The following is a 55,894-nucleotide window of genomic DNA, read 5'->3' as shown; positions in this document are numbered from 1 at the left end:
ACCCAGGAGTACGCCGACGCGGTCGGGGCCGACGGCTACGCCGCCGACGCCTCGGGCTGCGTGCGCAAGGCCAAGGCCCTGCTCAAGGAGAAGCGTGCCCGGGTGAGCGCATGAGCGCCCCGCTGCAGGAGACGCGGATCCGGTCCGCCTCGCGCGAGGTCGTCATCGGCGGCCAGCACCGCTTCTGCCTCATCGGCGAGCGCATCAACCCGACCGGTCGGCGCATCTTCCAGGAGCAGATCCGGGCCGGCGACCTGTCGGCCGTCGAGCGCGACGTCAAGGCGCAGGTCGCGGGCGGCGCCGACGTGCTCGACATCAACATGGGCGTGCCGCTCGTCGACGAGGCCGAGCTGCTGGCCAAGGTCGTCACGATGGTCCAGGAGCTGACCGACCTGCCGCTGTGCATCGACAGCAGCGTCGTGGAGGCGCTCGAGGCCGGCCTCTCGGCGTACCACGGGCGGGCGCTGGTCAACTCGATCACCGCCGAGGACGAGCGCATGGAGCAGATCCTCCCGCTCGTGAAGAAGTACGACGCCGCGGTGATCGCGCTGCCCAACGACGTCGACGAGATCCCGATGGAGCCCGCCAAGCGGCTCGAGCTGGTCGAGAAGATCGTGCGCGTCGCGACCACGGAGTACGGCATCGCGCTGGCCGACATCGTCATCGACCCGCTCGCCATGCCGATCGGCGCCGACCAGACCACCGGGCTGGCCACCCTGGAGACGATGCGCCGGATCCGCGACGAGCACGGCCTCAACATGACCTGCGGGGCCAGCAACGTCTCCTTCGGGATGCCCGGTCGCCACGAGCTCAACGGCACCTGGCTCTCGCTGGCGATGGCGGCCGGCCTGACCAGCGCGATCATGGACACCCGCACGCCGGCGGTGGTGGACGCCGTCAAGGCGACCGACCTGCTGCTGGGCCACGACGAGTGGGGCATGGAGTGGATCTCGCGGCACCGTGCGGCCAAGGCGGCCGCGGAGAAGGCGGCGGCCGGGGCGGCGGCGCAGGAAGCCCCCGCGACGGCGTGAGCACCGGTCCTGACGTCGACCTGGACGCCATCGCCCGCGAGGGGCTGATGGCACCCCCGGGCGCGGTCACCCCGGCCCACGACGGGTCGGGGCGGGTGCAGCTGTCGTTCACCGTGGTGGGCGGCCAGGACCGCAGCGTCCGGGTGCCGCCGGGGGTGACGGTCTTCGACTCCGCGTCGTGGAACGGCATCGCGATCGACTCGACCTGCGGCGGCCACGGCACCTGCCACAAGTGCAAGGTGCGGCTCGACGTCCAGACGCCGGTCTCGCGGCACGACCGGCGCACGTTCTCGCCCACCGAGCTGGAGCAGGGGTGGCGGCTCGCGTGCCTGGCGACCGCGACCCGCGACCTGGCCGTCGAGGTGCCGCCGCTGACGACGCGGCCCAAGGCCGCCACCGTGGGCGTCGGGCGCCAGGTGATCCTGCGACCGGCCGTGCAGAAGCGCTACGTCGAGCTGGTCGCGCCCTCGCTGGCCGACCAGCGCACCGACCTGGTGCGGCTGACCGACGCCATCGACGACCTCGAGGTGACCGTCGACCTGGCGGTGCTCCGGCGCCTGCCGGTGGTGCTGCGCGAGGCCGACTGGAAGGTGACCGCCGTCGTCGTGGACGAGGCGCTGGTCGACGTCGAGCCGGGCGACACCACGGCCGACCGCTACGGCATCGCCTTCGACCTCGGCACCACGACGGTCGTCGCGACCCTGCTCGACCTCTCGACCGGCACCCCGGTCGCGGTGGCCTCGCGGCTCAACAAGCAGCAGCCGTTCGGCGGTGACGTCATCAGCCGCATCAGCGCCACGATGATGGACCCCGACGCCCTCGGTCGGCTCCAGCAGCTGGCGTCCGAGACCCTCGACGAGCTGGCGCTCCAGGTCTGCACCGAGGGTGGCGTCGACCCCGCCCACGTCTACGAGGTCGCCGTCGCCGGCAACGCGACCATGACCTCGCTGCTGCTCGGCATCGACCCGGAGCCGCTCGGGGTGGCGCCCTTCGTGATGCCGACCGCCCACCCGCCGGTCGTGCTCGCGAGCGAGGTCGGCCTGCACCTGCACCCGCGGGCCCGGGTGGCGCTGTTCCCGGCGCTGGGCGCCTACGTCGGCGGCGACATCGTCGCCGGCATGCTCGCCACCGGCATGGACCGCGACAAGCGGACCCGGCTGTTCATCGACGTCGGCACCAACTGCGAGATCGTGCTCAGCGACGGCGACACCCTCGTCTCCACCGCGGCGCCCGCCGGGCCGGCCTTCGAGGGCGGCGCCATCCGGTGCGGCATGCGGGCGGCCGACGGCGCCATCGAGGTGGTCCGCGTGGACCCCGCCGAGGGCACGGTCGTGCTCGGGGTCATCGGCGACACCACGCCCCGGGGCCTGTGCGGCTCCGGCCTGGTCGACGCGGTGGCCGAGCTGGTCCGGGTCGGGCTGCTGGACGCGTCGGGCCGCTTCGTCACCGCCGACGCGGCCAAGGAGTCGCTGCCGCTGCTGGCCGACCGGCTCACCCAGGTCGGCGAGGAGCGCGTCTTCGTGCTGCACCGGCCCACCCCCGACGCGGAGGTCGCCGACTGCGTCTACCTCTCCCAGCGCGACGTCCGCGAGCTCCAGTTCGCCAAGGGCGCGATCGCGACCGGCTGGGCGCTGCTGCTCGAGCAGCTCGGCCTCGAGCAGGACGACGTGCAGCAGGTGCTGCTGGCGGGCTCCTTCGGCTCCTACCTCTCGCCCGCCTCGGCGATCCGGATCGGGCTGGTGCCCAAGATCCCCGTGCTGCGGATCGTCTCGGCCGGCAACGTCGCCGGCGAGGGCGCGAAGATGGCGCTGCTCTCGGTGCGCGAGCGGGTCGGTGCGGCCACCCTGCTCGACACCGTCGAGTACGTCGAGCTCTCCGACCGACCGGAGTTCAACGACCGGTTCGTGGACCTGCTGTCCTTCCCGGGCGGGGCCTGAGGTGGCCACCGCCCTGGTCGCCTGCGGTGCGATCGCGCAGCCGGCGGCCCGGGTCGCGGCGGCCCAGGGGTGGGACCTCGACGTGCACCCGCTGCCCCCGCTGCTGCACAACCGCCCCGATCGCATCGCGGCGGCCGTCGAGGCGCTGGTCGAGGAGCTGCGACCGACGTACGACCGGGTGGCGGTGGGGTACGCCGACTGCGGCACCTACGGCGCGCTCGACGAGGTCTGCACGCGGCTGGGCGTCGCGCGGCTGGCGGGGCTGCACTGCTACGACCTGTACGCCGGCCCGGAGACCGTCGAGGCGCTGACCGACGCCGAGCCCGGCACCTACCTGCTGACCGACTTCCTGGTGCGGTCCTTCGAGCGCACCGTGGTCGCCGAGCTGGGGCTCGACCGCCACCCCGAGCTGCGCGACGACTACTTCCGCCACTACACCCGCGTCGTGTGGCTCGCCCAGAGCGACGACGCCGCCGAGCTGGCCGAGCTGCGCCCGCTCGCCCAGGACGCCGCGGACCGGCTCGGGCTGCCGCTGCACGTCGTACCCACCGGGGCCGGGGGGCTGGCCCTGGCCCTCCGGTCGCTGCTCCCCGAGGAGGCCGCATGTCCGCCCTGAAGTCCGTGCACAAGTCCGTCCAGAGGTCGGTGCACAAGTCGGCGCCGCTGGCCCGGCGCGGGCAGCGCGCCGACCGCGACCGGGCGATGCGCCGGCTGCTGACCCAGACCCGCTACGAGGTGCTGCCGACCGCCACGACCGAGGACAAGGTGGTCGCCTCGGTGCCGACCGACGTCGCGGTCACAGTCACCGCCTCGCCGGGCAAGGGCCTGGAGGCCACGCTGGCGCTGAGCGAGCGGCTGGCCGGCCACGGGTACGCCGTGGTGCCCCACCTCGCGGCGCGGATGGTCCGCGACCGGGTCGAGCTCGTCGAGATCCGGGCCCGGCTCCGCGAGGCCGGGATCTCGTCGATCTTCGTGCCGGGCGGCGACGCCGAGCCGGCCGGCGACTACGCCGACGCCTTCGGGCTGCTCGAGGACCTCGCCACCCTGGAGGACCCCTTCGTCCACGTCGGCATCGCGGGCTACCCCGAGAGCCACCCCACCATCGCCGACGACCTCACGGTGCAGGCGATGTGGGACAAGCGCCGCCACGCCACCCACGTGGTGAGCAACCTGACCTTCGACCCCGCCACCATCCGCGACTGGGTCGCTCGGATGCGGCTGCGCGGCATCACCATGCCGCTGCTGCTCGGCATGCCGGGCCCCATCGACCGCGCCAAGCTGCTCACCATGGCGACCAAGATCGGCGTCGGGGAGTCCACCCGCTTCCTGGCCAAGCACAAGGGCACCTTCGCCCGCCTCGCCGCCCCCGGCGGCTTCACCGGCGAGCGCTTCCTGCGCGACTGCGCCGTCGTGGCCGCCCAGCCCTCTGCCGGCATCGAGGGCCTGCACGTCTTCACCTTCAACCAGGTCGCCGAGACCGAGGCCTGGCGCCAGAAGCTGCTCTCGGAGCTGCCCGCGTAGGTCGCCGAGCGGGCGTTTGGCGTACGCCGGGAGGCGTCGAGCGGGCGATTGCAGCACGGCGCGAGGCGTCGAGCGGGCGTTCGTCGTACGCCGGGCGTGCGCGGACTGCCCGATCGGCGGGCCGGGGCGTGCGACAAGTGCCCGGTCGGCGGGCTGGGGCGGGCGACAAGTGCCCGGTCGGCGGGCTGGGGCGTGCGACAAGTGCCCGGTCGGCGGGCTGGGGCGTACGCCTATCGCCCGGTCGGGGTGATGCCCGGTCGCTACCAGATCCGGACGCGGTCCTCGGGGTCGAGCCAGAGCTGGTCGCCGGGCCGGACCTCGAAGGCCTCGTGGAACTCCGCGAGGTTGCGGGCGATGTTGGCGCGGAACTCCGGCGGGGAGTGGGGGTCGGTGGCCAGGAAGGTCTCGGCGAGCTCCTTGCGGCGCTTGGTGCGCCACACGTAGGCCCAGTTGAGGAACAGGCGCTGGACGCCGGTGAGGCCGTCGCGCTCGGGGACGGGCTGGTCGCCGAGGAAGATCCGGTAGGCGCGCAGGGCGATGGTGAGGCCGCCGAGGTCGCCGATGTTCTCGCCGACGGTCAGGGAGCCGTTGACGTGCTCGCCGGGGAGGTCGCGGGGCTCGAAGGCGTCGTACTGCGCGACCAGGGCCTTGGACTTGACCTCGAAGGCGGCCTTGTCGTCGGCGGTCCACCAGTCGTTGAGGTTGCCGTGGCCGTCGTACTGCGCGCCCTGGTCGTCGAAGCCGTGGCCGATCTCGTGGCCGATGACCGCGCCGATGCCGCCGTAGTTCTCCGCCGGGTCGGCCTCGGCGTCGAAGAACGGCTTCTGCAGGATGCCCGCGGGGAAGCAGATCTCGTTGGTGCCGGGGTTGTAGTAGGCGTTGACGGTCTGCGGGAGCATGAACCACTCGTCGCGGTCGACCGGGGCGCCGATCTTGCGCAGCTCGCGGTCGGTCTCGAAGGCGGTCGAGGCCAGCACGTTGCCGAGCAGGTCGTCGGCCGACACCTCCAGCGCGGAGTAGTCGCGCCACTTCGTCGGGTAGCCGATCTTGGGCAGGAACGTGTCGAGCTTGTCGAAGGCCCGCTGCTTGGTCTCCTCGGTCATCCAGTCGAGCTCGGTGATCGACTGCCGGTAGGCCTCGAGCAGGTTGCCGACCAGCGCGTCCATCAGCTCCTTGGAGCGCGGCGGGAAGTGGCGGGCGACGTACTCCTGGCCCACGGCCTCGCCCAGCGCGCCCTGCACGAGGCCGACGCCTCGCTTCCAGCGGGCCCGCAGCTCGGGCGTGCCGGACAGGGTGCGGCCGTAGAAGTCGAAGTTGGTCTCGACGAAGTCGCTCGAGAGGTACGACGCCGCCGTGCGGATCGCGCGGACCTGCAAGAACGCCTTCCAGTCGGCGATCGAGGTCTCGCCGAGCACGGTCTCGAGGTGCTCGAAGAACGACGGCTGGCGGACCACGGTCTCGAAGACGGTGTCGCGGGTGCCGCCGAGGCCGCTCACCCAGGCGGTGAAGTCGAAGCTCGGCACGGTGGCCTCGAGCTCGGCCAGGGTGCGCAGGTTGTAGGTCTTGATGACGTCGCGGGTCGCGGCGCGCTCCCAGTGGCCCTCGGCGATCCGGGTCTCGAGCGCCAGCACGCGGGCTGCGGTGGCCTCGGCGTCGGGCAGCTCGGCGAGGGTGAGCAGGGTGCGGAGGTAGGCGAGGTACTTGTCGCGGATCTCGGCGTACTTCTCGTCGCGGTAGTAGCTCTCGTCGGGCAGGCCGATGCCGCCCTGGCCGAGCTGCACGAGGTAGCGGTCGGAGTCGCGGTCGTCACTGTCGACGTAGGAGCCGAACAGCCCGCCGCCGCCGCGGCGCTCGAAGGAGCCGAGGAAGGCCGCGAGGCCGGGGAGGTCGGTGATCGCGTCGATCTGCTCGAGCAGCGGCACGATCGGGCTGTGGCCGAGCTCCTCGATGCGCTCCTCGTCCATGAAGCTGGCGTAGAGGTCGCCGATCTTGCGGGCCTCCTCGCCCTCGACGCGGCCCTGGGCGCACGCCTCGACGATCTCGCGCACGTGCTCCTCGGCCTGGTCGGCCAGCACCACGAAGGGGCCCCACGAGGACCGGTCGTCGGGGATCCGGGCCGTCTCGAGCCAGGTGCCGTTGACGTGGCCGAAGAGGTCGTCCTGGACGCGGATGGCGGGGTTCATGCCCTCGCGGGCGTCGTCGAGAATCGTCACCCGGTCGAATCTACCGGCGTACGCCGACAGCCGGGAGCCGCGAGGGCGGGGTTCGCCCTCAGCCGAACCGGCGGCGGTGCTCCGCGCGGGCCCGCGTGTAGGCCTCGACCTGCTCGACGGCGTCCCAGGCCTGCTTGAAGATGCGGGCGCTCTCGGCCTTGACGGGGTCCTCGGGGCCGCGGGGCAGCTCGGCGCGACCGTGCGCCCCGCTCTGCCCCTTGCGGTCCACCGGCACCGGGCCGTCGTACTTCCTGCCCCCGGGGTGGTTCGCGTAGCGCCGCGAGCGCGTGTAGCCCATCTGGAGGAACTTGCGCGCCATGTCGGCCCCGACGACGTCGCCGGCCTCGAGGTAGGCGTGGAACCGCTCGGTGATCGCCACCGCGCTCTCCCGCGCCTTGTCGGGCGTCGCGAAGCGCCACAGCGGCAGCAGCTCGCTCTTGTAGGGCTCGACCGTCAGCACGCCCTGCTCGCCGCGCGCCACCCGGTAGGTCTCGGGGTGGGACCGGGCGTCGGACCGGGCGTCGGGACGGGCGTCGGCGGGGTCGCGGTCGGTCGGCTCGCTCACGCCGACACCGTGCCCAGGCGGCGCGTTCCCAGTCGTCCCACGCCGGTCGGGTCGATCCGGGGTGCGGGCCGCGCCCCGTCGCCCCGTCCGCGAGCCGCTCAGCCGGTCGGCAGGTCGAAGACGAGCAGCGTGCTGGAGCAGGTGGCGACCACGGCCCCCGACGCGTCGGTGACCACGCCCTCGGTGAAGCCCACCCGCGAGCCGGCCTTCACCACCGTGCCGACGGCGGTGAGCTGCCCGCTGGAGGCCCGGACGGCCTTGAGGTAGCTGACCTTGATCTCGACCGAGGTGTAGCCCTTGCCGGCCGGCAGCGTGCTGTGCAGCGCGCACCCGGCGACCGAGTCGAGCAGCGTGCAGACCAGCCCGCCGTGCACCGCCCCGATCGGGTTGTACGCCGACTCGTCCGGCGTGCAGGTGAACTCCACCCGCCCCGGCTCGGCGGCCGTGAAGTCCATCTGGACCAGCTGTGCGATCGGCGGCGGCGGGATCCTGCCCTCGACCATGGCGTGCAGGTAGTCGATCCCGGCCATGGCCAGCCCGGCCTGGGCCGAGCGCAGCGGGTCGTGCCAGGTGACGGTGCGCGAGCGCGGCTCGCCCCAGTCGGGGGAGTCGGGGGACTCGGGGGCGGTCGTCGCGGGGTCGGTCACGTCGGTCACGGGCTCTCCTGGGGGGTGGCGGGGTCGACCCAGCGGCGTCGCCGGTGTCGGGGCAGGTCGGGGTCGTCGGGGTGCACGGCGTGGACCCGGCCCCAGCCGACGAGGGCGTCGAGCACCGGCAGCAGGTCGCGCCCGGCGTCGGTGAGGTGGTAGTCGAAGCGGTCCGGGCCGGACTGGTACTGCCGCCGCTCCAGCACCCCGGCCGCCACCAGGCTGCGCAGCCGGGCGGTCACCCGGTCCCGGGGCGCGCCGGTGCCGGCGACGATCCCGGAGAAGCGGTGCTGGCCGAGCGCCACCTCGCGCACCACCAGCAGCGCCCACCGCTCGCCGACGACCTCCAGCGACGCGGCCATCGGGCACGGTCGGCCGGGCAGGGCGGCGAGCGGGGCCAGCGGGACGGTGGGCATGGGGCTCCGAGCGGGTCGCGGGGTGGCCGGGGGCAGGGACAGCGGGGGGCACGGGGTGGTCGTGCGGGCGTTTCGCTGCTACGTTGCCGCGAGTGAGTTCGGAAGTCAAACCGACCCCCCGTCCGCCCCTCGACGCCGTGCGTCCCGAGCGGCCGGTGCTGCTCGTGGCGCTCGGGACCGCGCTGGTGCTGGTCACCTACGTGACCCCGATGTCGACCGTGCCGGCGACCGCCGCCGACCTCGGGTCGGGGTCGGGTGCCCGTGCCTGGATCCTCAGCTCGATGAGCGTCGGCCTCGCGGCGGGCCTGCTGGCCAGCGGGGCGCTGGGCGACGCCCGCGGCCGCCGGAGGGTGTACGTCGGCGGCCTGGCCGTCATGGGCCTCGGGGCGCTGCTGTGCGCGCTGGCCCCCGTCAGCGCGGTCTTCGTCGGGGCCCGCGTCGTGGAGGGCCTCGGCGGCGCCGCGGTCCTCTCCTGCGGGCTGGCGATCCTGGCCCACACCTTCACCGACCCCGTCGAGCGCGGCCGGGCGACCGGCGTGTGGGGCGCGAGCGTGGGCCTGGGCATCACGGTGGGCGCGCTCCTGGCGGCCGGCCTCGACGTCGGCACCGGGTGGCGCGAGGGCTACGCGCTGACGGCCGTGCTCGTGCTGGCCCTCGTGGTGCCGAGCGCTCGCGGGCTGGGCGAGTCGCGGGCGGCCCACCCGAGGCGGCTGGACGTCGCGGGGACGATCGCCCTCGCCGGTGGCCTCACGCTCCTGGTCGCGGGCCTGACGGGGATCCGGGCGGGGCTCTCGCCGCTCGTCGTCGCGCTGCTGGCGCTGGCGGTGGCCTCGCTGGTCGCCTTCGTGGTGGTCGAGCGCCGGGTCGCCGAGCCGATGGTGGAGCTGCGGCTGCTGGCCGAGCCGGGGTTCCTGGCCGCGACGGTCGGGGCCCTGGGGGTGGGCCTGGGGATCATCGCGATGACCTCCAACGTGCCGCTGGTCGTGCAGCTCGGCCTGGGGGAGGGGGTGTGGACCGCGACCTGGCTGATCCTCGTGTGGTCGGCGACCAGCGTGGGCACCTCGCTGCTGGTGCGCCGGGTCGCGCTGCCGCTGTCGGGCTCGGCCACGCTCGGCGTCGCCCTCGTCGTGGTCGGCGCCGGCCAGCTCCTGGGGCTCGGCCTCACCACGGGCTCCTCGGCCTGGCGGCTGGTGCCGGCGCTGGCGGTCGCGGGCCTGGCCACCGGGGTGCTCAACGCGGGCCTGGGGCGCGAGGCGGTGGCCCACGTGCCGCCCGACCGGGCGGCCATGGGGTCGGGCACCAACAACACCGCGCGCTACCTCGGGGCCGCGTGCGGCATCACGCTGTTCTCGGTCCTGGTCCAGCACGCCGGCCCGGGCGCCGGTGCCGCCGCGGTGGTCGACGGCTGGCAGGTGGCGGTGGTGGTCGCGGCCGCGCTGTCGTGGGCCGCGGCGGTCGTCGTGCTCGTCGCCGCGCGGCGCGGCGCGCGGACCCACTAAAAGTCAGTCTTGACTGTTTGTTGGTGAGCGGGCGAGGATCGCCCGGTGACCACGACGCGGGTGCCCCAGGAGCAGCGCACCCGCGCCATGCGGCAGCGGCTGCTCGAGGCCACCATCGAGTGCCTGGTCGAGCACGGCTGGTCCGGCACCTCCACGACGCTGGTCTCCCAGCGCGCCGGGGTGAGCCGCGGGGCCCAGCTGCACCACTTCCCGACCAAGAGCGACCTCGTCCTCGCGGCGGTGGCCCACCTGAGCGAGGTCCGCGGCGAGGAGCTGCGGGCCGCCGCGGCGGGGCTGCCGACGGGCAGGCGACGCACGCGCGCGGTGCTGGAGATGTTCGCCGACCACTTCACCTCGCCGGTCTTCTCCGCCGCGCTCGAGCTGTGGGTGGCGGCGCGCACCGACCCCGCGCTGCACGCCGCGGTGCTGCCGCTGGAGCAGCGGGTGGGCCGCGACGCCCACCGGATCGCCGTCGCCGCGCTCGGCGTCGACGAGAGCCGTCCCGGCGTCCGCGAGCTGGTCCAGGGCACCCTCGACCTGGTGCGCGGCCTGGGCCTGGCCAACACGATCAGCGACGACACCGCCCGCCGGGGACGCATCCTCGCGGCCTGGGCGCAGACCCTCGACGCCGCCCTGGAGGCCGCATGAACGTGCTGGAGCAGGTCCTCGCCGACCTGGAGGCGGAGGGTGCGCAGCTCGAGCGGCTGGTCGCCGACCTCGACGAGACCGGCTGGCGCACGCCGACCCCGGCGCCCGGCTGGGACGTCGCCACCCAGGTCGCCCACCTGGCCTGGACCGACGACGCCGCGGTCGCCGCCGCCACCAGCAAGGACGTCTGGGACGCACTGGTGCTCCGCGCGCTGGAGGACCCCGACGGGTTCGTCGACGCCGAGGCGCTGGCCGGCGGTCGGGTGCCGCCCGCCGACCTGCTGGCCCGGTGGCGGGCTGGCCGCGCGGCCCTGGCCGCCGCGCTGCGCAGCGCCCCCGAGGGACGGAGGATGCCGTGGTTCGGGCCGCCGATGAGCGCCACCTCGATGGCCACCGCCCGCTTCATGGAGACCTGGGCGCACGCGCTCGACGTCGCCGACGCGCTCGACGCGGTGGTGCTCCCGACCGACCGGATCCGCCACGTCGCCCACCTGGGGGTGCGGACCCGCGGGTTCGCGTTCGCCACCCACGGGCTGCCCGCGCCGACCGAGGAGGTCCGCGTCGAGCTGGTCGCGCCGTCGGGCGAGGCCTGGACCTGGGGCGACGAGGCGGCCGAGCAGCGGGTCACCGGGTCGGCGTACGACTTCTGCCTGCGGGTGACCCAGCGCCGCCACCGCGACGACCTCGACCTGACGGCGGTGGGGCCCGTCGCCGACCGCTGGCTCGACCTCGCGCAGGCCTTCGCCGGCCCGCCCGGACCGGGCCGCGCGCCCGGCGCCACGGGTCTCGACGACCCCGCGGGCCCGGTGGCGTGAGCCTCCCCGACGCCGCGCGGCCCCTGGTCGTCGCCAACTGCAGCGGCTTCTACGGCGACCGGCTCTCGGCCATGCGCGAGGTGCTGGAGGGCGGGGCACCCCTCGACGTGGTCACCGGCGACTACCTGGCCGAGCTGACGATGCTGATCCTGGGCCGTGACCGGCTCAAGGACCCCTCGACGGGCTACGCCCGGACCTTCGTGCGGCAGGTCGAGGACTGCCTCGGCCTGGCGCTGGAGCGGGGCGTGCGGCTGGTCTCCAACGCGGGCGGCCTCAACCCCGCCGGCCTCGCGGCCCGGCTGCGCGAGGTGGCCGACGGGCTCGGCCTCTCGCCGTCGATCGCCTGGGTCGACGGCGACGACCTCGCGCCCCGCGCGGCCGAGCTCGGGCTCGACGGCGCGCTCACCGCCAACGCCTACCTCGGCGGCTTCGGCATCGCCCGGGCGCTGGAGGCCGGCGCCGACGTCGTCGTGACCGGTCGCGTCACCGACGCGTCGGTGGTCGTGGGCCCCGCCGCCTGGCACCACGGCTGGACGCCCGCCGACCTCGACCAGCTCGCCGGGGCCGTCGTCGCCGGCCACGTGGTCGAGTGCGGCACCCAGGCCACCGGGGGCAACTTCTCCGGCTTCCTCGAGCTGGCCCGCGACGCCCGGCCGCTCGGCTTCCCGATCGCCGAGGTCGCCGCCGACGGCAGCAGCGTGATCACCAAGCACGACGGCACCGGCGGGCTGGTCTCGGTCGACACCGTCACCGCGCAGCTGATGTACGAGGTGCAGACGACCGCCTACCTCGGCCCCGACGTCACCGTCGACCTCACCTCGGTCGTGCTGCACCAGGAGGGCCCCGACCGGGTGCGCGTCTCCGGGGTCCGCGGCCTCCCCGCGCCCGCCCGGCTCAAGGTCTGCGTCAACGAGCTCGGCGGCTGGCGCAACCAGCTCGAGCTGGTGCTGACCGGTCTCGACCTCGACGAGAAGGCCGCCTGGGTGCGGGCGCAGCTCGAGCCGCGCCTCGGTGCCGCCGAGGTCACCTGGTCGCGGACCCGGGCACCGCAGGAGGACGCCGACACCGAGGAGGGGGCCTCGTGCCTGCTGCGGGTCAGCGTCAAGGACCCCTCGCCCGACCCCGTCGGCAAGGCCTTCACCGCCGTCGGCGTGGAGCTCGCGCTGGCGTCGTACCCCGGCTTCACGCTCACCTCGCCCCCCGGCCCCGCCGTGCCGTACGGCGTCTACCGGCCGGCGTACGTCGACCGCGACGTCGTCACCCACACCGTGCACCTGCCCGACGGCACGACCGAGGTGGTCCCCGAGACCGGACCCTTCGGGACACCCTTCGAGACAGGACCCTTCGAGACAGGACTTCGTCCTTCCTCAGGGAACGGGGGGAACTCGGGGAGCGAGGCGTCGTCCGAGGTGGGGTCGGTCCCGGAGGAGGGGGCGCGGCAGCCGTCTCGAAGGGTCCCGCTCGGCACCTTCGTCCACGCCCGGTCCGGCGACAAGGGCGGCGACGCCAACGTGGGCCTGTGGGCCCGCTCGGGCGAGCTGCAGGAGGCGCGCGGGCGGTGGCTGGCCGGCTTCGTGACGCCCGCACGCGTCAAGGCGCTGCTGCCCGAGGCCGCCGACCTCGAGGTCGAGGTGGTCGGGCTGCCCAACCTGCACGGCGTCAACGTGCTGGTGCGCGGCCTGCTCGGCGACGGGGTGGCCGCCTCGACCCGGTTCGACCCGCAGGCCAAGGCGCTGGGCGAGTGGTTGCGCTCGCGTCACGTCGACGTCCCCCAGGAGCTGCTGTGACCCTTCGACACGCTCAGGGACCGGGAGCCTGGACCGACGAGCAGCGCGCGCTGCAGGAGTCGACGGCCGAGCTGGTGCGCCGCGAGGTGCTGCCCCACCTGCAGGACTGGGAGGACGCCGGGGAGATCCCGCGCTCGCTCCACCAGGCCGCGGCGAGGGCCGGCCTGCTGGGCCTCTCCTTCCCCGAGGCGGTCGGCGGCGAGGGCGGCACCCTGCTCGACTCCGTCGCGCTGCAGGAGGCGTTCTTCGCCGCGGGCGGGTCCTCGGGGCTGGCCGCCGGGCTGTTCACCGCCGGCATCGCGCTGCCGCACCTCGCGGCCCGCGGCACCCCCGAGCAGGTCGACCGCTGGGTGCGCCCGACCCTGGCGGGGGAGCTGATCGGTGCGCTGGCCGTCACCGAGCCCGGCGGCGGCTCCGACGTCGCGCGCCTGCGCACGACCGCAGTGCGCGACGGCGACCACTACGTCGTCAACGGCACCAAGACCTTCATCACCAGCGGGGTGCGGGCCGACTTCGTGACCACCGCGGTGCGCACCGGCGGCCCCGGTCACGGCGGCATCAGCCTGCTCGTGGTCGAGAAGGGCACGCCCGGGTTCACCGTCGACCGCTCGCTGGGCAAGATGGGCTGGCACTGCTCCGACACCGCCGAGCTGGCGTACGCCGACGTGCGCGTCCCCGTCGCGAACCTCGTCGGCGAGGAGCACAGCGGCTTCGTCCAGATCGCCGAGCAGTTCGTCGTCGAGCGGATCGCGCTGGCCGTGCACGCCTACGGGATCGCGGCGCGGTCGCTGGCGCTCGCCGCGGCGTACGCACGGGAGCGGGAGACCTTCGGCCGCCCGCTGGCCAGCCGCCAGGTGGTGCAGCACCAGCTGGTCGAGATGCACCGGCAGGTCGAGACCGCCCGCGTCTACACCCGCCACGTCGCCGCGCGGCACGTCGCGGGGGAGGACGTCGTCGCGGAGGCCTGCCTGGCCAAGCAGACGGCCGTCGAGGCCTGCGACCACGTCGTCGACCGGGCGGTGCAGCTGCACGGCGGCACCGGCTACCTGCACGGGACCGAGGTGGAGCGGCACTACCGCGACTCCCGGATCCTCGGCATCGGAGGAGGAGCGACCGAAGTGCTGACCGACCTGAGTGCCCGCCTGCTGGGGTACACCGCATGAGCGCCGTGGACGACGTCGCGGCCGACCGGCGCGCGTCGATGCTCGGCAAGATCGCCGAGCTCGAGGCCGAGCAGGCCAAGGCGGTGGCCGGCGGCGGGCCGAAGTACGTCGAGCGCCACCACGCCCGCGGCAGGCTGCTCCCGCGCGAGCGGATCGAGCTGCTCGTCGACCCGGGCAGCGCGTTCCTCGAGCTGAGCCCGCTGGCCGGCTGGGGGTCGGACTTCGCGGTCGGCGCCAGCCTGGTCACCGGCATCGGCGTCGTCGAGGGCGTGGAGTGCCTCATCACCGCCAACGACCCGACGGTCAAGGGCGGCGCGAGCAACCCGTGGACGGTGCGCAAGGGCTTCCGGGCGGCGCAGATCGCCGAGGAGAACGGCCTGCCGACGATCTCGCTGGTCGAGTCCGGCGGCGCCGACCTGCCGACCCAGAAGGAGATCTTCATCCCCGGCGGCAAGGTCTTCCGCGACCTGACCCGCTCCAGCGCCCGCAAGCAGCCGACGATCGCGCTGGTCTTCGGCAACTCGACCGCGGGCGGCGCCTACGTGCCCGGGATGAGCGACTACACCGTGATGGTCAAGGGGCAGGCGAAGGTGTTCCTCGGCGGGCCGCCGCTGGTCAAGATGGCCACCGGCGAGGAGTCGGACGACGAGTCGCTGGGCGGCGCCGAGATGCACGCGCGGACCTCCGGCCTCGCGGACTACCTCGCCGTCGACGAGCACGACGCCATCCGGATCGGGCGGCGGATCGTGGCGCGGCTCAACCCCGACCGGTGGTCCCCGACGAGCCCGGCCGCCAGCGCGGGCCCTGCGGCGTACACCGAGCCGGCGCTGGACCCCGACGACCTGCTCGACCTGATCCCCACCGACCTCAAGGAGCCGTTCGACCCGCGCGAGGTGATCGCCCACCTGGCCGACGGCGTCTCGCCGACCAACGGCCAGGTCTTCGACGAGTTCAAGCCGCTCTACGGCGCGTCGCTGGTCACCGGGTGGGCGCGGATCCACGGCCACCAGGTCGGCATCCTCGCCAACGCCCAGGGCGTGCTGTTCTCCGAGGAGGCGCAGAAGGCGACGCAGTTCATCCAGCTCGCCAACCAGGTCGACGTGCCGCTGCTGTTCCTGCACAACACGACCGGCTACATGGTCGGGGCGGAGTACGAGCAGGGCGGCATCATCAAGCACGGCGCCCAGATGATCAACGCGGTCAGCAACAGCACCGTGCCCCACCTGACGGTGGTCCTCGGGGCGTCGTACGGCGCGGGCAACTACGGGATGAACGGTCGCGCCTACGACCCGCGGTTCCTCTTCACCTGGCCGAGCGCCAAGTCGGCGGTGATGGGCCCGGCGCAGCTGGCCGGGGTGATGGAGATCGTCGCCCGGCAGTCCGCGGAGTCCCGCGGCCAGACCTTCGACGCCGAGGGGTTCGCCGGCATCAAGGAGCTCGTCGAGGCCCAGATCGAGGAGCAGAGCATGCCGTTCTTCCTCTCCGGGATGCTCTACGACGACGGCGTCATCGACCCGCGCGACACCCGCACGGTCCTGGGGATCTGCCTGTCCGTGATCACCTCCCACCACCGCGTCGAGGGCACCAGCCGCTTCGGGGTGTTCCGCACGTGAGGAGCGACATGACCATCACCCGGCTGCTCGTGGCCAACCGCGGCGAGATCGCGCGGCGCGTGTTCGCGACCTGCCGCCGGCTCGGCATCGAGACCGTGGCGGTGCACTCCGACGCCGACGCGGGGCTGCCGTTCGTCGGCGAGGCCGACGTCGCGGTCCACCTGCCGGGCTCCACCCCGTCCGAGACCTACCTCCGCGCCGACCTCGTGGTCGACGCCGCCCGCCGGGCCGGGGCCGACGCGGTGCACCCGGGCTACGGCTTCCTGTCCGAGAACGCCGGCTTCGCCCGCGCGGTCCTCGACGCCGGCCTGACCTGGGTGGGCCCGACGCCGGCGTCGATCGAGGCGATGGGCTCCAAGATCAAGGCCAAGCGGCTGATGGCGGCCGCGGGCGTGCCGGTGCTGACCGACCTCGACCCGGGCGCGGTCTCCGAGGCCGACCTGCCGGTGCTGGTCAAGGCCTCGGCCGGTGGCGGCGGCCGCGGCATGCGGGTGGTGCGCACGCTCGACGACCTCGCGGAGGCGGTGGCGGGCGCGCAGGCCGAGGCGGCCTCGGCGTTCGGCGACGGCACGGTCTTCGTGGAGGCCTACCTCGAGCACGGCCGCCACGTCGAGGTCCAGGTCGTGGGCGACGCGCACGGCGGCGTGCTGGTGCTGGGCGAGCGCGACTGCTCGGTCCAGCGACGCCACCAGAAGGTCGTCGAGGAGGCGCCGGCGCCCGGCCTGTCCGACGACGTGCGGCGCACCCTGCACGCCGCGGCCCGCAGCGCCGCCGAGGCGATCGGGTACGTCGGCGCCGGCACGGTGGAGTTCATGGTCTCCGGCGACCGGGTCGCCTTCCTGGAGATGAACACCCGCCTGCAGGTCGAGCACCCCGTCACCGAGGCGGTCTTCGGCGTCGACCTCGTGGAGCTGCAGCTCCAGGTCGCCGGGGGGCTCGACCTCCGGTCCCCGAGCAGGTCGCGCGGCGACGGTCCCGAGGGGCCGGTCGGGCACGCCATCGAGGTCCGGCTGTACGCCGAGGACCCCGCCGCCGACTACCGCCCCCAGAGCGGCACGCTGGCCGGCTTCGAGGTCCCGGACGTCGACGTCTGCTTCGGTCCGCTGACCGGGCCGGGGATCCGGCTCGACTCCGGGTTCGCGACCGGCGACGAGGTCTCCACGCACTACGACGCGATGCTGGCCAAGGTGATCGCCTGGGCGCCGACCCGCGAGCTGGCGGCGCGACGGCTGGCCGGGGCGCTGCGCCGGGCGCGGCTGCACGGCGTGCGCACCAACCGGGACCTGCTGGTGGCGGTGCTGACGCACGAGGCGTTCCTGGCCGGCGAGCTGTCGACGGAGTTCCTCACCACCCACCCCGAGGTGCCGCGCGGACGCAGCGGCGACCGCGAGCCCCTGGCCCTCGCCGCGGCGGTCATGCTGGCCGAGCGCGACCGCCTCGCCCGCCGGGTGCAGCGGGGTGCGCCGGTCGGCTGGCGCAACGTCGTCTCCCAGCCCCAGCGGACCGTCCTGGAGGCGCCCGACCTGGACGGGGAGCCACGGGTCGTGGAGTGGCACGCCGGCCGCGACGGCTACCGCCACGCCACCCGCGACGACCTGGTCGTGGTCAGCGCCGCGCCCGACCTCGTGGTGCTGGAGGTCGACGGCGTCCGCACGCAGACGCGCGGACACATGTCCCCGACCGCCGCGCCCGGCCAGCGTGAGCTGCTCCTCGACGGCGGACTCGGGTCCGCGCGTCTGCGCGAGGTGCCGCGCTTCGTCGACCCCGCCGACGTCCTGGCGGAGGGGTCGCTGCTGGCGCCGATGCCTGGCACGGTGGTGGGCGTCCCCGTCGCCGAGGGCGCGCCGGTCAGCGCGGGCCAGGCGGTCGTCGTCCTGGAGGCGATGAAGATGCAGCACACGATCAAGGCCCCCGTCGACGGCGTCGTCACCGACCTCGTCGCCGCCGGGGTGCAGGTGGCGGCGGGCGACGTGCTCGCCGTGGTCACGAACCAACCAGCAACGCACGAGGAGCAGGAGACGGCATGAGCACCTTCACGGAGTCCGAGGAGCGACTGGCGCTGCGCCGGGAGGTCGCGAAGCTGGCCTCGACGTACGGCCGGGAGTACTTCACCCGCTGCGCCCGCGAGGGCGAGAAGACCACCGACCTGTGGCTGGCCATCGGCAAGGCCGGCTTCCTCGGGGCCAACATCTCCGAGGCGTACGGCGGCGGCGGCGGTGGCATCGGCGACGTCGCGGCCGTCTGCGAGGAGCTGGCCGCCCAGGGCTGCCCGCTGCTGATGATGGTGGTCAGCCCGGCCATCTGCGGCACCGTCATCGAGCGGTTCGGCACCGAGGAGCAGAAGCAGCGCTGGCTGCCCGGGATCTGCGACGGCACCGCGACGATGGCCTTCGCCATCACCGAGCCCGACGCCGGCACCAACACCCACAACATCACGACCACCGGGCGCCGCGACGGCGACGAGTGGGTGCTCAACGGCCGCAAGGTGTGGATCTCGGGCGTCGACGAGGCCGACCACGTGCTGGTGGTCGCTCGGGTCGGCGACGACCGCACCGGCCGGGTCAAGCCGGTGCTCTTCGTCGTCCCCACCGACGCCCCCGGCTTCGAGGCCCACCCGATCCCGATGGAGATCGTCAGCCCCGAGAAGCAGTTCCAGGTCTTCATCGACGACGTCCGGCTGCCCGCCGACGCGGTGGTGGGCGACGAGGACGGCGGCCTGGTGCAGCTGTTCGCCGGGCTCAACCCCGAGCGCATCATGGCGGCGTCGTTCTCGACCGGCCTGGCCCGGTTCGCCCTCGACAAGGCCGCGGCGTACGTCAAGGAGCGGGAGGTGTGGGGCACCCCCATCGGCGCCCACCAGGGCATTGCGCACCCGCTGGCCCAGTCGAAGATCGAGATCGAGCTGGCCCGCCTGATGACGCAGAAGGCCGCGGCCCTCTACGACTCCGGCGACGACGCGGGTGCGGGCGAGGCCGCCAACATGGCCAAGTACGCCGCCGCCGAGGCCGCCTGCGACGCCGCCGACCGCGCCGTGCAGTCCCACGGCGGCAACGGCATCACCCAGGAGTACGGCGTCGCCGGCCTCCTCGTCGCCGCCCGCGCCGGCCGGATCGCCCCCGTCAGCCGCGAGATGATCCTCAACTTCGTCGGCATGCACTCCCTCGGCCTCCCGAAGTCGTACTGAGGCCGGCGCCCAGCCCGGCGCCGCACGGCGCCGCACCGCACCGCATGTAACGCTCCGTTGCTGTCACCGAGTGACCGCCACGACGGGTGTACGCCGCTGGTAACGGAGCGTTACATGCGCCGACCCGCCCCGCCCCGCCCCGACACGCTCGCCCCCGGAGGACCGCATGACCGACGCCACCCTGGTGAGGTACGACGTCCGCGACGCCGTCGCGACCCTGACGCTCGACTCGCCGCACAACCGCAACGCCCTCTCGGCGGCGCTCGTGACGCAGCTGTTCGACGGCCTCGACCGGGCGGCGGCCGACGAGGAGGCGCGGGTGGTGGTCGTCCGCTCGGCGGACCGGGTGTTCTGCAGCGGGGCCGACCTCAAGGAGGCCGGCGCGGGCGGCATGGACGAGGGGGCGCGGGCCCTGGTCGCCCTGCAGCGCCGTCTGGTGACCCACCCCAAGCCCGTCGTCACCCGGCTCGCGGGGCCGGTGCGGGCGGGTGGGCTGGGCATCGTGGCCGCCAGCGACGTGGTGCTGTGCAGCGACGACGTGACCTTCGCCTTCACCGAGAGCCGGCTGGGGCTGGCCCCCGCGGTGATCTCGCTGACGGTGCTGCCGCGGCTGACCAGCCGGGCAGCGGCTGACACCTTCCTCACCGGGCGCACCTTCGGGGCCGACGAGGCGGCGACGATGGGCCTGGTCACCCGGTCGGTGCCGCCGGAGCAGCTCGACGCCGCCGTCGAGGAGGCCTGCGAGGGCCTGCGCCAGGCCCACCCGCAGGGGCTGCGCGAGACCAAGGCGCTGCTCGCGCGCGACCTGGTGGCCCACATCGACGCCCGCGCCGAGGAGATGGCCAGCCTCAGCTCGCGGCTGTTCGCCTCCGACGGGGCGCGCGAGGCGATGGCCGCCTTCCTCGCGCGCCCCCGGGGATGAGCGTCAGGGGCTGAGCCTCAGCGCCGCTTCCACGGCCCCGTCACGGCGAACGTCGTGCCGGGGTCGTAGACGTTGAAGAACATCACCCGGCCACCCGGCGAGAACGACACCCCGGACAGCTCACCGGTGTTGCCTCCGCCGATCTGCTGGCGGTTGCGCGCGAAGACGAACGGGTCGCCTCCGGCGGTCGTGCCGAGCAGGTAGTTCTCGCCCGAGGAGTCCTCGCAGATCATCAGCCCGCCGTACGGCGAGACGCAGATGTTGTCGGGGCACTCGTAGCGGTCGTCGGAGTCGTCTCCGAGGAAGATCAGCTCCAGCGTCAGGGTGTTGCGCCGCGGGTCGTAGCGCCACACCTGCCCGTCGTGGCTGCGCTGCGAGCCGTCCTTGGGTCGCGCGAACGAGGAGACGAAGTACGACGAGTGGTCCGACCGGCCCCACCAGGCGCCCTCGAGCTTCTGGCCGCGGGTGATCGGCTTGGGGTAGTCCTGGGCGCGGGTGGGGGTCTGCGCCGCCGTCGGGTCGGGCACGTCGAGCCACTCGATGTCGCGGAACGTCGTGCCGGCCTCGCGCACCGTGCTGAGGTCCTCCAGCCCCGGGACGTGCAGCGCCTGCAGGTTGCCGCCGGCCCGCAGCGAGCCGTAGCCGCCGCCGGGCTTGTTGGGCACGAAGCGGTAGTAGCTGCCGAGCGGGGCGCCGGAGAAGGCGTCCTCGGTCTCGTAGGCGATGCCGGTGCCGGGGTCGATGGCCACCGCCTCGTGCATGAACCGACCCATGTCCTTGAGCGGGAACGGGTCGGCGTTGCGGGTGTTGTCGTAGGGGTCGACCTCGAAGATCCAGCCGTGGTCCTTCTCGTAGTTGCCCACGCCGGCCTTGTCCTCGGTCTCCTCGCAGGTCAGCCAGGTGCCCCACGGGGTGATGCCGCCCGAGCAGTTGATGGCCGTGCCGCCGAGGCTGACGTACTCGGCGCGCACCTTCAGGCTCGAGCTGAGCAGCAGGTTGGTGGTGCCACCGCCGGCGCCGGGGTCGTACGTCGTGGCGAGCCCCTCGGTCGGCACGAAGTGCTCGGCGTCGGGGTAGACCTCGTGGTTGCGCACCAGCCGAAAGCCGCCACGGGCCGTCTTGAAGCTGCCCATGCCGTCGTGGTTGCTGGGGACCAGGCCGCCGCCGGAGCGCATCGGCTGCCCCTCGCGCGAGAGGATCCGGTAGGAGAACCCGCGCGGCAGGTCGAGGATGCCGCGGGGGTCGCGCACCAGCGGTCCGTAGCCGCGGCGCGGCCCGCGCCGGCCGGCCTCGGGCATCGAGGTGTAGAGCGCGTCGGAGCGGCCGGCCAGGCCGATCGCGAGCCCGGCGGCGCCGGTGCCGAGCAGCAGGCTGCGTCGGGTCAGCGCCTGCGAGCTGCGGCGGAGGTGGTCCTCCAGGTCGGTCGGGCTGGTGTCGTGCTGGGTCATGGTGGGCTCCTCCGAGTCGGGGCGGATGTGTGACCGTAGTCACACATCGTCGTCGGAGTCCACGGGGCCCGGGGCCGGGGACGTCCCGATCAGCCGCGGGCGACCTTCGGTCCGAACACCGGGGCGTCGTACAGCTTGCCCTGGGTGCGGGCGTCGTCGGCGTGCACCGAGCTGCCCGACGCGGTGACCGTCCCGGCCGAGACGCGGACCCACGACGGGCCGCTCAGACAGACCCGCGGGAGCACGACGCGGACCCGCGCGGTGCTGTCGGCGGCATAGGTGATGGTGGGTCGGACGTCGCACGCCTCGAGGTGCTGGTCGAGCCCGGTCAGGGTCGCCCGGCCGGACCAGCGGCCCGGTGCGGCGTCGACGACGAGCTCGCGGCGCACGCCCTCGTCGGTCACCAGGCGGAAGAAGTGGCGCTGCCACGCCCCCGTCCGCACCAGCTTGGCGAAGCCGAGGGAGAGCGTGACCGCCTTGGGGCCGTGGACCACCGTGGCCGAGAGCACGTCACCGTTGCGGTGGTCGGCGTCGACCTTGCCCGGCTTGGCGCCCGTGCTCACCACCACGTCCGAGGCGGCGTCGGCCCCGGTGTGGCTGGCCGCCTCGGCAGCGGTCGGGCCGAGCAGGGTCGCCGCGGCCAGCAGCGGCGCGAGGACGAGCAGGACAGGACGCGCGGCACGGCGACGCGACAGGGGCACAGCAGCTCCCGAGAGCACAGGACGGGTGGGACGACGCGACGCTAGGACGCCCCCGGGGTCGGCGTACGGCGAATTGTGAGGTGGTCTAGCCGGTTCTGGCCCAGCAAGTCGGACTTGTCCGGGCGGGGCAGTTTACCCGGTCGGCCGGGGAAACTGCCCGAGGCCGGGTAGTCCGCGACGTTCGGCATCCCACTGTCCGGTTCGTCCCTGCCGAACGTCGCGGACTACCGACCTCCCCCGGGCGCCACCTCGCGGACTACCGACCTCCCCGGGCGCCACCTCCACCGCCGCACCCCCACCGCAGCCCTCAGCCCCGGCGCACCTTCGGGCCCAGCACGACGTCCTGGCGGACCTCGCCGTCGAGCTGCGCGTCGTCGGCGAACAGGCGGTCGCCGTCCAGCACGCCGGCGCCACCGCCGACCTTCACCCAGCGCGGCGCCGAGAGGCAGCGACGGGGGATGGTCACGCGGACCTCGTCGTCGGCGTACGACACGGTGGTCCGCAGCCCGCGGCAGCTGGTGCGCTCGCCGAAGCTCCACACCCGCTGCCCCTGCGGGCGATCGGCCGAGGTGACGAGGTCGAGCTCGGCGCGCTTGCCCTCGTCGGTGCGCAGGCTCAGGACGTGCACCGCCATCGCGTCACCGGTCACCTCCGGCACCTCGGCCTCGCGCATCACCAGGCGTACGACGTGGCGCCGGTGCTCGACACGGATGCTGGTCACGTCGCCGGCCGTGCGGTCCGGCTCCGGCGTGGTCGGGAGGTCGACCTCCTCGGGGCCCGAGACCACGTCGCCGGTCGCGTCGTGCAGCGTGCGGGTCTGGGCCAGCGCGGGGGCGGTGAGCAGCGTGGTGCAGGCGGCGGCAGCGACGGTGGCGGCCAGGGCGCGGGAGAGGTGACGAGCGGCGATCGCGGGCATGGTGGTCTCCAGGAGGTGGCGGGCCGCGGTCCGGCCCGGTGGATCCACGCTAGGAACGCCCGGCCGCCCCGGACAGCGTCGCGCTGCTCAGCCCGGGCTGAGCACGCGGGCTCAGGCCGAGGTCGGCAGCCAGGCCGCGAGCCGGTCGAGGCCCTCGGCGATCTCGGCGGTGCCGCCCGCGAAGGAGAGCCGGACGAACTCGTCGCCGCGCCGGGTGTCGAAGTCGCGGCCCGGGGCGGTGGCCACACCGGTCTCGGCGAGCAGCCGCAGGCACCAGGCGTAGGAGTCGCCGTCGCGCTCGAGGAGGTGGCCGATGTCGGCGTACACGTAGAACGCGCCGTCCGCGGGCGCCAGCCGGTCGATGCCGAGGGCCGGCAGCCGGTCGAGGAGCAGCCGGCGGTTGGCGGCGTAGCGCGCGACGTGGCCGTCGAGCTCGGCGTACGACTCGGGGGTGAAGGCGGCCAGCGCGGCGTGCTGGCTCAGCGCCGGCGGGCAGATCGTGAAGTTGCCGGTCAGCACCTCGACGGGCCGGCGCAGGTCCTCGGGCACCAGCATCCAGCCCAGGCGCCAGCCGGTCATCGAGAAGTACTTGCTGAACGACCCGAAGACCACGCCCGTGCGCGAGGTCTCCCACGCGGAGCTGGTCGCGACGGTGGCCGGATCGGCCGGGTCGCCGTAGGTGATGCCGTGGTAGATCTCGTCGCTCACCAGGCGTACGCCGCGGGCCTCGCACCACGCGGCGATCCCGGCCAGCTCGTCGGGCGCCACCATCGTGCCGGTCGGGTTGGCCGGCGAGGCGATCACGAGCCCCGCGATCGGCCCCTCGACCGCGTCGAGCAGCTCGACCGTCGGCTGGAAGCGGGTCTCGAGGCCGCAGTCGACCTCGACCACCTCGCAGCCGAGCGCGGCCAGGACGTTGCGGTAGCAGGCGTAGCCGGGCCGGGCCATCACGACGCGGTCGCCGGGCTCGAAGGAGGCCAGGAAGGCCAGCAGGAAGCCGCCGGAGGAGCCGGTCGTGAGGATGACGTCGTCGAGGTCGACCTCGATGCCGCTCGTGCGCCGGTGGTGGTCGGCGACGGCCTGGCGCAGGTTGGGGATGCCGGTCGAGACGGTGTAGCCGAGCACGTCCTGGTCGAGCAGCCGCTTGGCCTCCTCGCGCACGGCCCGCGGCGCCCCCGTCGAGGGCTGCCCGGCGACGCAGTTGACCAGGTCGCCGTGCGACAGCTGACGGCGCTGGGCGGCCGCGAGCAGGTCCATCACGTGGAACGGCGGCACGTCGGCTCGGGTGGCGACCTGGAGGCGGGGGAGGAGGGTCATCGGCTCCATCGTAGGAGCGCCCGCCGACGGCCCCCCTCCGGCGGCCCCGACCCCCCTCAGAAGAAGTCCGGGCACCAGGGCGCCCGGTCGGTGGCGAAGGCGACGGAGGCGGCGGCGACGGCGCCGGGGGTGTGCTCGGTGACGCGGGCGACGCGGTGCAGCTCGGAAAGCCGGGTGCCGCCGAGGTAGACGGTGCCGAGCTCGAGGACGCCCAGGGAGACGTCGGGTTCGGTGTCCACGCGCTCGACCGTTGCGGCGGCGCCCTGGCCCGCGGCCGTCAGCCGCCAGCGGCCGGAGTTGGCGGGGAGGAGGGGGTCGTCGACCCCCAGGACGACGTCGAGCGGGGCGGCGTACGTGCGTGCGCGCAGCGCCGCCGCGACGTCCACCACCCGCACGTAGAGGCCGTCGAGGACCTGGGTGCCGACCGCTCGGGCGTCGCGGACGAGCAGGCGCAGCGGCTCGTCGACGGGACCGCTGCGCAGCCGGAAGCGGCGCACCAGGTCGAGGTCGAGCAGGTAGCGCCACAGCCCCGCGTGCGCCGTCGGCTCCTCGGCCCACAGCTCGCCGATGCGGACCTCGCTGGCGGTCTCGGCGCCGTCGTCCTCCTCCTTGTAGCGGTACGTCGCGAAGCCGTCGGCCTGGCCCGCCTCGTCGTAGTGGACGACGTGGCGCAGCTCGCTGGCCCCGCCGCGCACGTGCTCCGCGTCGTACGTCGCGAAGTCCCAGCCACGCTCGCCGGTGCGGGCCATGGTGCCGGGTCGCGAGGACCGCAGCCGCTCGTGCAGCGGCGCGGCCAGGGCGAGGAACTCCTCGCGGGTGACCTCGTCGACCGAGCCGGCGGTGCGGACGTCGGGCAGGAAGTCGAGCTTGCGGGTCTGGCCCGACAGCACCGCGCGGGTCACCGCGGGGCCGTAGCCGAAGCGGCCGTAGATCAGCGACTCCGAGGCCCACAGCGTCGCCAGCGGCTCCCCGCGGCGGGCGACGTCCTCGAGCTGGTGGCGCATCATCGCGGTGAGCAGCCCGCGGCGGCGGTACGGCGCGTGCACGGTCACCACGGTCACGGCCGCCGTCGGCACGCTCGCCCCGCCGGGCACGACCAGCGCCCGGCTCAGCGCCCCGCAGGTCGCCACCCAGCGGCCGTCGACGGCGAACCCGAAGCTGCGGTCGTTGGCGAACACCGCCCGGTCGAGGCCGGTCTCGTCGGCGTGGAACTCCTCCTGGAAGCCGCGCGCGACGGCGCGCAGCCAGGGGTCGAAGGTGTCGTCCTCGACGTAGGTCAGCTCCGGGGTGGACAGGTGGGGTGCGGGCGACATGGGGCCATTCCAGCCGACTCCACGCCCGGCCACCAACCGGTTTCCGGTCCGCGGGGCGGCTGGGAGCGGTCCGGCAGACTGGCGCCGGCCCGCCCCCCGTCCCGGAAGGACCGCCGTGCGCCCCGTCCCGTCCACCGCCCGTGCGATCCGGTCCGGCGTGCTCGTGGGGGCGCTGGCGCTGGCCCTCGCGGGGTGCGGCTCCGACCCGGAGGAGCAGCCGGCGGCCACGACCCCCAGCGCCTCGGTCGCGAGCGGCGACGCCACCGCGTGCGGCCGGGCGGCCCTCGGCGAGTGGCGCGCGACGCTGCGCCAGGCCCTCGACGCCGACCCCGCCGACCGCGCGGCGCTGCGCGGTGCCGTCCGGGCCGCCCGGGAGCAGAGCGGCTGGTTCGCCGAGCAGGCGCAGAGCCCGGGGCTCGTCCGCGCCTACCGCGAGGCGGCGGCCACCCTCACGGCGTACGCCGCGGCGCTCGCCCCGCCACCGCCCGCGGCCGAGCTGGCGCGGCTGCGCGAGCAGGCCGGGAGCGTGCAGGGTGCCGTGCTCGTCGCCTGCGCGGAGGCGCTCGGCGGCTGAGCCGCCCCCAGGTCGCGTCCTGCCGGCTCGGCCGCCTGCCCCGCGAGGGGCGTGGAAGGGCCCGCCCCGACGAGGCAGTGATCCCGCACCGTCGTGCCGAGGCGGGCCCGAGCCCCCTGCCCGGCCAGGCTAGGCGCGGCTCGCGACCGGCGTCGCCCCTCCCGAACGGGAGCAGCGCTCAGTCGAGGTAGCCGTCGCGGGTCGCCTCGCGGACCAGGCTGCTGGCGTTGGTGACCTCGCGGCCGAGCTCGACGTACTTGCGGCGGACCTCCTTGACGTAGGAGCGCACCGTCCCCTCCTCGATGCCGAGCCGGCGGGCGATCTGCTGGCGGGTGAGGCCGTCGTCGATGCCCGAGAGCGTCTCCACCTCGCGCGGCGAGAGCTGGGCGACCAGGGTCTCGTCGGTGATCAGGGCACGCGCCAGCGTGCTGGTGCAGCCGAAGCCGCCGGCCGCGCACTCCCGGACGACCTCGAGCAGCGAGGCGGCACCGTCGTTCTTCAGGGCCAGGCCGGCGGCGCCGGCGCGCACGGCGCGGCGCAGCTCCACCGGGCGCTCCTCCGAGGTGTGCACCACCACGACCGACCCGCGGGCGGTCAGCTGCGGGATCCAGGAGGTGGACTTCTCGTCCTGGCGCCCGAGCAGCAGGTCGAGCACGACGACGTCGGGGGCGGAGTCCAGCGCCAGCACGGGCGGCACGCTGGTGAAGGAGCCGACGTGGACCAGGCCCGACCCGGGACGGCTGACCAGTCCCTCGATGCCGGGGAAGAGCGCGTCGTGGTTGTCCACCACGGCGACGCTGGTGCGGTCGATGGCGCGTGGATCCCTCATGGCACCTGGGTAGCGGTCGCGGGGGGCGGGGCAGCACCCCCCGATCGGGGGCCCCGGTCGGCGTCGGGCCTGGTCACCTCGAACAGCGCCGTGGTCACGAAGTCGTCGTGCTGCCAGGAGAGCGCGGGGAAGGCCCGTCGCCAGCGCGACAGGTCGTCGGCCGGCACCGACGGCACCACGCTGAGGCGGCCCGCGGAGATCGGCGTGGGCGGCGAGAGCGTCACCCGGTGGTGGCCGGGCAGCGAGGCCAGGAGCTCGCCCAGCAGCGCGCGGGGCGCGGTCGGGAGCAGCTCGTCGCTGACGCCCGCGCGCAGGTCGAGGCGGCCGCCGCGGTCGCGGAAGCCCCGGGCCCGGCGGCGTCCCTCCTCGTCGAAGAAGCCGGGCGCGTAGAGGTGGTCGCGGGTCTCCAGCGCGAGCGCCCGGGCCCGGTCGCGGACCTCCTCGGTCAGCGGCAGCACACCGGTGGCCACGTCGCGCATGAACGGCGCCACGTCGCTGCGAGCGTGCTCGAGGTGGCGCCGGCGGGCCGCCTCGAGCAGCTCGGCGCTGCGCTCCCGGGCCTGGGTGCGGGCCAGCTCCCGGCGCTCGCGGCCCAGCCGTCGGCCGCTGGCCCGGATGGCGCCGCCGAACAGCGACGAGATCACCACCGGCGTGGTGGTCGCGTTGAGCGCGCCCAGCGACCCGACCAGGCTCGCCTCCGGGTCGCGGGCCACCAGCGCCACCACGACCAGCAGGCTCGGCAGGGTGTAGAGCGCGACGTAGCGGCGCGGCAGCGTGAACACCAGCAGCACCATCGGCACCGTGGCGATGCTGATCGGCCAGGACGCGAAGCCCTCGGTGGTCCCCGGCCCGGTCAGCGGCAGCACCACGAGCACGGACAGCGGCGCCGCCACGGCGTACGCCACGCCCATCCGCAGGGTCGGTGGGCGCTCGCGCAGGCGGCGCACGCACGCCCAGGTCCACACGGCGTACGCCGCCGCCGCGAGGTGGAGCAGGACCGGGTGCGGTGCGTCGTGGCTGTAGGTCAGGGCCACGACCAGGTGGCCGGCCAGCAGCGGGTAGGCGATGCGCCCCAGCACCTGCAGCATCCCGGTGTGCGTGACCGCGCCCTCGTAGGTCGCGCGCAGCGTCGCCGAGCGGCGGGCCGCGCGCGACGACGGCGCCGCCGGGGCCGGCCAGCGCAGCTCGACCCGGGTGCCGCCGCCGGGCCGGGGCCCGACCTCCGCCGCGCCGCCGACCTCGACGAGCCGGGAGCCGATGGACTCCGTGAGCCCGAAGCCGGGAGCCTCGTCGGGTCCGGCCGGGACCCCGGTGCCCGCGTCCTCGACGACGACCCGCAGGCCCGTGGCGACGGGGGAGACCCGCAGCCGGGCCCGGTCGACCCCGGCGTGGCGGTCGACGTTGCGCATCGCCTCGCCCGCCGCCCCCTCCAGCGCCTCCAGGACCTCGGCCGGCACCCGCACCGCGGCCACGGCCGGGTCGAGGTCGAGATCCACGTCGACCGGGCTGGCGCGCACCAGCCGGTCGAGCACCCCCTCGAGCGGGGTGGGGCCACCGGCGTCCGGAGCGGCACCGGTCGCGGGTCCGGCGCCGGCCGCCTCGTCGAGCGCGTCCAGCGCCCGCGCGCACTCGCGTCGTACGCCGTCGGCCTGCTGCTCGCCCGCCGGTCCCGGCGGCACCGGGGTGTCGATCACCGAGCGCAGGGCGGCCAGCACGTCGTCGTGGAGCACCCGCCGCACCCGGCCCTCGAAGGTGCGGGCCAGCTCGCGCCGCTGCCGCTCGACCTCGACGGCCGTCAGCTCGCGGGTGGTGGTGTCGGTGCGCCGGGCGGTGGCGAGGAGCGTGCTGACCAGCGCCTGGGCCGTGGCCAGCATGGCGACGTTGAGGGCGAGCAGGACGTAGGAGTCGACCACGTCGTCGGGCGTCTCCAGCAGCACCCCGGCGCCCAGGCAGACCACCACCAGCGGCACCAGCAGTGCGGCGCCCAGGGCCACGACGTCGGCCAGCAGCGCGAGCGCGAGGCCGATCTGGGTGAAGAACAGCAGCGGTCCCTCGCTGGCCACGGTGGTGACCTGGAAGGCCAGCGTCGTCACCACCAGCGCCACCGCGACCGCGGGCGAGGTCTGCTCGCGGGGCCGGGCCAGCGCGAGCCAGGTGAGCACGCCGACCAGGCCGGTGCCGAGCGCGAGCACGTGCGCGCCGCTCCCGGGGAGCGGGCCCGCGGAGAGGGCGGTCGCGAGCGTGCCGACCGACATCAGCCCGCCCACCAGGCACAGCGGCAGGAGCAGCCCGCGACGGGTGGCCGCGAGCGCGGCGCGGGGAGCGGTTCCTGCCGCCATGCCTCACCCCCGGCCCCCGGGACCCGGGCAGTGCCGGGGGATCCCGGCATCCTCCCCGACGCGGGCACCGGAGACGGTGGGCCGCGCGGGTGCGACCACCGAGTGAGACGTGGGGAGGTCGTGGCGCCCTAGACTGGGACACCGCCCCCACGACCGCCGAGGTGCCCCCGTGACACTCGACGTGCACGAGCTGGACCGCTTGCTGCTGGTCGGTGCGGGCGTGCTGCTCCTGGCCATCCTCGCGGTCCGAGTGAGCGTGCGGGCCGGTCTGCCGAGCCTGCTGATCTACCTGTTCATGGGCGTCGCCCTGGGCGAGGCCGGGCTCGGCGTCCGCTTCGACGACGCGGAGCTGGCCCACGCCCTCGGCTTCGCCGCCCTGGTGCTGATCCTGGCCGAGGGCGGGCTCACGACCCCGTGGCCGGAGATCCGGCCGGTGATGCGGATCGGGGTGTCGCTGGCGACCCTGGGGGTCGCCGTGAGCGTGCTCGCGATGGCGCTGGTGGGGCACTACGTCCTGGGCCTGAGCTGGCAGCTGGCCGTGCTGCTCGGGGCCGTCACCTCGCCGACCGACGCAGCGGCGGTGTTCTCGGTGCTGCGGCGGGTGCCGCTGCCCCGCCGCCTCACCGGGTCGCTCGAGGCCGAGTCGGGCCTCAACGACGCCCCCACCGTGGTGCTGGTGACCATCGTCAGCGCGGGCGGCAGCCACGGTGCGCTCGGGTTCGTGGGCGAGATCGCGTTCGAGCTGGTCCTGGGCGTCCTCGGCGGCGTCGTGGTGGGCGCCGGGGGCGCGTGGCTGCTGCGCCGCTCGGCCCTGCCCGCCTCGGGCCTCTACCCGCTGGCGGTGCTCTCCTTCACCGTCCTGGCGTACGCCGGCACGGCCACCCTGCACGGCTCCGGCTTCGCCGCGGTGTACGTCGCCGCGCTGATCCTCGGCAACGCCGAGCTGCCCCACCGCGCGGCCACGCGGTCGTTCTCTGAGGGCGTGGCGTGGCTGGCGCAGATCGGGCTGTTCGTGATGCTCGGCCTGCTCGCGGCCCCGGGCCGGATCTCGGTGGAGACGGTCGTGATCGCGGTGCTGGCCGTGCTCGCGCTGACCTTCGTCGCCCGGCCGCTGTCGGTGGCCGTCGCGACCGTCGTGCAGCCGGTGACCTGGCGGGAGGGGGCGTTCCTGTCGTGGGCGGGCCTGCGCGGCGCGGTGCCGATCGTGCTCACCACCATCCCGCTGGCCGACGCCGTCGACGGTGCCCAGCAGCTGTTCGACATCGTCTTCGTGATGGTCGTCCTCGACACCCTGGTGACCGGTCCGACGCTGCCGTGGGTGGCCCGGGTGCTGGGGGTGGCGCGCCGCAACGAGCCGCGCGACCTGGAGGTCGAGGCGGCCCCGCTGGAGCGGATCGCGGCCGACCTGCTCCAGGTGACCATCTCGCCGAAGTCGCTGATGCACGGCGTGGAGGTGGGAGAGCTCCGCCTGCCCTCGGGTGCCTCGGTGGCGCTGATCGTGCGCGACGGGGCCACGCTCGTGCCGGAGCGGCGCACGGTCCTGCGCCGCGGCGACGACGTCCTGGTCGTCACCCCCCGTGCCGACCGCGAGGCGACCGAGCAGCGGCTGCGCGCGGTCTCGGTCGGCGGCCGGCTCGCCCAGTGGCTGGGGCGCACCCCGCCGCACTGAGCCCGTCCCGAGGCGTCAGCCGACGTCGACGCAGGTGGAGACGGGCGCGGGCAGCTCCATCTTCTGGGGTGCCGACGGGTCCACGGCCCGGAACCGGTCGCCGACGATGACGTCGACCCCGGGGCCGAGGTCCTGCGAGACGATCCGCACCGGCACGCCCTTGCCCATCGCGCGCGCGACCAGCCTCGCGGAGGTGTCGTCGGGCTCGGTGGTCCACACGACGGCCCGGCGGATGGTCTCGCCCTCCGGGGCGTTGCCCGCGTTGCCGCCCCGGAAGCCGGCGTCCTCCAGCTTCTGCAGGGTCTCGCCCGCGAGGCCCGAGCGGGTGCCGCCGTTGAAGACGCTGACCTGCACCTGGCCGCGGGAGACCGTCGTCCGGGTCTGCTTCTCGGCCGCGGTGCAGTCGTCGCCCGAGGCGCTGCCCGTGCCCGGGAACGGCGCGGTCGCCGCCCGGAAGCCGAGCACGGCCATGGCGCCGAGCACGACGACGAGCACGGCCAGGGTCACCCCGGTCGTGACGTGGCGGCGGTTCACGAGGCGTCCGGCACGACGTGGACCCGGGCGTGCAGCACGTGGCGCTGGTGCAGCGCGGCGCGCAGCGCGCGGTGCAGGCCGTCCTCGAGGTAGAGGTCGTCGCCCCACTCGACGACGTGGGCGAACAGGTCGCCGAAGAAGGTGGAGTCCTCGTCCAGCAGCGCGGCCAGCTGGAGGGTGTCCTTGGTGGTGACGAGCTCGTCGAGACGCACCGGCCGCGGGGGCAGGGCGGCCCAGTCACGGGCGGCCAGCCCGTGGTCGGGATAGGGCCGGCCGTCGCCGACGCGCTTGAAGATCACGCGGTCATCATAGGGAGACGCCGTCCTGCCGCCCGTCTACTGTGACCGGCATGAGCGAGCCCAGCAGCCCCGCCGCCGCAGACGCCGCCGACCCGATCGTCGAGGCGGTGCGTCCGGGCTACGCCTTCGAGGGCGCCGCGCTCGAGCTCGGCGGGCTGATGCTCGACGAGACCCGCCTCAGCGACGTCCGCATCCGGATCCCGCTCGCCATGGTCAACCGCCACGGCCTGGTCGCCGGGGCGACCGGCACCGGCAAGACCAAGACCCTGCAGCTGCTCGCGGAGCAGCTCTCGGCGCAGGGGGTGCCGGTCTTCGCCGCCGACATCAAGGGCGACCTGTCCGGCCTCTCGGCCCCCGGGGCGACCAGCCCCAAGATCGTCGACCGGGCCGCCTCGGTCGGTCAGCAGTGGGTGGCCACCGGCCACCCGGTCGAGTTCTACGCCCTGGGCGGCGAGGGCACCGGCATCCCGCTGCGGGTCACCATGACGGCCTTCGGGCCGACGCTGCTCAGCAAGGTCCTCGGCCTCAACGACACGCAGGAGTCCTCGCTGGGCCTGGTCTTCCACTACGCCGACCGGGCCGGCCTGCCGCTGCTCGACCTCGCCGACCTGCGCGAGGTCGTCAAGTTCCTCACCTCCGACGAGGGCAAGGCCGACCTCAAGGACCTCGGCGGCCTGTCCGCGGCCACGGCCGGGGTGATCCTGCGCGAGCTGATCGCCTTCTCCGACCAGGGCGCCGACGCGTTCTTCGGCGAGCCGGAGTTCGAGACCGCCGACCTGCTGCGCACCACGGCCGAGGGCGTCGGGGTGATCTCGCTGGTCGAGCTGCCGCGCCTCCAGGACCGCCCGGCGCTGTTCTCCACCTTCTTGATGTGGCTGCTGGCCGACCTGTTCCACGACCTGCCCGAGGTCGGCGACGTCGACAAGCCCAAGCTGGTGTTCTTCTTCGACGAGGCCCACCTGCTGTTCAACGACGCCTCCAAGGCGTTCCTCGACTCCGTCGCCCAGACCGTCCGGCTGATCCGCTCCAAGGGCGTCGGCGTCTTCTTCGTGACCCAGTCGCCGACCGACGTGCCCGACGCCGTGCTGGCCCAGCTCGGCTCGCGGGTGCAGCACCAGCTGCGGGCCGCGACGCCCAACGACGCCAAGGCGCTCAAGCAGACGGTCGCGACCTACCCCCACTCGGCGTACGACGACCTCGGCCGCGTGATCCTCTCGCTCGGCATCGGCGAGGCCGTCGTGACGGTGATGAGCGAGCGCGGGGCCCCGACCCCGGTGGCCTGGACCCGGTTGCGCGCCCCGCAGTCGCTCATGGGCCCGGCCGACACGGCCGCCATGGAGCAGGCCGTGACGGGCTCTACGCTGCACGCGAAGTACGCCGCCGCCGTCGACCGCGAGTCGGCCCGCGAGATCCTCGCCGGCAAGCTCGAGCAGGGCGCCGCCAAGGCCCGGGCCGAGCAGGAGGCCGCCGAGGACGCGAAGGCCCGCCGGGAGCAGGACACCGCGGAGGACCGGCTGCGACGCGAGGCCGAGCGCGCCACCCGGTCCCGCCCCCGCTCGACGCGGTCGTCGCGCCAGGACAAGACGGTCGTCGAGGAGGTCATGGGCTCCACCGCCTTCAAGCAGGTCGTGCGCACCGCCGCCCGCGAGATCGTGCGCGGCATGTTCCGCACGGGCCGCCGCTAGCAGCCGGCGGCTCCGACGGCCGGCCCGCCCCTTCCGGCCCCGCGTCGTCCCTGGCTCCTCTGGGTACGTTCGGGACGTGACCTCACCGCTCGACCTGCCCCGCGCCGCCTCGCGGGCCGCGCAACGCCGCCTGGGCCTCGCGCTCCGGTCGAAGGTGGCCGGTGACGACGCCCCCGAGCGGGCGCAGCGGATCTGGGGCGCGGAGGGCGAGCGCTGGTTCACCGCCGAGGACCCCGTGTGGCGGGTCAACGCGGACGCCTCGATGTTCCCCGGCGGGATCGCCGCGCTGCTGCTGCAGTCGCTGCACCCGCTGGCGATGGCCGGGGTCGCGGGCCACAGCGGCTACAAGGGCGACCCCTGGGGCCGCCTGCAGCGCACCAGCCACTACCTGGCCGTCACCACCTTCGGCACCGTCGAGGACGCCGAGCAGTCGATCGCCGTGGTGCGCTCGGTGCACCGCCGGGTCCGCGGCGAGCACGAGGGCGTGCCGTACGCCGCCGACGACCCCCACCTGCTGCGCTGGGTCCACGTCGCCGAGATCTGGTCGTTCCTGCAGGCCTTCCAGCGCTACTCCGGCTCGCCGCTGAGCGACGCCGAGGCCGACCTCTACGTCCGCCAGACCAACGTCGCCGCGTCGCGGCTGGGGGCCACCGACCTGCCGGAGAGCGTGGCCGAGCTCGACGAGGTCCTCGCGGCGTACCGCCCCGAGCTGCGGGTCACGCCCGCCGCCCGCGAGGCCACCCGCTTCATGCTGCTCAACCCGCCGGTGCCGGTGGTGGCCCGCCCGGGCTACGCGCTGATCGCGGCGGGCGGGGTGGCGCTGCTGCCGCGCTGGGCGCGGCGCGAGCTGACGCTGCCGGTCTTCGGGCCGGGGGTCACCGTCGCGGCCGGGGCGGGCGCCCTGTCGACCGCGCTGGTGCGCTGGGGCATGGCCGGGCTGGCGGACCGCCGGCCCGGTGACGGACCGATCGAGGACTGACGGAGGACGGCCATGGGAGCGAGCGACCGGCTGCGGAGCCTGCTGAGCACGCCGCGGGGGCGTCGCACCCTCGCGGCCACCGGAGCGGCCACGACCCTGGGCGCCGGGCTTGGCGCCGTCGCGACCACCCCCGACGACCCGTGGTACGCCGCCCTCGACAAGCCGTCGTGGGACCCGCCGGGCTGGGTCTACCCCGCCGTGTGGACCCCGCTGTACGCCGACCTGGCCGTCACCTCCGCCGCCGCGCTCACCGCCCTCGAGGAGCAGGGCCGCCGCGAGGAGGCCTCGATGCTGCGCCGCACGCTGGCGGTCAACCTGGTCCTCAACACCGGCTGGAGCGTGCTCTTCTGGCGCTCGCGACGCCCCTGGTTCTCGACGGTCTGGTGCGCCGCCCTGGCCGCGCACTCCGGCGTCCTGGTGCGCCGGGTCGGTGAGGTGGAGCCGGCGCTGGCCGCGGCGCTGGCGCCGTACCCCGCGTGGTGCTCGTTCGCGACCGTGCTCAACGGCACGCTGGCGCGCCGCAACGCCTGAGGCCCGTCAGCGGATGCCGCTGCGGGCGAACCCCTGCACGAAGTAGCGCTGGAAGACCAGGAACAGCAGCACCATCGGCAGCACCGTGAGCAGCGCGAAGGCCATGGTGGCGCCGTAGTCGGCGGAGTTCTGGCCCTGGAGGAACAGCAGCCCGATCGGCAGCGTGAACAGCTCGTTGTCCTGGAGCGCGATCAGCGGCCAGGCGAAGTCGTTCCAGGTCTGCAGCAGGCTCATGAAGAACAGCACGGCCAGCAGCGGACGGCACAGCGGCAGCACGACCGACCAGAAGATCCGCAGGTTGCCGGCGCCGTCGACGCGGGCCGCCTCGATGAGCTCGCGCGGGATGGCCAGGATGAACTGGCGCGAGAGGAAGATGCCGAAGGCCGAGGCGCTGGAGGGCAGGATCACCGCCCAGTAGCTGCCGTAGAGGCCGAGGTCCACGACCAGCCGGAACAGCGGCACCATGATCACCTGCACGGGCAGCATCAACGTCGCCACGGCGCCCAGGAAGAGCAGGCTCGACCCGGGGAAGCGCAGGTGCGCGAAGGCGTAGCCCCCCAGCAGGCTGACCAGCATCGTCAGCAGCGAGACGGTGAGCGCGATCGCGAGCGAGTTGCCGAACCACGCCCCGATCGGGAACGACTCGAGCGCCCGGCGGAAGTTGTCGAGCGTGGGGTCGGCCGGCCACAGCCGCAGCTCGCCGGCCAGCACCTCGGCGCGCGGCGAGAAGGCGACCAGCACCATCCACGCCAGCGGCAGCAGCACCACGGCCGCGACCAGCACGGCGAGCAGGGTGCGGGCGGCGGTCGCGGCCCGCTGCCGCGGCGTCGGGGCGACGTACGACGGGCCGCGGCGGCGGGCGAGCAGGCCCGTGGTCGTGGGGCCGCTCATCCGGCCAGGTCCCGGGTCCGGCTGGTGCGCCACCGCAGCAGGGTCAGGGCCAGCACGAGCAGCAGCAGCACCATGCCGAGGGCCGCGGCGTACCCCTGGTCGCCGGTGACGAAGCCGTAGTCGTAGGCGTAGGTCACCAGCACCTCGGTGGCGTCCTGGGGTCCGCCCCCGGTCATCACGAAGATCACGTCGAAGACCTGGAAGGAGTAGATGACGTTGAGCACCAGCAGGAAGAACGACGCCGGGCCGACCATCGGCACCGTGACGTGGCGCAGCCGCTGCCAGGCCGACGCGCCGTCGAGGCGGGCCGCCTCGTGGAGCCCGGGGTCGACCGACTGCAGCGCGGCCAGGTAGATCAGCATGTTGAAGCCCACCCGCCACCACAGCGTCACCATCACCACCGAGGCGAAGGCCGCGGGGCCGCTGGACTGCCAGGCGACCGCGGGCAGCCCGACCGCGCGCAGCAGGGCGTCGAGCATCCCGCTGTTCTCGTCGAAGAACAGCAGGCCCATCAGCGCCGTCGCCACGCCCGAGATCGCCATCGGCAGGATCATGATCGACCGGAACAGCGGCGTGGCGGGCAGCGCGGAGTCGAGGAGGATCGCGGCCCCGAGCCCCAGGGCCATCGAGAGCGCGGTCACCACGACGGTGTAGACGACCGTGTTGAGCAGCACCCGCCAGAACAGCCCGTCCTGCACCAGCCGGGCGTAGTTGTCGAGCCCGACGAAGACCCCGGAGCCGAAGCCGTCGGTGCGCTGCAGGCTGATCACCACCGCGGCGACGAGCGGGAACAGCACGAACACCCCGAGCAGCAGCACCACGGGGGAGACGAACGCGTAGCCCGCGACCGCCTCCTGGCGGGCGGCGGTGGTGCGGGCCCGGGGCCGGCGGGTGGGACGGCCCACCCGCGGCAGGGGCGGGTCGACGTCGGTCGGGGCGTCCAGCTGCTGGGTCACGCGCGGCTCACGCCTTCGTCGCCTCGGCGATGCCCGAGGCCATCGCCCGCAGCGTCGCGGCCGTGCCCTGGCCGCCGACGAAGGACCGCTCGAGCTGGTCCTGGAGCACCGTGATGATCTCGGCCATCGACGGCGAGGCCACCTGGCCGGAGTCGCGGGGGAGCACCGAGCGGGCCTGCCCCACGAACACCTCCGACAGGTCGCCGCGCACGTCGAAGGTGATGCCCGACCCGGCGAGGTCGGCCCGCGTCGGCAGCAGCGAGGCGCTCTGGCAGAAGTCGCGCATCGGCTCGGCCTCGGTGACCGAGGCCAGGAACGACGCCGCCAGCTCGGGTTGCTTCGCGTCCTTGGTGACGACCAGGGCGTTGCCGCCGAAGTCGCCGGCCGAGCGGTCGCGCCGGGGCGAGTAGGTCGCGCCCCACTCGAAGTCGAGGGCGCTGTCGGCGTCGGGCAGCAGGAAGGCCCCGCCCCAGGTCATGGCGGCGGTCTGGGCGAACCAGGTGTCCGCGGCGTACGTCGTGGCCTTGACCGAGCTGTTCGGCGGCACCCAGCCCTTCGAGAAGAAGCTCCGGGTGAAGTCGACGGCGGCCCGTCCGGCCTCGGAGTCGATCGCGGGCGTCGTGAGGTCCTCGGCCAGGAAGCGGCCGTCGGCCTCGAAGAGCCACGACAGCCAGCGGGTGACGCCGTTGCCCTGCCAGTTGTAGATCATCGGGTAGCGGTCCTGCGGCAGCGAGGAGCGCAGCCGGGTGGCCACCTGGCCCAGCTCGTCCCACGTCCAGGCGTCCTCGATCGTGGTCGGCACGTCGGTCACGCCCGCCTCGCGCAGCAGCCGGGTGTTGTAGAGGATCACCGAGGTGTCGGTGTGGTGGGGCACGCCGTACGGCTTGTCGTCGTTCTGCACCGCCGACCAGGCCTGCGGGGTGAACCGGTCCGCGAAGCCGTCCTCGAGGTGCGGCGTGAGGTCGAGCAGCTGGCCGGCGCCGGCGTAGCGGCCGAAGGAGTAGTAGGGCACCCGGAACACGTCGGGCGGGTTGCCGGCCTGGATCTGCGCGTCGACGTTGGTGAAGATCTGCTCGTAGGGCACGGCGTTGAGGGTCACCCTCGCCCCGTCGTTGGCCTTCTCGAAGCGCTGGATCGCGCTGCGGAAGCCGGCCAGCTCGGCGTCGGTGCCCCAGGTGGTGAAGGTGATCGCGTCGGTGCTCGCCTGCGAGCCGCCGGTCGAGAAGCCGCAGCTCGACAGCAGCGGTGCGGCCGTGGCCAGGCCGGTGGCCCCGAGGAAGGTTCGTCTGCTCAGCTGCATGGCACGTCTCTCGTCAGGTCTCGCGTGGTCGCCGCAGCGCCCTGGCGTTCCCGAGAGGCTGCGGTGCGGTCACGACGCGAGCCTGCTGGTCTGTGCCGGACCCTCAGGTTCGAGCTCGTGGGCCGTCCGTACCCCCGGCGCTTCGTCGTACGCGCGGGCGGGGCGGGAGTGACGGGTCCCCGCCACCGGCGCCCGGCTGGCACGATGGCGCCGTGCCCGCCGACCCGCACGTGCCCGCGTGAGCGCCGTGGAGCCCACGGCCGCCGAGCGGTCGGCGGCGCTGCCCGGGGACGACCTCGTGGCGGCCGACGTGGTGATGGACCGGGCCTTCACGCTGCCGGCGCCCCCGGACGCGGTCTGGCCGTGGCTGGTGCAGCTGGGCAAGCGCCGGGCGGGGTGGTACCTCCCGCGCCCGGTCGAGCGGCTGGTGCCGCCGTCGCGGCGCGGCCTGCGCTGGATCGACCTGGCCCACCAGGGACTGGCCGTCGGCGACGTCGTGCCCGACTGGGGAGGGCGCGACGCGACCTTCACCGTCGAGGAGCTGGTGGCGGGGCAGCACCTGCTCTACTCCTCGACCCGCGGCCGCACCCGGCTGACCTGGTGCCTGGCGCTGCGCCCTGCGCCGGCCGGGTCGACCCGGGTGCACCTGCGGCTGCGGCTCGGCCCGGTGCGGCACGTCCGGCTGGCCGGGGCGGTGGGCGGGGCCTTCGACCACGTCACCGTGGTCGGGCTCGCGGCCGGCCTGCGGGAGCGCGTCGGCGGGTCGTGAGTCCCCGGGGGCGCCAGGGCGCCCCCTCGCCCTCACGACCCGGTCGTCGGGCGGGCGGTGTGGTGGGGGTGGCCGTGGGTGCGGTGGTCCTCCTTCATCTCCGCCTCCAGCAGGTGGCGGCGACCGCCGACCAGCTCGTCGCGGGCCTGCCGCTCGAGGTCGCGCCACACGGAGAAGTAGGTGTCGTCGTACTCCTCGACGACCTGGAAGGTCCAGCGGCCCTCGAGGACGTTGCGGCCCACCAGGTCGTGCTCGACGCGGTCGGCCAGGTCGGCGTGCCCGGCGGCGCGCAGCTGCTCGACCGACTCGCGCAGCTGGGTGTCGCCCGTGCCGGTGAGGCGGTGGAACTGCAGCAGGTGGCCGCGGGCGACCTCGATCGTCTCGAGCGCGCGGGTGAAGGTGTCCAGGGCGGTGACGGTGTCGTCGTCCACGCCGTCGGGACGCTGGTGCTCGCTGTCGGGACCGTCGCTCATGGCGTCTCCTGGCCGTCGGGATGGGGTGCCGGCCCCATACCCGTTCGGGACCACCGCACGCGCGGGCCCCGAGCGCCTCAGCCGGCGCGCTCGATGGCGAAGGACAGGGCGAAGCCGAGGGTGGCCAGCAGGCCGGCGTAGAGGTGGGTGCGCTCGAAGGCCTCCGGGATCATGGTGTCCGCGACCATGGCCAGGATGGCGCCGGCGGCGACGGCGGTGATGACCGCGATCGTGGCGGGCCCGGCGTCCTGCAGGAGCAGCACGCCGACCAGGCCGGCCAGGCCGCTGGCCACGGCGATGCCCACCCACACCCCGAAGACGTACGTCGCGCTGCGGCCCGACCGCTTCATGCCGGCGGCGCTGGACAGGCCCTCCGGGAGGTTGGACAGGAAGATCGCCACCAGCACGGGCACGCCGACGCCCTGGCCCGAGAGCAGCGTCAGCCCCAGGACGACGGACTCGGGGATGCCGTCGAGCAGCGCCCCCACGGCGATCGCGGCGCCACTGCCGCCGTGGTCCCGCTCGGAGGGCTGCTGGTCCCCGGAGCGCTTGCGGTGGCGGGCCCCGCGCCTGGCCAGCGCCACGTTGGCCAGGACGTAGACCACCGCGCCGCCGAGGAACCCGGCCAGGGTCGGTCCGAGACCGCCCGTGGTCTCCGCCTCGTCGACGAGGTCGTAGGCGAGCGCGGAGATCAGCACGCCCGCACCGAAGGCCATCACCGAGGCGACCACCGCCCGCGGGAGCGTGACGAACCACGCGACCAGGGCGCCGAGCACGAGGGCACCCCCGGCGAGCAGGCCGTAGCCGCCGGCTTGGGCCCAGACCGGCACGACGCCTCCTCACGCGACGGCGGACGCCGTCGGGACCGAGGTACCCACGGCTGCGGGCCGCGAACGGTGCCGGAGGACCTGCGGGCCTGTTCCGGGAACGCAGACGCCGGGCCGACGTGGTCGACCCGGCGGGTCCGCAGAGCGGAGCGGCGGAGGATAGGGGATTCGAACCCCTGAGGGCTGTTAACCCAACCCGCTTTCCAAGCGAGCGCCATAGGCCACTAGGCGAATCCTCCGCCGGAGAGGCTACAGGGGCCGATTCGCGTCTGCGAAATCGACCTCCTAGACTCCTCGACAACCCCCCGTGCGGCGGTACCTCACTGAACTCCCCCAGGGCCGGAAGGCAGCAAGGGCAGGTGGGCTCTTCCGGGTGCACGGGGGGCCTTCGCGTCTCCGGGACGGCGGGCCGGGGGCCGAGGGTGAGCACCCCCGTTGTCCTGTCGGCGCCGAAAGTTAGGGTCTAGGCGTGCAAGCCTCCCTCGCCCTCTACCGCCGCTACCGGCCGGAGACGTTCGCCGAGGTGATCGGGCAGGACCACGTCACGGAGCCGCTGCGCGCGGCGCTGGCCAACAACCGGGTCAACCACGCCTACCTGTTCTCGGGACCGCGCGGCTGCGGCAAGACCACCAGCGCCCGGATCCTGGCGCGCGCGCTCAACTGCGAGCGCGCCCCCATCTCCGACCCGTGCGGGGAGTGCCAGTCGTGCCGCGACCTGGCCCGCGGGGGTCCCGGGTCGATCGACGTCATCGAGATCGACGCGGCGAGCCACGGCGGCGTCGACGACGCCCGCGACCTGCGGGAGCGGGCGTTCTTCGCCCCGGTCAGCAGCCGCTACAAGGTCTACATCATCGACGAGGCCCACATGGTCTCCTCGCAGGGCTTCAACGCCCTGCTCAAGCTGGTCGAGGAGCCCCCGGAGCACCTCAAGTTCATCTTCGCCACCACCGAGCCGGAGAAGGTCATCGCGACCATCCGCTCGCGCACGCACCACTACCCCTTCCGGCTGATCCCGCCGCGGGTGCTCTCGGACTACCTCGCCGGCCTCTGCGACCAGGAGGGCGTCACGATCGACCCCGCCGCGCTGCCGCTGGTCGTCCGCGCCGGCGCCGGCTCGGCCCGCGACTCCCTCTCGGTGCTCGACCAGCTGCTGGGTGGTGCCGGCCCCGACGGCGTCACCTACGAGATCGCCACCGGGCTGCTGGGCTACACCCCCGACAACCTGCTCGACGAGGTGGTCGACGCGTTCGCCGCCCAGGACGGCGCGGGCGTGTTCGGGGTCGTCGACAAGGTCATCGAGACCGGCCAGGACCCCCGCCGCTTCACCGAGGACGTGCTGCGCCGGCTGCGCGACCTGGTGATCGTGGCCGCCGTGCCCGAGGCCCACACCTCGGGGCTCATCGACGTGCCCCAGGACCAGGCCGAGCGGCTCACCGCCCAGGCGGCGCGGTTCGGCCGCGCCGAGCTGGTGCGCGCCGCCGACCTGGTCGCCGCCGGGCTGACCGAGATGCGGGGGGCGACCACGCCGCGGCTGCTGCTCGAGCTGCTGTGCGCCAAGGTGCTGCTCCCCGGCGTCGACCACGCCGAGCTCGGGCTGCTCTCGCGGATGGACCGCCTCGAGCGCCGCCTCGACGTCGCCGGGTCCGGCCCGCTCAGCGTCCCGACGGGCCGCCCCCCGGCCCCGCAGGTCGACCGCCGGCCCGAGCAGAGCCAGCCCGAGCAGGTCCGGCCCCAGCAGGTCCGGCCCGAGCAGGTCCGGCCCGAGCAGGTCCGGCCCGAGCAGGTCCGGCCCGCGCCCGCCGCCCAGGCCCCGGCGCCCGTCGCGCCGCCCGAGGCCCCGCCGTCCGCGCCACCCGTCCAGCCCGTCCGTCCCACCCCGGAGCCGGCCGCACCGGAGCCGGCCGCGCCGGCCGCCGAGGCCGCTCCCGGCCAGCTCTCGCTCGGCGACGTGCGCCGGCTGTGGCCCGACCTGCTCGACCAGGTCAAGCGGATGCGTCGCTTCACCTGGATCCTGCTCAGCCAGAACGCCCAGGTGATCGGGGTCGACGGGAACAGCCTCACGATCGCCTTCAAGACCGCGGGCGCCCGCGACTCGTTCCTCGGTGGTGGCAGCGAGGAGATCCTGCGCCAGGCGGCCATCGACATGGTCGGGGCCGACTGGAAGATCGAGACGGCCGTCGACTCCTCGGCCGAGCCGGGCGTGCACACCGCCCACCGGGTGACCCGCCCGGCGGTGCCCGACGCCCCGCCGCCCGACGAGGAGCCGCCGCCGAGCGACGGTCCTCCCGACCTGGGCGGGGGCGACGCCCCCGGCGGCGCCGCCCCGTCGCCCTCGGCCCGCAACGCGGCGAGCGAGCAGGCTCGGGCCCGGATCGCGGCCACCCGCGACCCCGGCACGGCCGGCGCCCCGACGGGCCCGGCCGGGCCCGACCTCGACGCCGACGTCCACCGCGACGACCCCGGGTCGGCCGACCACGGCATCGACACCACCGAGCTGCTGGCCCGCGAGCTCGGCGCCACGGTGATCGAGGACATCCCGCACAGCTGACCTCGACGCACGACCTGGGCCGCCGACCGGCGGCCCAGCCCCACCCCTCCCGGGAGCGACCACATGACCGACAACCCCTTCGGCGGCGGCTTCGACCTCAACGCCATGCTCGAGCAGGCCCAGCAGATGCAGTCGCAGCTGATGGCCGCGCAGGAGGAGCTGGCCGAGACCTCGGTGAGCGGCTCGACCGGTGGCGTCACGGTGACCCTCAGCGGCACGGGCGACCTGACCGGCGTCGAGCTCACCGCCGAGGCGGTGGGCGGCACCGACGCGGAGGCGCTGGCCGACCTCGGCGACCTCGTCGTGGCGGCGTACCGCGACGCCAAGAGCCAGGTCGACGCCCTCGCGGCGCAGGCGCTCGGCCCGCTGGCCGGTGGCGGCATGGACCTCGGGGACGCCCTGGGCGGCCTCGGCGGCCAGCCGGGTGGGGCCCTGCCCGGCGGGGCGTCCGACGACGAGCCCCGGCGACCGGGCGGCTTCGGTGTATGAGGGCGTCCTCCAGGACCTGATCGACGAGCTGGCCCGGCTCCCCGGCGTCGGCCCCAAGGGCGCGCAGCGGATCGCCTTCCACCTGCTGGCCAGCGACCCGGTCGACGTGCGCCGCCTGGCCGAGACCATGCTCGAGATGAAGGCGAAGGCCACCTTCTGCTCGGTGTGCGGCAACGTCTCCCAGGCCGAGCAGTGCCGCATCTGTGCCGACCCGCGCCGCGACCCGACGCTGATCTGCGTGGTCGAGGAGCCCAAGGACGTCGTGGCCATCGAGCGCACCCGTGAGTTCCGCGGCCGCTACCACGTGCTGGGCGGGGCGATCTCGCCGCTGGAGGGCATCGGTCCCGACCAGCTGCGCATCCGCGAGCTGATGGGGCGCCTGGCCGACGGCACCGTCACCGAGGTGATCCTGGCCACCGACCCCAACATCGAGGGCGACGCGACCGCGGCGTACCTCTCGCGGTTCCTCAAGACCCTCGACTTGCGCGTCACGCGTCTGGCGAGTGGACTGCCGGTGGGCGGTGACCTGGAGTACGCCGACGAGGTCACCCTGGGACGAGCTTTCGCTGGGAGGCGCAACGCCGGTGAGTGAGACCGAGGAGCACCTGGACTTCGCGCAGCAGATCGCGGACGCGTGCGAGACCTACCTCGTGGGCCTGCAGGCGATCTCGCGCGGCGAGGCGGCCGGTGCCGCCGTGCCGCTGCTGCTGCTGGAGGTCAGCCAGCTGCTGCTGGCCGGCGCCCGGCTCGGGGCGCAGATCGACTTCGAGACCACGACCGAGTACCAGCCTGACGTCGGGCCCGACCCCGACCTCGACGCGATGCGGCTGCGGCTCGCCGACGTGCTGGGGGAGATCGACACCTACAGCCACAACTTCGAGCCCTACGACCCCGAGACCTTCCCCAGCCAGCTCTCGGACGACCTGGCGAGCATCGCCTACGACGTGGCACTGGGCCTGCGCCACTTCCGCAACGGCGACGTCACCGAGGCGCTGTGGTGGTGGCAGTTTTCCTACCTCTCCTCCTGGGGCACCAGCGCGTGCGGCGTGCTCGGTGCGCTGCACTCCGTGGTGGCCCACGACCGGCTCGACCGCGAGCTGGAGTTCGAGGGCGAGCAGATCGAGGCCGCCGACGCGCTGGTCGGTGCTCCCGAGGGGTCCGACGCGGGGATGGACGCGGGCACGCCAACCCGCTGACGCCCCGTAGAATCGTCGCTGGTCCGCAGGTCGGACCACCGTCCCAGCAGTCGAGCAGCAAGGGCATCCCCGTGGGCAGTGACGTGGCCGAGCAGGTCTCACGCCGAGGCCTCGTCGTGCAGAAGTACGGCGGGTCCTCCCTCTCCGACGCCGCCGCCGTCAAGCGCGTGGCCCGCCGCATCGTCGAGGCCAAGAAGCAGGGCAACGACGTCGTGGTCGCCGTCTCGGCGATGGGCGACAGCACCGACGACCTGCTCGACCTGGCCAGCAAGGTGAGCCCGGTGCCGCCGGCGCGCGAGCTCGACATGCTGCTGACCGCCGGCGAGCGGATCTCGATGGCCGTGGTCGCGATGGCCATCTCCGACCTCGGCTTCACCGCCCGGTCCTTCACCGGCTCGCAGGCCGGCGTCATCACCGACTCGGTGCACGGCAAGGCCAAGATCATCGACGTCACCCCCGGCCGCATCACCGACGCCATCGCCGAGGGCCACATCGTCATCGTGGCCGGGTTCCAGGGCGTCAGCCAGGACACCAAGGAGATCACCACCCTGGGTCGCGGCGGCACCGACACGACGGCCGTCGCGCTGGCCGCGGCGCTGGACGCCGACGTCTGCGAGATCTACACCGACGTCGACGGCGTCTTCACCGCCGACCCGCGCATCGTCCCGTCGGCCCGCAAGCTCGAGCGCGTCACCTACGAGGAGATGCTCGAGCTGGCTGCCTGCGGCGCCAAGATCCTGCACCTGCGGTGCGTCGAGTACGCCCGTCGCTACGACATCCCCATCCACGTCCGGTCGTCCTTCAGCCAGCTGCACGGCACCGTCGTGTCGGGCAGCATCGACGACCCGTTGTCCCAGGAGGCCACCATGGAGCAAGCCATCATCTCCGGCGTCGCGCACGACCGCAGCGAGGCCAAGATCACCGTGGTCGGCGTGCCCGACAAGGTGGGCGAGGCGGCGCGGATCTTCGACGCCCTGTCGAAGGCGCAGATCAACCTGGACATGATCGTCCAGAACGTCTCGGCCGCCTCCACCAACCTGACCGACATCTCCTTCACGCTGCCGCGCACCGACGGCCAGACCGCGATGCAGGCGCTGCACGCGCTCAAGGGCGCCATCGGCTTCGACTCGCTGATCTACGACGACAAGATCGGCAAGGTCTCGCTGATCGGCGCGGGGATGCGCTCGCACCCCGGCGTGACGGCGAAGTTCTTCAACTGCCTGGCCGAGGCCGGCGTCAACATCGGGATGATCTCCACCTCGGAGATCCGGATCTCGGTGGTCGTCGACGAGGGCGACGTGGACGCGGCCGTGACCGCCACCCACACGGCGTTCGACCTGGACGCCGACGAGGTCGAGGCCGTCGTCTACGGCGGATCGGGGCGCTGACGTGGCTCGCATCGGGATCGTCGGCGCCACCGGCCAGGTGGGCGTCGCCATGCGCCAGATCCTCCTGGAGCGGGGCTTCCCCGCCGAGGAGGTCCGGTTCTTCGCCTCGGCCCGCTCAGCCGGCACGGTGCTGCCCTTCGGGAAGCGCGAGGTCACCGTCGAGGACGCCGCGACCGCCGACCCGGCCGGTCTCGACATCGCGCTGTTCAGCGCCGGTGCCACCACCTCGCGCGCCCAGGCGCCGCGGTTCGCCGACGCCGGCGTCGTCGTGGTCGACAACTCCTCGGCCTTCCGGATGGACGCCGACGTGCCGCTGGTCGTCAGCGAGGTCAACCCCGAGGCCATCGAGCTGGCGCTCTCGGGCCGGCGCATCATCGCCAACCCCAACTGCACCACGATGGCCGCGATGCCGGTCCTCAAGCCGCTGCACGACGAGGCCGGCCTCACCCGCCTGATCGCCTCGACGTACCAGGCCGTCTCCGGCTCCGGCGTCGCCGGCGTCGAGGAGCTCGCCGGCCAGGTCGAGGCCGCGGGGGAGAAGGCCCGCGAGCTGGCGTACGACGGCGCGGCCGTCCAGTTCCCCGCGCCGGACAAGTACCAGCGCACCATCGCCTACAACGTCGTCCCGCTCGCCGGCTCGATCGTCGACGACGGCCTCGACGAGACCGACGAGGAGAAGAAGCTCCGCAACGAGTCGCGCAAGATCCTCGGCCTGCCGGACCTGCTCGTCTCCGGCATCTGCGTCCGCGTCCCCGTCTTCACCGGCCACTCGCTGGCGATCAACGCGGAGTTCGCGTCCTCGCTGCCGGTCGCGCGCGCCCGCGAGATCCTCGCGAGCGCCCCGGGCGTCGAGCTGAGCGACATCCCCAACCCGCTCCAGGCGGCCGGCCAGGACCCGTCGTACGTCGGCCGGCTGCGCCACGACCCCGGCGTCCCCGACGACCGCGGCCTCGCGCTGTTCATCAGCAACGACAACCTCCGCAAGGGCGCCGCCCTCAACACCGTCCAGATCGCCGAGCTGCTCGCGGCTCGCTGAGAGCGGGGCCACCGGCGGCCGGGGGCCCGACCGGTGTGGACCTGCGAGGCGGCGTCAGTCGCCGAGGTCCACCCGGGCGTCGGCGGTGGCCTGGGCGACGACGAACGCGGGGGCGGTGACCAGCGGCAGCACCAGGGTCATCCAGGGCGAGCTGAGGGAGCCGTAGGGCAGCAGCAGCCCCACCACGGCCACCAGGCCGACCCCGAGGATGCTGGTGCTGAGCGGGGTCGCCGAGCGGAACGCCCTGAGCAGCGCCGCGCCGACCACGATCTCGGCCACCACGATGACGGCCAGCGCGAGCAGGCCGATGCCGCCGCAGCTGGAGACGCCGCGCACCAGCGCGCAGCCCTGCAGCGACAGCCAGGCCAGCCCGACGCCCATGAGCGCCACGACCACACCGGTGAGGGCGGCCGCGAGGCGGATCGGCACCGCCGGCAGTCGTACGCCGCCCGCCGGCAGCCGCGGACGGCGCGACCGACGGGGGCCGTCACCCTCGGACCCGTCCGGGTCGGTGGCCACGTCGTCCGCCGGCGGACGGGGCGCCGTCAGGACGGTCGTCTCCTCCGTCCAGCTCATCTCCGGCCCCGGGTGGGTCTCGGTCGTCGGGGTGCCGGCGGCAGCGGGCGTCTCGGGGGCCGTGCGCGCGGCCGGCCGCGCGGGCGCGGGCGCCGACGCAGCCGCGGGGCGGCGCCGGGGGGCCGGCGGGGCAGCGGGGGGTGTGGGAGCCGGGGTGGTGGAGGACGCGGCCGCTGGGGCCACCGGTGCCGTCGGCTCCGGTGCCGCGGGGTCCGGCTCCACGGACGCCGGACGGGTGGAGGCGGGCGGCGGCGGCACGGGCGGGACGCGGCGGGCCCGGTCGGAGACGCGCAGCGGCTGGGTGGGGGCGGGCTCGGCGGCCGCCGACGCACCCTCGTCGTGCTCCGGCGGCGTCGGCGGGGTCGGCTCGGCGTCCCGCTGCTTCTTCCTGCGACCGAAGAACGACGGCATCTCGAGCTTGGCCTCGGTCCGGTCGTCACCGTCGCTGTCTGGTCCTGACGCCATGGCGGCATCGTGCCACGGGGGCACGGGCAGGCGCCGGGTTCCGGGGAAGACGTCCGGTCCGTGGATCGCGCCTGCCGAGGGCCCGCACCACCCCCGGGAAGCAGTCAGCTCCCGGACCCGCCGCAGCGGATCCGGGAGCTGGTGAGCCTGGTCGGGGTGACAGGATTTGAACCTGCGGCCTCGTCGTCCCGAACGACGCGCGCTACCAAGCTGCGCCACACCCCGAAGCCTGCGCGAGTCTATACAAGCCCCGGCCGTGCGCCGAATCGGGGTCGGTCCTCGGTCGGCGAGGCGCTCACGCGAGCCGCGGCAGCAGCGTCACGAGGGTCGCCTCGGGGCGGCAGCACAGCCGCACCGGGGCGTACGGCGAGGTGCCGGCGCCCGCCGAGACGTGCAGCCACGAGGACCCCGGGTCACCGGGCGAGGAGTCGGCCGGGTGGCGGTGCAGGCCCTTGGCGCGGGCGCGGTCGAGGTCGCAGTTGGTGACCAGGGCACCGGCGAACGGCAGGCAGACCTGGCCGCCGTGGGTGTGGCCGGCTACGGTCAGCTCGTAGCCGTCGCGGGCGTACTGGTCGAGCACCCGCAGGTACGGCGCGTGTGCCACGCCCACGCGCAGGTCGGCGTCCGCGGGGGCGGGGCCGGCGACGGCGGCGAGGTCGTCGTACTCCAGGTGCGGGTCGTCGACGCCGGCGAACGCCAGCGTGGTCCCGCCCACCGTCAGGCGGCCGGTCGTGTTGGTCAGGTCGAGCCAGCCGTGGCGGTCGAAGGCGTCGCGCAGGTCGCCGTGGGGCAGCCGCGGCGTGGCGGTGTTGCGGCGGCCGTCGTCGGGGAAGAGGTACCACAGCGGGTTGCGGGGCTTGGGTGCGAAGTAGTCGTTGGACCCGAAGACGTAGACCCCCGGCACGTCGAGCAGCGGGCCGAACGCCTCCAGGAGCGGGCCGACCGACTCCATGTGCGCCAGGTTGTCGCCCGTGTTGACCACCAGGTCCGGCTCGAGGTCGCGCAGCGAGGCGATCCAGCGACGCTTGACGCCCTGCGACGGGGTGAGGTGCAGGTCGCTGACGTGCAGCACCCGCAGCGGGCGGTGGCCGGGCGGCAGCACCGGCACCTCCACGCGCCGCACCACGAAGCTGCGGACCTCGACGCCGGCCGCCCACGCCAGCGTCGCCGCCCCCGCGAGCGCCCCGGCCCCGACGGTGAGGCCGGCCGCGCGGGCCAGGGACATCGAGGTCGGCTGCATGCGGTCAGGCTGCCACAATGGCCGGCATGACTCTCAAGGAGCGGCTCCGCAGCGACCTCACCACCGCCATCAAGGCGCGTGACGAGGTGCGCTCCTCGACCCTGCGGATGGTGCTGACCGCCGTCACCAACGCCGAGGTCGCCGGCAAGGAGCACCGCGAGCTGACCGACGAGGACGTGCTCGGGGTGCTCACCAGCGAGGGCAAGAAGCGTCGCGAGGCCGCCGAGGCCTTCGCCGACGCCGGTCGCGACGAGCAGGCCGCCAAGGAGCGCGCGGAGTCGGCCGTGATCTCGGAGTACCTCCCCGAGCAGCTCACGCCCGCCGAGATCGAGGTGCTCGTCACCGAGGCCATCGACGAGCTCGGCGTGCGCGCCGAGGGCCCGCGGGCGATGGGCAAGGTGATGGGCGTGCTGACGCCGCGCACCAAGGGCCGCGCCGACGGCGGCGCCGTCGCGGGCGAGGTCCGCCGCCAGCTCGTCGGCTGACGGCCCTTCGAGACGGTCGCCAGGGCGACCTCCGCGGGGACGGACAGGCTCCGGGTCGCCGCCCGACGGCGGCGGGCCTCAGCCGGCCGAGGGATAGATAGTGATCGCCGTGCCCCGGGGAGCCGCCATGCCCGCGCTGGGGCTGGTGCCGGCGACCCGCCCCTTGCGCTCGTCGGACTGCTGGGGGGTGCCGATCGAGACCAGGAAGCCCTCGAGCGAGAGCAGCTCGGCGGCCTTCTCGGGCTTGAGGCCCTTGACGTCGTCGATGCCGACCTGGATCGGGGCCTCGGGGGTGCTGCTGGGGGTCGTGAAGTCCTCGTAGGGCAGCCCGCCCGAGATCGCCCGCATCGCCGAGGCCCACATCGGCCCGGCCAGCGTCGAGCCGGCGGCGGAGTAGACGTAGCTGCCGCCGACGGTCTGGTTGTTGAGCGTCACCCAGTTGCCGTCCTGGTCGGCGCCCGCGATCATCGCGGCCGTCGACATGGTCGGGGTGTAGCCCGCGAACCACACGGCCATGTTGCTGTTGATCGTGCCGGTCTTGCCGGCGCTGGGCTTGTCGAGGGCGAGCGCCTGCCCGAAGCCGCCGGGCTGGAGCACGCCGCGCAGGATCGCGTTGACGTTGTCGGCGGTCGACTGCTTGATGACCTGCTCGCACTTGGCGGGGTAGTCCTTGAAGACCTTGCCGTCGCTGTTGAGCACCTGCGTCACGGGGCGGGCGTCGCAGTGGGTGCCGCGGGCCGCGAAGGTGGCGTACGCCGTGGCGAGCTCGAGCGGGCTGGTGTCGGCGATGCCGAGCACGAAGGACGGCACCCGCTCCAGGCCCGGGTCGGTGAGGTCGATGCCCATCGCCTTGGCCAGGGCGTAGGGCTCGCACAGGCCGGTGCGCTCCTCGAGCTGGGCGAAGAACGTGTTGACCGACTCGCGCGTGCCGGTCGTGAGGTTCTTGCTGCCGCTCGTGGTGCTGTTGCTGGGCTCCCAGGGCGAGGTGATGGGGTACTGGCCCTCGCAGGTCGAGAACCGGTTCTGCGGGATGCTGATGGTCTCGGGGGAGTTGATCGTCGTCGAGACCGGGATGCCCTGCTCCAGGGCCGCGGCCAGGACGAACGCCTTGAACGTCGAGCCGGCCTGGAAGCCGTTGGCGTCGCCGTACTGCGTGTCGACGGCGTAGTTGAGGTAGGTCTCGCCCTTGGACTTCTCGCGGCCCATGGGGCGGCTCTGCGAGACCGCCCGCACCTCGCCGGTGCCGGGCTGCACCATCGCCAGGGCGCCGATGGCGGTGTCGGTGGGGTCGACCGCGTCGGCGGTCGCGGCGTCGGCCGCGCGCTGGTAGTCGAGGTCCAGCGTCGTCTTGATGGTGAGGCCGCCGTTCTTGAGCAGCGCATCGCGGTCGGCGACGGTGCGGCCCAGCGCGGGGTCGGCCAGCAGGTAGCGGCGCACGTAGTCGCAGAAGAACGGCGCCTGCGTGCCGAGGCAGCCGTTGCGGGTGCGGCTGACCTTGAGGCCGAGCTTCTGGGTGCTGAGCTTCTCGGCCCGGGCGGGGGTGATGACGTCGAGCTCGCCCATCCGCTGCAGCACCACGTCGCGGCGCGCGCGGGTCCGGTCCGGGAAGCGGGTCGGGTCGAAGCCGACGGGGTTCTTCACCAGGCCGGCCAGCGTGGCGGCCTGCTTGGCGTTCAGCTCCGAGGCCGGCACCGAGAAGTAGTGGCGGGCGGCGGCCTGGATGCCGTAGGCGCCGTCGCCGAAGTAGGCCAGGTTGAGGTAGCGCTCCAGGATCCAGCTCTTCGAGTAGTTCTCCTCGAAGGCGATCGCGTGGCGCAGCTCCTGGATCTTGCGCTGGTAGGTGTTCTCCGTGGCGGCAGCCCGCGCCTCGTCGGTCTTGGCCTGGGTCAGCAGCGTCATCTTGGCCATCTGCTGGGTGATCGACGAGCCGCCCTGGGTGCTGTCGCCCGTCTGGTTGTTGACGAAGGCGCGCAGCGTGCCCTTGAGGTCGAGGGCGCCGTGCTGGAAGAAGCGGTAGTCCTCGATGGCGACGATCGCCCGGCGCATGATCGGCGCGACCTCGGAGAGCTCGACGTTGACGCGGTTCTCGGCGTAGAACGTCGCGATCACGTCACCCTTGGAGTCGAGCACGCGGGTGCGCTGGGCCAGGGGCTCGGCCTTGAGCTCCTCGGGCAGGTTCTTCATGGAGTCGGCCGCCGCCTTGGTGCCGAGACCGAGGGCCCCGACGACGGGGACGGCCAGGCCAGCGGTGAGGACTCCCAGGACCACCGAGACGACCACGATCACCCCGAGGTGGGAGACGACCGAGCCGAACGTGACGTGGGGACGGCGTCGCGACATATCACAACCCTACGGGAGGGGCATCCAAACCCGACCGTGCGTCTCAACTGATCTAGTCCATCTGGGCTATACGAGATTGCCCCCTCTGTGTCTGTTTCGAGTCTCCCGTTCTCTTTAGTCTGTTTCTGGGTGGAAACGGACGTATTGGTGCGGACCGTACAAAGCCCAGGACCTGAAACTTGGAGGGGACATGTCCTGGAACGAGATGTGGGCCAACGTGGCGCTGTGCAAGACCGCGAAGCCGGACGAGCTGTTCGTCCGCGGCGCGGAGCAGCACAAGGCGAAGGTCGTGTGCGGGGCGTGCCCCGTGCGCGCCGAGTGCCTGGCCGAGGCGCTGGACAACGAGATCGAGTGGGGCGTGTGGGGTGGCCTCACCGAGCGTGAGCGCCGGGCGCTGCTGCGCAAGCGGCCCAACGTCACCTCGTGGCGCGAGCTGCTCGAGACCGCCAAGGTCGAGCACGAGCAGAGCGTCGGCCGCGCGGCCGTCTGATCCACCCGCACGCCGCGGAACGGTCGGGGAGGGTCGTTCCGCGTCGGTCTAGGCGGTGGCGTCCCGCTCGGCGACACCCTGGTCCGCCAGGAGCTCGCCGATGCGACGCAGCCCGTCGAGGTCGTGCACGTCGGTCGACAGGGCCGGCAGCACGGCCGTGGCCACGTCGGGGTGGCTGGTGGCGAAGCGGCCCGTGAGCCGCTGCTCGCGCTCGACCAGCATCAGCCGGTCGGCGTGCAGCCGCAGCAGCCCGGCCGCCAGGTCGTGGTCCTCGCCCGAGGTGCGCAGCCGCTCCACGGCGGCGCGCGCGGCGTTGGCCGACAGGTTGCCCTCGGGCAGCGTGCTCGCCCGGTTGACGACGAGGCCCGCCAGCGGCATGTCCTCGGCGCGCAGCCGCTCGACGAAGTACGCCGCCTCGCGCAGCGCGTCGGGCTCCGGCACCGCGACCACCACGAACGCCGTGCGCCGGTCCTGCAGCAGCTCGAAGGTGCGCTGCGCCCGCGCCCGGAAGCCGCCGAACAGGGTGTCGAAGGCCGCCACGAAGGCCTTCATGTCCTGCAGCACCTGGGCGCCGATGATCTTGGTGACCGCGTTGGTCACCATCCCGAAGCCCGCCGTCATCAGCCGGGCCGGTCCCTTGGCCGGCGCCAGCAGCAGCTTCATGAACCGCCCGTCGAGGAAGCTCGAGAGCCGCTCCGGTGCGTCGAGGAAGTCCAGCGCGCTGCGCGAGGGCGGGGTGTCGACCACGATCAGGTCGTGGCTGCCGGTGCGCCGGGCCTCGGCGTCGAGCTGGCCCAGCTTCTCCATCGCCATGTACTCCTGCGTCCCGGCGAACGAGCTCGACACCGCGACGTAGAAGGGGTTGGCCAGGATCTGGGCCGCTTTCTCGGGGCTGGCCTGGCTCTGCACCACCTCGTCGAAGGTGCGCTTCATGTCGAGCATCATCGCGTCGAGCGAGCCGCCGTCGCGGCCCACGCCCGGCACCGGCCGCGGGGTGTTGTCGAGCGACTCGATGCCCATCGACTGCGCCAGCCGGCGGGCCGGGTCGATGGTGAGCACCACGACCTTGCGGCCCCGCTCGGCGGCCCGCAGCGCGAGCGCGGCCGAGGTGGTGGTCTTGCCGACGCCGCCGGAGCCGCAGCACACGATGATGCCGCGCTCGCGGTCGTCGAGCAGCGCGTCGACGTCCAGGACGCGGTCGGGCACGGGAACGCCGTGGCGGTCGGTCACCAGCGGGCCGACGCGGGGGGAGGTGCGGGCCGAGCGGGACCCGGGCTGCTTCGGCGTCATGCGAGTCCGTCCTGGCAGAGGTGCTCGGCGAGCTCGTACAGCCCGCCCATGTCGACGCCGCCCGGCAGGCGCGGCAGCTCCAGCACCGGGACGCCGAGGCGCTCCACCAGTGCGCGCTGGCCGTCCTCCAGGCGCCGCCGCTCGGCGTGGTGCAGACCCTCCTCGAGCAGCCCGTCGAGCAGCGGCTCGGAGGCCGTGACGCCGGCCTTCTCCAGGCTGGAGGCGAGCGCGGCCCGGTCGGTGCCGCCCTCGACCAGGTCGGCGCGGTCCTCGGCGTCGAGGTCCTGCGGCCGCACCAGGTTGACCACGACGCCGCCCACCGGCAGGTCGGCCTCCCGCAGCTCGGCGATGCCGTCGCCGGTCTCCTGCACGGGCATCTCCTCGAGGACGGTGACGAGGTGGATCGCGGTGCGGTCCGAGCGGAGCAGGGTGGTGACGGTGTCGGCCTGCGCCTTGATCGGGCCGACCTTGGCCAGGCCCGCCAGCTCGTTGTTGACGTTGAGGAACTGCGTGATCCGGCCGGTCGGCGGGGCGTCGAGCACGATGGCGTCGTAGGTCCGGGCGCCCTTGTTGCGGCGGTTGCGGTTGGCGGCCTCGTAGACCTTGCCGGTGAGCAGCACGTCGCGCACGCCGGGCGCGATGGTGGTGGCGAACTCGATGACGCCGAAGCGGTCCAGCGCCTTGCCGGCGCGGCCGAGGCGGTAGTACATGTCGAGGTACTCCAGCAGCGCCGACTCGGGGTCGATGGCCAGGGCGTAGACCTCGCCGGCGCCGGCCTGGGGCCGGACCAGCAGCCGCTCCTCGTAGGGCAGCGGCGCGACGTCGAACAGCTGGGCGATGCCCTGGCGGCCCTCGACCTCGCACAGCAGCACGGTCCTGCCCCGCGACGCGAGCGCGAGCGCGAGGGCGGCGGCCACGGTCGACTTGCCGGTGCCTCCCTTGCCGGTCACCACGTGGAGCTGGACGCCGGGGAACAGCGACCCCGCGGGGGAGTCCGAGGCGGAGCTCGGGGAGGGCTCGGCAGGCATGTCCCGAGGGTAGAGGGCCGCGACCCGGTCCCACGGAGGATGTGAGCGAGGACATGTGGAGGGGGTCGACAGTGGTCGGTGCCGACATGTGACGTGCGCCATGCCCGTGGCAGGATCGCCGCGGAGGTGGTGACGGACCATGGACAAGGTGACAGCGAGCGCGGCGCAGGCCGTCGCGGACATCCCGGACGGCGCGACGCTCTCGGTCGGTGGCTTCGGCCTGTGCGGCATCCCGTCGGTGCTGATCGAGGCGCTGCTGGAGGCCGGCACGACCGACCTGGAGGCGTACTCCAACAACTGCGGCGTCGACGACTGGGGCCTGGGCCGGCTGCTGGCGGCCAAGCGGATCCGCCGGATGGTCGCGTCGTACGTCGGGGAGAACAAGGAGTTCGCCCGGCAGTACCTCCAGGGCGAGCTCGAGGTCGAGCTGACCCCGCAGGGGACCCTCGCCGAGCGGATGCGCGCCGGTGGCGTCGGCATCCCGGCCTTCTTCACCGCGACCGGCGGCGGCACCCAGGTCGCCGAGGGCGGCCTGCCGTGGCGCTACGACGACGCGGGCAACGTGGTCGTGGCCTCCCCGGCCAAGGAGACCCGCACCTTCGAGACCCCCGACGGCCCTCGCGAGTTCGTGATGGAGGAGGCGCTGGTCGCCGACTTCGGCCTGGTGCGTGCCTGGAAGGGCGACCGCCACGGCAACCTCGTCTACCGCGACTCAGCGCAGAACTTCAACCCGCTCGCCGCGATGTGCGGCCGGGTGACCATCGCCGAGGTCGAGGAGCTCGTCGAGCCCGGCGAGCTCGACCCCAACCAGGTCCACACGCCCGGCGTCTTCGTGCACCGCGTGGTGCCGCTGACCCCCGAGCAGGCGTCCGAGAAGCGCATCGAGAAGCGCACCGTGCGATCGAAGGAGCAGTCGTGAGCTGGAGCCGCGAGGAGATGGCCGCGCGGGCGGCCTCGGAGCTGACCGACGGGTCCTACGTCAACCTCGGCATCGGGCTGCCCACGCTGGTGC

53 protein-coding genes, 2 tRNA genes and 1 other RNA gene (2 of these 56 cut by a window edge) are annotated in these 55,894 nt (G+C 74.2%); 31 read left to right on the top strand and 25 right to left on the bottom strand.

What is annotated here, in order from left to right; all coding sequences use genetic code 11:
- The 5 genes in view from BLU55_RS12755 to BLU55_RS12735 are tightly spaced (at most 1 nt apart) and all read left to right on the top strand, a layout consistent with a single transcriptional unit that may run on beyond the window.
- A protein-coding gene (locus BLU55_RS12755; RefSeq protein WP_091730291.1) for a corrinoid protein crosses the window boundary here: on the top strand, nt 1–114 show its end. Its footprint begins 552 nt before the window's first position; only the last 114 of its 666 coding nucleotides appear in the window; its start codon lies off the left edge, out of view; the stop codon is at nt 112–114.
- Nucleotides 111–1,031, top strand: a complete 921-nt coding sequence (locus tag BLU55_RS12750; RefSeq protein WP_091730288.1) for a dihydropteroate synthase — start codon at nt 111–113, stop codon at nt 1,029–1,031. Before BLU55_RS12755 ends, BLU55_RS12750 begins: the two co-directional genes overlap by 4 nt.
- A complete protein-coding gene (locus BLU55_RS12745; protein ID WP_197680980.1) occupies nt 1,028–2,968 on the top strand; it encodes an ASKHA domain-containing protein in 1,941 nt (646 codons plus the stop codon). The genes BLU55_RS12750 and BLU55_RS12745 overlap by 4 nt, the downstream gene beginning before the upstream one ends.
- Nucleotide 2,969: 1 nt before the next feature.
- Nucleotides 2,970–3,584, top strand: a complete 615-nt coding sequence (locus tag BLU55_RS12740) for a DUF1638 domain-containing protein (protein ID WP_091730286.1) — start codon at nt 2,970–2,972, stop codon at nt 3,582–3,584.
- On the top strand, nt 3,572–4,489 hold the full coding sequence (locus BLU55_RS12735) for a methylenetetrahydrofolate reductase (protein ID WP_197680979.1): 918 nt from the start codon (nt 3,572–3,574) through the stop codon (nt 4,487–4,489). Before BLU55_RS12740 ends, BLU55_RS12735 begins: the two co-directional genes overlap by 13 nt.
- Before the next feature lie 260 nt (nt 4,490–4,749).
- Here BLU55_RS12735 and BLU55_RS12730 read toward each other — a convergent pair whose 3' ends face one another.
- From BLU55_RS12730 to BLU55_RS12715, 4 genes are all read right to left on the bottom strand, one after another.
- Complete coding sequence (locus BLU55_RS12730; protein ID WP_091730283.1) at nt 4,750–6,702, bottom strand: M13 family metallopeptidase; 1,953 nt, start codon at nt 6,700–6,702, stop codon at nt 4,750–4,752.
- A gap of 58 nt (nt 6,703–6,760) precedes the next feature.
- Nucleotides 6,761–7,267: a DUF4385 domain-containing protein gene (locus tag BLU55_RS12725; protein WP_091730280.1), complete on the bottom strand. Its 507-nt coding sequence runs from the start codon at nt 7,265–7,267 to the stop codon at nt 6,761–6,763.
- A gap of 98 nt (nt 7,268–7,365) precedes the next feature.
- Entirely contained in the window at nt 7,366–7,923 is a 558-nt protein-coding gene (locus tag BLU55_RS12720; protein WP_231916861.1) for a PaaI family thioesterase, read from the bottom strand.
- On the bottom strand, nt 7,920–8,330 hold the full coding sequence (locus BLU55_RS12715) for a winged helix-turn-helix transcriptional regulator (protein WP_091730278.1): 411 nt from the start codon (nt 8,328–8,330) through the stop codon (nt 7,920–7,922). Before BLU55_RS12715 ends, BLU55_RS12720 begins: the two co-directional genes overlap by 4 nt.
- A gap of 137 nt (nt 8,331–8,467) precedes the next feature.
- Between BLU55_RS12715 and BLU55_RS12710 the strand changes: the two genes are divergently transcribed.
- From BLU55_RS12710 to BLU55_RS12670, 9 genes are all read left to right on the top strand, one after another.
- Nucleotides 8,468–9,829 carry an MFS transporter gene (locus BLU55_RS12710; RefSeq protein ID WP_091730275.1) on the top strand — a complete coding sequence of 454 codons (1,362 nt, stop codon included), beginning with the start codon at nt 8,468–8,470 and terminating at the stop codon, nt 9,827–9,829.
- 45 nt (nt 9,830–9,874) lie between these two features.
- Nucleotides 9,875–10,477 carry a TetR/AcrR family transcriptional regulator gene (locus tag BLU55_RS12705; protein WP_331713522.1) on the top strand — a complete coding sequence of 201 codons (603 nt, stop codon included), beginning with the start codon at nt 9,875–9,877 and terminating at the stop codon, nt 10,475–10,477.
- Nucleotides 10,474–11,292, top strand: coding sequence for a TIGR03084 family metal-binding protein (locus BLU55_RS12700; RefSeq protein ID WP_091730273.1), 819 nt, complete (start codon nt 10,474–10,476; stop codon nt 11,290–11,292). The genes BLU55_RS12705 and BLU55_RS12700 overlap by 4 nt, the downstream gene beginning before the upstream one ends.
- Nucleotides 11,289–13,079 (top strand): acyclic terpene utilization AtuA family protein, encoded by a 1,791-nt coding sequence (locus BLU55_RS12695; protein ID WP_231916860.1) that lies wholly within the window; start codon nt 11,289–11,291, stop codon nt 13,077–13,079. Before BLU55_RS12700 ends, BLU55_RS12695 begins: the two co-directional genes overlap by 4 nt.
- Complete coding sequence (locus tag BLU55_RS12690; RefSeq protein WP_091730270.1) at nt 13,076–14,242, top strand: acyl-CoA dehydrogenase family protein; 1,167 nt, start codon at nt 13,076–13,078, stop codon at nt 14,240–14,242. The genes BLU55_RS12695 and BLU55_RS12690 overlap by 4 nt, the downstream gene beginning before the upstream one ends.
- Nucleotides 14,239–15,855 carry an acyl-CoA carboxylase subunit beta gene (locus tag BLU55_RS12685; RefSeq protein WP_091730267.1) on the top strand — a complete coding sequence of 539 codons (1,617 nt, stop codon included), beginning with the start codon at nt 14,239–14,241 and terminating at the stop codon, nt 15,853–15,855. The genes BLU55_RS12690 and BLU55_RS12685 overlap by 4 nt, the downstream gene beginning before the upstream one ends.
- 8 nt (nt 15,856–15,863) lie before the next feature.
- Nucleotides 15,864–17,882: an acetyl/propionyl/methylcrotonyl-CoA carboxylase subunit alpha gene (locus BLU55_RS12680; protein WP_091730265.1), complete on the top strand. Its 2,019-nt coding sequence runs from the start codon at nt 15,864–15,866 to the stop codon at nt 17,880–17,882.
- Nucleotides 17,879–19,039, top strand: a complete 1,161-nt coding sequence (locus tag BLU55_RS12675; protein WP_091730262.1) for an acyl-CoA dehydrogenase family protein — start codon at nt 17,879–17,881, stop codon at nt 19,037–19,039. The genes BLU55_RS12680 and BLU55_RS12675 overlap by 4 nt, the downstream gene beginning before the upstream one ends.
- 166 nt (nt 19,040–19,205) lie before the next feature.
- Nucleotides 19,206–19,961, top strand: a complete 756-nt coding sequence (locus BLU55_RS12670) for an enoyl-CoA hydratase family protein (protein WP_091730259.1) — start codon at nt 19,206–19,208, stop codon at nt 19,959–19,961.
- A gap of 17 nt (nt 19,962–19,978) precedes the next feature.
- Here the strand turns inward: BLU55_RS12670 and BLU55_RS12665 are convergent, their stop codons facing one another.
- The 5 genes from BLU55_RS12665 to BLU55_RS12645 form a co-directional block, all read right to left on the bottom strand.
- The gene (locus BLU55_RS12665; protein WP_091730256.1) at nt 19,979–21,409 is read right to left on the bottom strand and encodes an alkaline phosphatase PhoX; all 1,431 of its coding nucleotides are present in this window, start codon (nt 21,407–21,409) and stop codon (nt 19,979–19,981) included.
- An 89-nt stretch (nt 21,410–21,498) separates the two neighbouring features.
- Complete coding sequence (locus BLU55_RS12660; protein ID WP_091730254.1) at nt 21,499–22,110, bottom strand: hypothetical protein; 612 nt, start codon at nt 22,108–22,110, stop codon at nt 21,499–21,501.
- Nucleotides 22,111–22,417: 307 nt separating this feature from the next.
- Nucleotides 22,418–23,074: a hypothetical protein gene (locus tag BLU55_RS12655; protein ID WP_172833910.1), complete on the bottom strand. Its 657-nt coding sequence runs from the start codon at nt 23,072–23,074 to the stop codon at nt 22,418–22,420.
- 63 nt (nt 23,075–23,137) lie between these two features.
- A complete protein-coding gene (locus BLU55_RS12650) occupies nt 23,138–24,343 on the bottom strand; it encodes a pyridoxal phosphate-dependent aminotransferase (RefSeq protein WP_091730248.1) in 1,206 nt (401 codons plus the stop codon).
- A 56-nt stretch (nt 24,344–24,399) separates the two neighbouring features.
- Nucleotides 24,400–25,656 (bottom strand): GNAT family N-acetyltransferase, encoded by a 1,257-nt coding sequence (locus BLU55_RS12645; RefSeq protein ID WP_091730245.1) that lies wholly within the window; start codon nt 25,654–25,656, stop codon nt 24,400–24,402.
- Nucleotides 25,657–25,771: 115 nt separating this feature from the next.
- On the opposite strand from BLU55_RS12645, the gene BLU55_RS12640 reads away from it, so the two are divergent.
- On the top strand, nt 25,772–26,230 hold the full coding sequence (locus tag BLU55_RS12640; protein WP_091730243.1) for a hypothetical protein: 459 nt from the start codon (nt 25,772–25,774) through the stop codon (nt 26,228–26,230).
- Nucleotides 26,231–26,408: 178 nt separating this feature from the next.
- Here BLU55_RS12640 and BLU55_RS12635 read toward each other — a convergent pair whose 3' ends face one another.
- Both BLU55_RS12635 and BLU55_RS12630 read right to left on the bottom strand, forming a co-directional pair.
- Entirely contained in the window at nt 26,409–27,059 is a 651-nt protein-coding gene (locus tag BLU55_RS12635) for a LuxR C-terminal-related transcriptional regulator (RefSeq protein ID WP_091730239.1), read from the bottom strand.
- Nucleotides 27,056–29,398 carry a sensor histidine kinase gene (locus BLU55_RS12630; protein WP_091730236.1) on the bottom strand — a complete coding sequence of 781 codons (2,343 nt, stop codon included), beginning with the start codon at nt 29,396–29,398 and terminating at the stop codon, nt 27,056–27,058. Before BLU55_RS12630 ends, BLU55_RS12635 begins: the two co-directional genes overlap by 4 nt.
- Nucleotides 29,399–29,567: 169 nt before the next feature.
- Here BLU55_RS12630 and BLU55_RS12625 point away from each other — a divergent pair, with 169 nt between their 5' ends.
- A complete protein-coding gene (locus BLU55_RS12625) occupies nt 29,568–31,067 on the top strand; it encodes a potassium/proton antiporter (protein WP_091730234.1) in 1,500 nt (499 codons plus the stop codon).
- A 15-nt stretch (nt 31,068–31,082) separates the two neighbouring features.
- Here the strand turns inward: BLU55_RS12625 and BLU55_RS12620 are convergent, their stop codons facing one another.
- Together BLU55_RS12620 and BLU55_RS12615 are read right to left on the bottom strand one after the other, a co-directional pair.
- Nucleotides 31,083–31,601 (bottom strand): LytR C-terminal domain-containing protein, encoded by a 519-nt coding sequence (locus BLU55_RS12620; RefSeq protein WP_157682847.1) that lies wholly within the window; start codon nt 31,599–31,601, stop codon nt 31,083–31,085.
- Nucleotides 31,598–31,900: a type II toxin-antitoxin system VapB family antitoxin gene (locus BLU55_RS12615; RefSeq protein ID WP_091730231.1), complete on the bottom strand. Its 303-nt coding sequence runs from the start codon at nt 31,898–31,900 to the stop codon at nt 31,598–31,600. Before BLU55_RS12615 ends, BLU55_RS12620 begins: the two co-directional genes overlap by 4 nt.
- A 50-nt stretch (nt 31,901–31,950) precedes the next feature.
- On the opposite strand from BLU55_RS12615, the gene BLU55_RS12610 reads away from it, so the two are divergent.
- The 3 genes from BLU55_RS12610 to BLU55_RS12600 all read left to right on the top strand — a co-directional run bounded on the left by BLU55_RS12610 (nt 31,951) and on the right by BLU55_RS12600 (nt 35,095).
- A complete protein-coding gene (locus BLU55_RS12610; protein ID WP_091733873.1) occupies nt 31,951–33,585 on the top strand; it encodes a helicase HerA-like domain-containing protein in 1,635 nt (544 codons plus the stop codon).
- Between the two features lie 76 nt (nt 33,586–33,661).
- Nucleotides 33,662–34,564, top strand: coding sequence for an oxygenase MpaB family protein (locus BLU55_RS12605; RefSeq protein ID WP_231916859.1), 903 nt, complete (start codon nt 33,662–33,664; stop codon nt 34,562–34,564).
- Between the two features lie 12 nt (nt 34,565–34,576).
- Nucleotides 34,577–35,095, top strand: a complete 519-nt coding sequence (locus tag BLU55_RS12600) for a TspO/MBR family protein (RefSeq protein WP_172833909.1) — start codon at nt 34,577–34,579, stop codon at nt 35,093–35,095.
- A gap of 6 nt (nt 35,096–35,101) precedes the next feature.
- Here the strand turns inward: BLU55_RS12600 and BLU55_RS12595 are convergent, their stop codons facing one another.
- From BLU55_RS12595 to BLU55_RS12585, 3 genes are read right to left on the bottom strand one after another with little or no spacing between them, the layout of a single operon-like run.
- Nucleotides 35,102–35,986 (bottom strand): carbohydrate ABC transporter permease, encoded by an 885-nt coding sequence (locus tag BLU55_RS12595; RefSeq protein ID WP_091730228.1) that lies wholly within the window; start codon nt 35,984–35,986, stop codon nt 35,102–35,104.
- Complete coding sequence (locus tag BLU55_RS12590) at nt 35,983–36,942, bottom strand: carbohydrate ABC transporter permease (RefSeq protein WP_197680978.1); 960 nt, start codon at nt 36,940–36,942, stop codon at nt 35,983–35,985. The genes BLU55_RS12595 and BLU55_RS12590 overlap by 4 nt, the downstream gene beginning before the upstream one ends.
- Nucleotides 36,943–36,949: 7 nt before the next feature.
- Entirely contained in the window at nt 36,950–38,242 is a 1,293-nt protein-coding gene (locus BLU55_RS12585) for an ABC transporter substrate-binding protein (RefSeq protein ID WP_091730226.1), read from the bottom strand.
- A 238-nt stretch (nt 38,243–38,480) separates the two neighbouring features.
- On the opposite strand from BLU55_RS12585, the gene BLU55_RS12580 reads away from it, so the two are divergent.
- The gene (locus tag BLU55_RS12580) at nt 38,481–39,011 is read left to right on the top strand and encodes a hypothetical protein (protein ID WP_091730223.1); all 531 of its coding nucleotides are present in this window, start codon (nt 38,481–38,483) and stop codon (nt 39,009–39,011) included.
- A gap of 32 nt (nt 39,012–39,043) precedes the next feature.
- Here BLU55_RS12580 and BLU55_RS12575 read toward each other — a convergent pair whose 3' ends face one another.
- From BLU55_RS12575 to BLU55_RS12565, 3 genes are all read right to left on the bottom strand, one after another.
- A complete protein-coding gene (locus tag BLU55_RS12575; protein WP_091730220.1) occupies nt 39,044–39,484 on the bottom strand; it encodes a hypothetical protein in 441 nt (146 codons plus the stop codon).
- A gap of 77 nt (nt 39,485–39,561) precedes the next feature.
- A complete protein-coding gene (locus tag BLU55_RS12570) occupies nt 39,562–40,314 on the bottom strand; it encodes a ZIP family metal transporter (RefSeq protein ID WP_091730218.1) in 753 nt (250 codons plus the stop codon).
- Nucleotides 40,315–40,464: 150 nt separating this feature from the next.
- Nucleotides 40,465–40,550: transfer RNA gene (locus tag BLU55_RS12565), tRNA-Ser, on the bottom strand.
- A 60-nt stretch (nt 40,551–40,610) separates the two neighbouring features.
- Between BLU55_RS12565 and ffs the strand changes: the two genes are divergently transcribed.
- From ffs to BLU55_RS12530, 7 genes are all read left to right on the top strand, one after another.
- An RNA gene (gene ffs, locus BLU55_RS12560) (signal recognition particle sRNA small type) lies at nt 40,611–40,701 on the top strand.
- A gap of 79 nt (nt 40,702–40,780) precedes the next feature.
- Nucleotides 40,781–42,859, top strand: coding sequence for a DNA polymerase III subunit gamma and tau (locus BLU55_RS12555; protein WP_197680977.1), 2,079 nt, complete (start codon nt 40,781–40,783; stop codon nt 42,857–42,859).
- A gap of 63 nt (nt 42,860–42,922) precedes the next feature.
- Nucleotides 42,923–43,348 (top strand): YbaB/EbfC family nucleoid-associated protein, encoded by a 426-nt coding sequence (locus tag BLU55_RS12550; RefSeq protein WP_091730214.1) that lies wholly within the window; start codon nt 42,923–42,925, stop codon nt 43,346–43,348.
- Complete coding sequence (gene recR / locus BLU55_RS12545; protein WP_091730211.1) at nt 43,341–43,940, top strand: recombination mediator RecR; 600 nt, start codon at nt 43,341–43,343, stop codon at nt 43,938–43,940. Before BLU55_RS12550 ends, recR begins: the two co-directional genes overlap by 8 nt.
- Nucleotides 43,933–44,544, top strand: coding sequence for a DUF5063 domain-containing protein (locus tag BLU55_RS12540; protein WP_091730208.1), 612 nt, complete (start codon nt 43,933–43,935; stop codon nt 44,542–44,544). The genes recR and BLU55_RS12540 overlap by 8 nt, the downstream gene beginning before the upstream one ends.
- A 71-nt stretch (nt 44,545–44,615) precedes the next feature.
- A complete protein-coding gene (locus tag BLU55_RS12535) occupies nt 44,616–45,932 on the top strand; it encodes an aspartate kinase (RefSeq protein WP_231916858.1) in 1,317 nt (438 codons plus the stop codon).
- A gap of 49 nt (nt 45,933–45,981) precedes the next feature.
- Nucleotides 45,982–46,968, top strand: a complete 987-nt coding sequence (locus tag BLU55_RS12530; protein WP_231917180.1) for an aspartate-semialdehyde dehydrogenase — start codon at nt 45,982–45,984, stop codon at nt 46,966–46,968.
- A gap of 54 nt (nt 46,969–47,022) precedes the next feature.
- Here the strand turns inward: BLU55_RS12530 and BLU55_RS12525 are convergent, their stop codons facing one another.
- From BLU55_RS12525 to BLU55_RS12515, 3 genes are all read right to left on the bottom strand, one after another.
- Entirely contained in the window at nt 47,023–48,009 is a 987-nt protein-coding gene (locus BLU55_RS12525; protein WP_091730202.1) for a hypothetical protein, read from the bottom strand.
- 148 nt (nt 48,010–48,157) lie between these two features.
- Nucleotides 48,158–48,234: transfer RNA gene (locus tag BLU55_RS12520), tRNA-Pro, on the bottom strand.
- A 70-nt stretch (nt 48,235–48,304) separates the two neighbouring features.
- Complete coding sequence (locus BLU55_RS12515) at nt 48,305–49,249, bottom strand: metallophosphoesterase (RefSeq protein ID WP_231916857.1); 945 nt, start codon at nt 49,247–49,249, stop codon at nt 48,305–48,307.
- Nucleotides 49,250–49,266: 17 nt separating this feature from the next.
- Here BLU55_RS12515 and BLU55_RS12510 point away from each other — a divergent pair, with 17 nt between their 5' ends.
- Nucleotides 49,267–49,734, top strand: coding sequence for a GatB/YqeY domain-containing protein (locus tag BLU55_RS12510; RefSeq protein WP_091730199.1), 468 nt, complete (start codon nt 49,267–49,269; stop codon nt 49,732–49,734).
- Between the two features lie 78 nt (nt 49,735–49,812).
- Here BLU55_RS12510 and BLU55_RS12505 read toward each other — a convergent pair whose 3' ends face one another.
- A complete protein-coding gene (locus tag BLU55_RS12505) occupies nt 49,813–52,074 on the bottom strand; it encodes a transglycosylase domain-containing protein (RefSeq protein WP_091730197.1) in 2,262 nt (753 codons plus the stop codon).
- Nucleotides 52,075–52,264: 190 nt separating this feature from the next.
- Between BLU55_RS12505 and BLU55_RS12500 the strand changes: the two genes are divergently transcribed.
- Nucleotides 52,265–52,564, top strand: a complete 300-nt coding sequence (locus BLU55_RS12500; RefSeq protein ID WP_091730194.1) for a WhiB family transcriptional regulator — start codon at nt 52,265–52,267, stop codon at nt 52,562–52,564.
- Nucleotides 52,565–52,612: 48 nt separating this feature from the next.
- On the opposite strand, the gene BLU55_RS19785 is transcribed toward BLU55_RS12500, so the two are convergent.
- Nucleotides 52,613–53,854 carry an ArsA family ATPase gene (locus tag BLU55_RS19785; RefSeq protein WP_091730191.1) on the bottom strand — a complete coding sequence of 414 codons (1,242 nt, stop codon included), beginning with the start codon at nt 53,852–53,854 and terminating at the stop codon, nt 52,613–52,615.
- Nucleotides 53,851–54,882 (bottom strand): ArsA-related P-loop ATPase, encoded by a 1,032-nt coding sequence (locus BLU55_RS19780; RefSeq protein WP_091730188.1) that lies wholly within the window; start codon nt 54,880–54,882, stop codon nt 53,851–53,853. The genes BLU55_RS19785 and BLU55_RS19780 overlap by 4 nt, the downstream gene beginning before the upstream one ends.
- Nucleotides 54,883–55,021: 139 nt before the next feature.
- On the opposite strand from BLU55_RS19780, the gene BLU55_RS12485 reads away from it, so the two are divergent.
- Together BLU55_RS12485 and BLU55_RS12480 are read left to right on the top strand one after the other, a co-directional pair.
- Nucleotides 55,022–55,801, top strand: coding sequence for a CoA transferase subunit A (locus BLU55_RS12485; RefSeq protein WP_091730185.1), 780 nt, complete (start codon nt 55,022–55,024; stop codon nt 55,799–55,801).
- Nucleotides 55,798–55,894, top strand: partial view of a CoA transferase subunit B gene (locus tag BLU55_RS12480; RefSeq protein ID WP_091730182.1) — the beginning only. The gene runs 530 nt beyond the window's last position; 97 of the gene's 627 nt are visible here — the first part of the coding sequence; its start codon is at nt 55,798–55,800; its stop codon lies beyond the right edge, outside the window. The genes BLU55_RS12485 and BLU55_RS12480 overlap by 4 nt, the downstream gene beginning before the upstream one ends.

It is taken from the genome of Nocardioides scoriae (genome assembly GCF_900104965.1).
GTDB classification, from domain to species: domain Bacteria; phylum Actinomycetota; class Actinomycetes; order Propionibacteriales; family Nocardioidaceae; genus Marmoricola; species Marmoricola scoriae.
The sequence above is the reverse complement of the archived record's forward strand: the minus strand, read 5'-3'. Positions and strand labels throughout refer to the sequence as shown.

Excerpts from the sequence above, each read along its gene's own strand:
- BLU55_RS12750 (WP_091730288.1), top strand. The coding sequence starts at position 111 with ATGAGCGCCCCGCTGCAGGAGACGCGGATCCGGTCCGCCTCGCGCGAG.
- BLU55_RS12735 (WP_197680979.1), top strand. The coding sequence starts at position 3,572 with ATGTCCGCCCTGAAGTCCGTGCACAAGTCCGTCCAGAGGTCGGTGCAC.
- BLU55_RS12715 (WP_091730278.1), bottom strand. The coding sequence starts at position 8,330 with ATGCCCACCGTCCCGCTGGCCCCGCTCGCCGCCCTGCCCGGCCGACCG.
- BLU55_RS12700 (WP_091730273.1), top strand. The coding sequence starts at position 10,474 with ATGAACGTGCTGGAGCAGGTCCTCGCCGACCTGGAGGCGGAGGGTGCG.
- BLU55_RS12685 (WP_091730267.1), top strand. The coding sequence starts at position 14,239 with ATGAGCGCCGTGGACGACGTCGCGGCCGACCGGCGCGCGTCGATGCTC.
- BLU55_RS12680 (WP_091730265.1), top strand. The coding sequence starts at position 15,864 with ATGACCATCACCCGGCTGCTCGTGGCCAACCGCGGCGAGATCGCGCGG.
- BLU55_RS12675 (WP_091730262.1), top strand. The coding sequence starts at position 17,879 with ATGAGCACCTTCACGGAGTCCGAGGAGCGACTGGCGCTGCGCCGGGAG.
- BLU55_RS12670 (WP_091730259.1), top strand. The coding sequence starts at position 19,206 with ATGACCGACGCCACCCTGGTGAGGTACGACGTCCGCGACGCCGTCGCG.
- BLU55_RS12665 (WP_091730256.1), bottom strand. The coding sequence starts at position 21,409 with ATGACCCAGCACGACACCAGCCCGACCGACCTGGAGGACCACCTCCGC.
- BLU55_RS12650 (WP_091730248.1), bottom strand. The coding sequence starts at position 24,343 with ATGACCCTCCTCCCCCGCCTCCAGGTCGCCACCCGAGCCGACGTGCCG.
- BLU55_RS12645 (WP_091730245.1), bottom strand. The coding sequence starts at position 25,656 with ATGTCGCCCGCACCCCACCTGTCCACCCCGGAGCTGACCTACGTCGAG.
- BLU55_RS12635 (WP_091730239.1), bottom strand. The coding sequence starts at position 27,059 with ATGAGGGATCCACGCGCCATCGACCGCACCAGCGTCGCCGTGGTGGAC.
- BLU55_RS12630 (WP_091730236.1), bottom strand. The coding sequence starts at position 29,398 with ATGGCGGCAGGAACCGCTCCCCGCGCCGCGCTCGCGGCCACCCGTCGC.
- BLU55_RS12610 (WP_091733873.1), top strand. The coding sequence starts at position 31,951 with ATGAGCGAGCCCAGCAGCCCCGCCGCCGCAGACGCCGCCGACCCGATC.
- BLU55_RS12600 (WP_172833909.1), top strand. The coding sequence starts at position 34,577 with ATGGGAGCGAGCGACCGGCTGCGGAGCCTGCTGAGCACGCCGCGGGGG.
- BLU55_RS12595 (WP_091730228.1), bottom strand. The coding sequence starts at position 35,986 with ATGAGCGGCCCCACGACCACGGGCCTGCTCGCCCGCCGCCGCGGCCCG.
- BLU55_RS12585 (WP_091730226.1), bottom strand. The coding sequence starts at position 38,242 with ATGCAGCTGAGCAGACGAACCTTCCTCGGGGCCACCGGCCTGGCCACG.
- BLU55_RS12575 (WP_091730220.1), bottom strand. The coding sequence starts at position 39,484 with ATGAGCGACGGTCCCGACAGCGAGCACCAGCGTCCCGACGGCGTGGAC.
- BLU55_RS12550 (WP_091730214.1), top strand. The coding sequence starts at position 42,923 with ATGACCGACAACCCCTTCGGCGGCGGCTTCGACCTCAACGCCATGCTC.
- BLU55_RS12530 (WP_231917180.1), top strand. The coding sequence starts at position 45,982 with ATGCGCCAGATCCTCCTGGAGCGGGGCTTCCCCGCCGAGGAGGTCCGG.
- BLU55_RS12525 (WP_091730202.1), bottom strand. The coding sequence starts at position 48,009 with ATGGCGTCAGGACCAGACAGCGACGGTGACGACCGGACCGAGGCCAAG.
- BLU55_RS12515 (WP_231916857.1), bottom strand. The coding sequence starts at position 49,249 with ATGCAGCCGACCTCGATGTCCCTGGCCCGCGCGGCCGGCCTCACCGTC.
- BLU55_RS12510 (WP_091730199.1), top strand. The coding sequence starts at position 49,267 with ATGGCCGGCATGACTCTCAAGGAGCGGCTCCGCAGCGACCTCACCACC.
- BLU55_RS12505 (WP_091730197.1), bottom strand. The coding sequence starts at position 52,074 with ATGTCGCGACGCCGTCCCCACGTCACGTTCGGCTCGGTCGTCTCCCAC.
- BLU55_RS12500 (WP_091730194.1), top strand. The coding sequence starts at position 52,265 with ATGTCCTGGAACGAGATGTGGGCCAACGTGGCGCTGTGCAAGACCGCG.
- BLU55_RS19785 (WP_091730191.1), bottom strand. The coding sequence starts at position 53,854 with ATGACGCCGAAGCAGCCCGGGTCCCGCTCGGCCCGCACCTCCCCCCGC.
- BLU55_RS19780 (WP_091730188.1), bottom strand. The coding sequence starts at position 54,882 with ATGCCTGCCGAGCCCTCCCCGAGCTCCGCCTCGGACTCCCCCGCGGGG.
- BLU55_RS12485 (WP_091730185.1), top strand. The coding sequence starts at position 55,022 with ATGGACAAGGTGACAGCGAGCGCGGCGCAGGCCGTCGCGGACATCCCG.